Raw genomic sequence first — 56,474 nt, 5'->3', positions numbered from 1 at the left:
GACAGCAGCGGCGTGATGCCGGTGACGTGCAGCAGCGCGGCCCGCTCGATCCAGCCGTCGGGAAGATCCGATCCGGACACCCGCGATCCGGCGGACCCCGCCCGGTAGTAATGCACGGCGGTCGACGACGCCGACGGCCGCTCTTTCACCATGAGCCCGGTCGGGGCATCCGCATCCACCACGACGCGCACATCGACGCCCTCGGCACGGATCTCTCGCGCGACCCGTTCGCCGAGCGAATCGTCGCCGACGCGTCCGAGCCACGACACGGCGACGCCGAGGCGGGACAGTCCGATCGCGACGTTCGTCTCCGCCCCTCCGACGCCGAGCGCGAGACCGTGGGCGTGACGCAGCGACCCGATCTCGGTCGCGCGCACGAGCGCCATGGTCTCGCCGAGCGTGACGACGGAGCGAGCGGTCACGGCGCGCAGACCTCGACGAACGCCTGGGCCCTGTCGCGCAGCGCGACGAGGTCGCCGCCCGAGAAGGCGTCGCCGAGCAGCGGTCCGCCGACGCTCACCGCGACGGCTCCGGCCGCCAGCCAGACCGATGCGCCCGCCAGGTCGACGCCGCCCGATGGCACCGCGACGAGGTCGGGGAACGGTCCGCGGAGATCCTTCAGGTAGCCGGGTCCCACCTGGCCGGCGGGGAAGATCTTGACGGCCGCCGCGCCCGCCGACCACGAGGCGAACAGCTCGGTCGGTGTGAGCCCTCCGGGGACGATCGCGACACCGGCATCCGTCGCCTGCGCCACGAACGCGGTGGACGTGATCGGCGTCACGAGATAGCTCGCGCCGGCGTCGACCGCTCGGGCGAGGTCGGTGGCGCTCGTCACCGTGCCCACGCCGAGATCGGCGGCGACGCCGTACTGCGCGCGCAGGTGCGGCAGCCGGTCGAAGGTCCCGGGAGTGGTGAGGGTGAGCTCGACGCTGCGGATGCCGGCATCGATCAGCACATCGAGCACGGTGTCGTAGTCCTCGGCACGGTGTGCACGAGCGACGACGACGAGCCGGGAGTCGACCGTGCGCTGCGGCAGGGCGACCCGGCGGACCTCACCAGTCATGGACCGTGCCGTCGAGCAGACGGTTCACCGGCAGGTAGGCCTTGGTGTACTCGTGGCCGGCTGCGGCATCCTCATCGAGCTCCACTCCGAGACCCGGGTTGTCGCCGGGGTGCAGGAAGCCCTTGTCGAACGTGAACGACGTCTGGAAGACCTCGAGCGTCTCGGCGTTGTGCGGCATGTACTCCTGGATGCCGAAGTTGTGGATCGCGAGATCCAGGTGCAGGGCCGCGGCCATGCCCACGGGCGAGATGTCGGTCGGGCCGTGGATGCCGGACTTGATGCCGTAGATCGCGGCGAAGTCGAGCAGCTTCTTCATGGCGGTGATGCCGCCGGTATGGGTGACGGCCGAGCGCACGTAGTCGATCAGGCGCTCGGTGATGAGGGTCTGGTAGTCGAAGACCGAGTTGAAGACCTCACCGATCGCGAGGGGCGTGGTGGAGTGCTGGCGCACCAGGCGCAGGGCGGTCTGGTCTTCACCGGGGGTGCAGTCCTCGAGCCAGAACAGGTCGTAGGGCTCGATGTCCTTCGCGAAGCGTGCGGCCTCGATCGGCGACATGCGGTGGTGTCCGTCGTGCAAGATGCGCAGGTCGGTGCCGAAATCCTCGCGGATCTGCGAGAAGATCCCCGGCATGTGGTTCAGGTAGTTGCGGGTGTCCCAGGTCTCCTCGCTCGGGCGGTCGCCGGAGCGCCTGGCGGGCTCGTAGTCGTAGCGCACGCCGGGGCCGCTCGAGGAGACGCCGTAGATCTGACCGAGTCCGGGAACACCGGTCTGCACGCGCACGGCCGTGTACCCGAGCTCCTCGTAGCCGGTGATCGCGTTCTTCAGGGCGGCGTAGTCGGTGCCGGAGGCGTGTGCGTAGACCCGCACGCCCTCACGGCTGGCTCCGCCGAGCAGCTGGTACAGCGGCATCCCGGCCTTCTTGGCCTTGATGTCCCACAGGGCCAGGTCGACGGCGGCGATCGCGGCCATGGTGACCGGCCCGCGCCGCCAATAGGGTCCGCGGTAGAGGTACTGCCAGGTGTCCTCGATGCGGTCCTCGTCGCGCCCGATCAGCATCGAGGCGACGTGGTCGGCGAGGTAGGAGGCGACAGCGAGCTCGCGGCCGTTCAGGGTGGCGTCGCCGAGCCCGGTGATGCCGTCGGAGGTCGTGATCTTCAGCGTCACGAAGTTGCGGCCGGGGCTGGTGATGTTGACGTCGACGAGCTCGATGGTCATGTCGTTCTCCTGGAGGGGTGCGGGGTGCGGGCGTTCGGGCGCCCGCACCCCTGGTCGGGATGAGCGGTTCGGTCAGATCGCGTCGCGCGGATCGGTCAGATCGCGACCGGCGACCTCCGGCATCCAGATCGCGGCGATGAGCGCGCTCAGCGTGAAGATCATGAGCATGATGATGATCGGGATGAACGAGCCGGTGACGGCCGAGACCCACGCGGCTGCGATGACGGGACCCGCGCCGGTCGCGACGATGGCGGCGATCTCTCGTGCCATGGCCGTGTACGTGTAGCGGTTGCGGGAGCCGAAGAGCTCGGGGAGGGTGAGGTTCTCGAGCGAGGCGAAGCTCATCACGGCGAGGTTGTGCAGCACGACGTAGCCGACGAAGACCTGCACGGTGTCCTTGCTGCTGATCATCAGCACCGTCGGGACGATGACGATGAGCGCGATGACCGCCCAGACGATGTACATGCGCTTGCGGCCGAAGCGGTCGCCGAGCCAGCCCGACAGCGGAACCGTGATGAAGGCGACGAGCGACGAGACGATCACGGCGTTGACGCCGATCGAGCGATCCAGCAGCAGCACGACCGTGATGTAGCTGATGAGGTACGTCTGGATCATGCCGGAGTTGCCGGCCTGCCCGAAGCGGAGCATGAGCGCGATCGCGAACGCCTTGAGGGGCTTGCGCTGCATGGCCTCGAGCGTGCGGACATCGCCGGTCTCGGTGGCGAGCTGGATGGTCTCCGCCTTGGACAGGGCCTTGCCGTCGACGACGTCGTCGCGCTCCTCGAAGACCGGGGTCTCCTTGAGGTTGAAGCGCACCCAGATCGCGAAGAGCATGATGACCGCGCTGCCGATGAAGGGGATGCGCCAGGCCCAGTCGATGACCTCCTGCTCGCTGAATGCGACGAGGAGGATCGCCCAGATGCCGGATGCGAGCAGCGTGCCGCAGTTGGTGCCGAGGGCGACGAGCGACGCGATGATGCCGCGGCGCTTGGCCGGGGCGTACTCGGCGAGCATGACGCCGGCGCCGGAGATCTCCGCACCGGCACCGAAGCCCTGTGCGATGCGCAGCAGCACGAGCAGGATCGGCGCGAGGATGCCCACCTGGTTGTACGTCGGCAGGAATCCGATGAGGGTGGTCGCGAGCCCCATCAGGAGGATCGTGTAGAACAGCACCTTGGTGCGACCGGTCTTGTCGCCGAGGCGCGCGAAGAAGAATGCGCCGACCGGGCGGGCGACGTAGCCGACTCCGTATGTCGCCATGGCCGCGACGACCGCGATGGCGGGGTTCTCGGAGGAGAAGAACAGATCGGCGAAGACGAGGGCGGCCGCCAGCGAGTAGAGCTGGTAGTCCATGAACTCGAGGGCGGTGCCGAGCCAGCCGGAGACGGCGGCGCGGACGAGGTCGCGGACCGACCTCTTCGCGGCGGGGTCGTCGACGGCCTGAGCCGTCGTCTGTGATTCGGACATGTGAGGTACTCCTTCGGACCAGGAACAGGGAGGGTGTTTAGAGGGAGAGCAGGACCTTCGCCGAGGCCGACGAGTCGCGAGCGATCTCGAATGCCCGGACGGCGTCGGATGCCGGGATGACGTGCGAGACGACGGAGTCGAGCGCGCCGGATTCGGCCAGCATGCTGACCGCGTCGTCGATCTCGGTGGAGAAGCGGAAGGCCCCGCGGATCGTCAGCTCCTTCGCGAGCATCGGAGCGAGGTTCACCCCGATGTCGGCGTTCGGGAGCATGCCGACCTGGACGACGGTCCCGGCACGGCGTGCAGCGCGAACGGCCTGGGTGAGGGCGACGCCCACGCCGGAGCACTCGAACACGACGTCGTAGGACTCGTCGTCGATCGCGTCGCGGCCCACGAGGGAGACCTCGGTCGCGCCGAGAGCCTGAGCCCGCTCGAGCGGTTCGATGCGCACGTCGCTCGCGCCGACGACGGCGGCTCCGGCGTGCAGGGCGGCCGCGACGACGAGCAGGCCGATGGGACCGGCGCCGATCACGAGCACCCGCTTCCCCGCCACCTCATCCGCCAGACCCACGGCGTGGATCGCGACGGCCAGCGGCTCGGCGAGGGCAGCGCGCTCGAGCGGCAGGGACTCGGGGAGCACGCGGATCATCTGCTCCTCGACGATCAGGAACTCGGAGGCTCCCCCCTGGCGGTGCGGGTTCGCGGCCGCGCTGCCGAAGTAGTCGCCGCCGGGGCGCAGGTGCGGGCGGTCCTCGAGTCCGGAGATGCTGGGGCCGTAGCGCGCCGGGTGCACGGTCACCGGGGTGCCGGCGGCCAGGCGACCCGACGGGTCGAGGTCGACCACGCCCGACAGCTCGTGTCCGGGGGTCAGCGGCTCACGGATCGTGTACTCGCCGTTCGCCCCGTGGAAGTAGTAGTGCAGGTCGGAGCCGCAGATGCCGACGTAGTTCACGCGGAGGCGCACCTCGCCCTCGCCGGGCGCCGGAACCTCGCGGTCCTCCCAGCGGATGTCTTCCTTGCCGTGGATGGCGAGAGCCTTCATGGCTGCAGCTCCTTCGTGATGGTCTGGGACGCCGAGACGGCATCGGCGATGGCCGAGCCGACGCCCTGACGCTGGATCGTATCGATCAGGTCACCGACGCGGGCGATGAAGGCGTCCTGCCCGGCGAGCCCGTCGCCGAACAGCTGGAGTTCGGAGATCACGCGCTCGGCGAGCTCGCGACCGGTGCGCGCGGTCGCTGCGAGAGCGCCAAGGCGCTCGCGCGCGGCATCCGTCATCGCCGCCGCGTGCGGGCCGGGGTCGAAGCCGGGGAGCGGAGCGATGCACGAGAGGTAGCCGGCGATGGTGAGGGCGATCAGGTGCGGCATCTCACCGCGGGCCAGCGCCTGGATGGCAGGCTCGGGGATGCGCTGGCGCAGCTTGACGGATCCGTCGGTGCCGACCTGGCTGGTGCGGTGGCCGAGAGCGCTGTTGCCCCAGCGCTCGAACAGCCGCGCCTCGTAGTCGCGGATGTCGACGCCGGACGGAACCTCGATCGACGGCTCGTACTCGCTGCGGAGAACGGAGAGCGCGGCGCGTGCGACGTCTTCGAGACCGATCGCCTCGGGGATGGTCGCGACGCCGCGGAGAGCGCCGAGGTAGGCGATGAGCGAGTGCGTGCCGTTGAGCAGCCGCACCTTCATCTGCTCGTACCGACCGACCTCGGTCGTGAACACGGCGCCGCCGGCCTCCCAGGCAGGGCGTCCGCCGGCGAAGCGGTCTTCGATCGCCCACATCGTGAACGGCTCGGCCGGCACCGGGATCTCGTCGCGCGCACCGAGGAGGGCGCTGACGCGGTCCCGCAGCTCGGGCGTGGTCGACGGGACGATGCGGTCGACCATGCTGGAGGGGAAGGTGACCGCCTGGTCGAGGTACGTGAGTGCCTCGGCGCCTTCACCCTGCGGGAGCGCCTGCAGGAATTCGCGGACGAGCTTCTCGGTGTGGGCGCCGTTCGAGGCGAGGTTGTCGCAGCTGAGGATGGAGATCGGTTCTCCGCCGACCGATGCCCGGGCCTGGAGGCCGCGAGCGAGCTGCCCGATCGTGGAGCGCGGGGCGCCTCCGCCGAGGTCGGCGCGCACGGTGGCGTCGTCGAGGTCGAGGTGCTGGGTCGCGGCGGAGTAGCTGTAGCCGTTCTCCGTCACGGTGAGGGTGACGATGCGGATGCCGGAGTCGGCGATCTGTGCGACGACGCGCTCGGGCTGCTCGGCACCGACGAAGGCGTCGGTGTGAACGCCGGGGACCGTCAGCGCGGTGCTGTCGGGCGAGATGGTGGCGACCGAGTAGAGGAGGTTCTGCGCGTGCATCGCGTCGACGACCGTGCGAGAGCGCGAGGCGACGCCGACGATGCCCCAGTCGCCGCCGGCCGGAAGAGCGGCGGCCGTGTAGACGGCCTGGTGCGCCCGGTGGAAGCTGCCGAGACCGAGATGCAGGATGCCTGCGCGCTCGGGGCGGGGGTGATCGGCGATGATCGTCATGTAAAACAGTGTGAATGGTTTGTACAAACTTGTCAACCCGTTACACGGTGGGATGGACGATCATAGAGTGACAGTGAGCGAAGGGCGGGACGTGGCGGCGACATTGACCGACGTGGCACGGCGGGCCGGCGTGTCGATCGCGACGGCGTCGCGGGCGTTCGGCGAGCCGGATCGGCTCGCCGGCGGAACACTCGAGCGGGTGCTGCAGGCCGCCGTCGATCTCGGGTACACGAACCCGCAGAGCAGCGTCGCCACGCGGACCATCGGGGTCATCGTCCCTGACATCGCGAACCCCGTCTATGCGATGCTGCTCAAGGCCATCCAGGGTCAGGCCTGGCACGGCCGCCACCGCATCGTGCTGTTCGACGCCGACGAGGACCTCCGCCGGGAGCGCGAGCAGATCGAGCAGGCGCGCAAGCTCGACGGCATGCTGCTGTGCTCACCGCGCCTTCCCGACGAGGAGGTCCTCGCACTGGTCGGAGGCACCCCGTACGTGGTGGTCAACCGGCAGATCGACGGGGCGCCGTGCGTCATCATGGACACCGAGCACGGCCCCACCCAGGCGATCGAGCACCTCGTCGCCCTGGGCCACCAGCACGTCGCCTACGCCTCTGGCCCGCGCGGCTCCTGGGCCGATGCCCGCCGGTTCGACACGATCTCCCGCGCGTGCGAGCGCCACGGCATCCGCCTCACGCGCCTCAGCCATCACGCCGCGTCGATCCAGGGCGGTCGCGCCGCCGCCGCGCTCGCCGCAGCCAGCAGCGCGACGGCGGTCGTGGCCTACAACGATCTGGTCGCGCTCGGACTCGAGGCCGGGATGTCGGAGCTCGGTCGCATCTGCCCCGATGACATCAGCATCGTCGGCATCGACGACATCGATCTCGCCGGTGCCGTGACGCCGGGCCTCACCACCGTGCAGATGCCGATCGACCGCTGCGGAGCCCTCGCGGTCGACCTGCTCCTCCAGGCGATCTCCGGCACCGTCGTCAGCGATGTCGTGACGCTCGGCTCGCAGCTCATCGTGCGAGCCTCGACCGCCGCCCCGGCCTGATCCGGTTCTGAAGAGGCGCAGCTCGATCTGCGCCGCCCGCGATACCGCCGCCGACGCCCTCTGTCAACGGACCTGCGCCGGCGCGGCATCCGATCGATCCTGGAGCCTCCAACCGAAGGAGAGCACCATGTCGAACCCCGAAGGCCTCATCAACAGCATGGATCCCATCGACGGCATCTTCCCGACGGATGTCGAGCAGCCCGAGACGCAGGGCGACGAGCCCCTCGAGGCCGAGCTCGGCGAGGACGGACAGGGCGACCTCGCACGGGAGGACGAAGGCACTCCGCACAGCGGTGACGCCCCGACCGACCTGCGGACCGCCGAATGAGCGGCGGGAACGCCGCCTCGCCCGCCGAATCCGACGCGCAGGCGCGCATCACGGAGCACCTCGAGGCGCGCGAAGGCGAGGGCTCCGGCGAGCTGCTCTACGTCGGCGACACCCCGGCGGGCGGCGGCGGAGCGGACTCGGGTGCCGTCGATGCCGTGGGCGTCGACGAGGCGACGGAGCATGCGGCGAAAGAGGAAGCCGAGTCGTACGAGTCGGCCCACAACGACGAACCCGGCATCGGCACCCGCCCCGCCTCCGACTGAACTGCTGCGAGGCCGGGGAGGAGCCCGTCACACCCTCCGTGGCGCGTCTCCCCGACCTCGCATGTCCATGGGCGTCCACGTCGACGCTTCCCCCAGGTTTCCTCGCATCGAGGAATGTCGGAAGCGGGTTGACACATCCGCCACGATGGCCCACACGCGTGCGACGCGAGCCGAAGGGGACTTGTCAAGCACCTCGCCGGGTCGCTCATGAGGCCGCACGATGAGGGCGGAACGGAGACAGGATGGCGACCAACACTCGCGCGATGGACTGCGCACCGGATGACGTGTTCCGCGTGCTCGGGAACGGCTGGCTCTACCCGACCTGGGTCGTCGGCGCCTCGCGCATGCGGGACGTGGACGAGGCGTGGCCGGGCCCGGGGGCCGAGCTCCACCACTCCTTCGGGGTGTGGCCCGCCCTGCTCGACGACACGACGCAGATGAAGGAGTGGGACCCGCCGCACCGCGCCGTCCTGCGGGCCCGCGGCTGGCCGGTCGGCGAGGCGAGCGTCACGATCCGGGTGCGCAGGCTCAGCTCCGGGTGCCTGGTGCGCATCGACGAGGAAGCGGTGAAGGGCCCGGCCACCATCGTCCCGCGCTTCCTCACGACGCCGATGCTGCGCTGGCGTAACGCCGAGACGCTGCACCGCCTCGCGTACCTCGCCGAGGGGAACGCCGGCTGAACCGGGTCACTCTCCTGCGCTCTTCTTGAACTGCCGCTCCCAGTCGCGCAGCTCGGAGCGCCCGATCAGCGAATCCAGCGACACCTGGAACAGCAGTCCCTTGCGGGCGTTCACCTGCTTGATGTTGTCGACGATCTGCGTCGACACGGCGGCGAGTGCCTCGCGGACCTCGCCGACGCGCTCGTCCGGCGCATCCCACAGATCAGGGCGCGTCAGCAGATCGAGCAGATAGTCGCGGTCGAGCGCCGCCACGAGCCGGGCGAGCTTGTCGGAGTACTCCGCCTCGGCCAGCACGCCCTGGTCCTCGCCGGCCTTCGCGTCGAGGCGCACGAACAGCTGCTCGACATGCGAGGCGAGCGCGTCGATGCCGGCTGCCGTCTCCGCCGCGACCGGATTGCCCGGAAGCGCCGCGTAGTCGGCGCGCAGCTCGCGCAGGCGGTTCACCCGCAGACGGATGCCGGCCGGCACCGGATCCGCGCTCGCCGCGGGCTTTCTGCGGCGCCGGGCGATCAGGCCGATCGCGGTGCCGATGCCCGCGACGATCACCACGCCGCCGATCACGACAGGCAGCAGGAAGTCCGCGCCGCCGCCGACCGAACCCCCGGGAGATGACGGGCTCTCCTCGACGATCTGCTGCACGGTCTCGATGAGCGCCGCCTGCGTGTCACCGCCCGCCGCGCTCTCGCTCTCGTTGGCGATGCGCAGGGCCTCTTCGCTGCCGATCACGGCTGAATCCGCCTGCACGTCGTCGCCCACGGCGAGCACGATCGTCTGCTGGGGCGAACGCTCGGTGAGCCTGTCGAGGATCTCGAGGGCGTAGACGCTGCTGATGTCCGCGCCCTCCGGCAGCACCACGACCGCGATCGACCCGTCGTCGGGCACGACGCCCGTCAGAGCATCCGTCACCCCCGACGCATCCGGCACCTTCGGCGCGACGTAGATGTTCCCCGACTGGAGTGCGGCGATGGCGTCGTCGACCCCGCTGGGATCGGATGCCGCGGCGATGAACATTCCCACCTCAGAAGTTGTTGATCACGGAGGCGAAGACGAGATCGATGCGCTCGGCATCCGAGGCGTCGAACATCTGGCCGCCGGTGGCGTCCGCGATGCGCTGCAGCGCGGTGGGGTCGGCTCCCTCGCCGTAGGCGATCGTGAAGATGCGCACCGGGGCGTCGTCGCCGCCCTCCTTCGAGCTCTTGCCGATCTTCGCGATCAGCGAGTCGAGAGAGGTGGTGGAATCCGTGTCCTCGCCGTCGGACAGCACGACGATCGCGTTGATGCGTCCCGGTTCGGCGCGCTCGCTCATGGCCTCGTACGCCGTGAGCACCGCGTCGTAAAGGGGCGTGCCGTTGCGCTGCGCGTACCGCAGGTCGTCGAGCGAGGAGTCGAGCTTCTCACCGTCGGCTCCGAGGGCCGTGACGTCGCGCAGCACCTGGATGCCGTCGCCCTCGTCGGACGAGATGCCGGTCGTGAACGCCCAGACGCCGACCTCGTCGGAGGAGCGGAAGTGACCGAGCGTCGTCTGCGCGCCCTCGATCGCGCCGTCGAGCCGGGAGCGGCCGTCGCCGATCGGGTCGTCCATCGAGCCGGAGATGTCGATGAGCTCGAGCACGGACGAGGGCTTGCGCACCTGCGTCCACTGGTCGATGGCAGTGGAGATCACGTCGACCTCGGGCTTGGGGAGCGTGACGGCCGGCTGTGCGGGGTCGACGCCGAACTTCGCCGTGAACAGGTCGCCGAGGGGAACCGATTCGTCGAGCGGGCGGAAGCCGTACTCCGGCAGGACCTTCTGCGCGGGCGTGGACTGCAGGAACTCCGCGAACGCCTCGCCGGCCGCGCGCTGTTCGGCCGTGACCCAGTCGGCCCCGAGGACCGTGACCGGGTTGTCCGACCACATCGAGCCGCCGGCGGGATACACCGCCACGAGCTTGGTCTTGGGCGGGGTCAGGGTCTCGCCCGGCTGCACGGTGTGCGAGTCGGGGTTGCCCTGGTTGTAGTTCAGCAGCGAGGTCTCCTCGAGCGCGACCGCCGAGACGTAGGCCGAGCCGTTGGCGCCGTTCTGCGTCTCGTCGTAGAGCGTCGACAGCACGTTGCCGGTCGTGTCGCCGTAGTGGATCACGCACTCCTCGAACACGCGCGAGAAATCGGCCGCGGCATCCACGTCCTCGGAGGTGAGCGCGTCCGCCTTGCCGGATGCCTCGTAGGACTGCATCAGGATCGTGGAGAGACCCGTGGTCGAGGTGTTCGGGTTCGTCTTCGAGATCTTGAAGGCGCCCCAGATGTCCTTGCCGACGCTGCCCCATCCGCTCGGGTCCTGGCAGAGCCCCTCGAGGTCGGTGATGCTGATCGGCTTCTCGGGGTAGCCGAGCGCCTTCGCCATCGGCTCCGGCATCCCGAACACGACAGGGGTGCGCGTGAACGACGCGGGCTCGCCGACGAGGCTCGGCGATGCGGCCGCGGCGACGCGGTCGGTCCAGACGGTGGATGCCGGCGACCAGAGCGTGGGCCAGAGCGCGCGGTCGTCGCTCGGCCAGTCGTCTCCCGCCGTGAGGTAGCGGGCGGCGTTGCCCGAGGAGACGTTGGTCGGCCGCACGGTGGCACAGGTCTCGAGGCCTTCGTGCTCCGGGGAGTCCTTGAACGCCGCGGCCAGCTCGTCGAGCATGTTCACCTTCTCCGACGAGGTCGCGATGGTGATGTGCGTGCACCCGTCATCGGGGAAGCCCTGGCTGCTGTCGGTCGTCGTGCCCTCGTCGCCGCCGCCCGTGCACGCCGCCAGCACGAGTGCCGCGATCGCCGTGGCGGCGAGGGCGGCGGTCGTCCGCCGGGCGATGGACCGTGGGGCGATGCGAGGCGCGCTCATGCGCCTAGGCTACCCAGGTATCGTGCTCCCGATCACGAACTTCCGCTTATCCGACGGCTCGTTCACCGTGCGTCACGCATGAACTCCTCGGCCGCGCGCACCTGGTCGGAAGAAGGACGGATGCCGGTGTAGAGCACGAACTGCTCCAACGCCTGCAGCGTCGCCACCTCGGCGCCGGTGATGACGGTCTTGCCCGCCGCGCGTCCCGCAGCCACGAAGGGGGTCTCGGCCGGGAGTGCGACGACGTCGAAGACGACGGATGCCGCGGCGATCGTCTCGGCCGGGAACGAGAGTGCGTGCTCCTCGGCTCCACCCGCCATGCCGATGGGGGTGACGTTCACGAGCACATCGGCCGTGGCGGCACCGGCATCCGGGAGCCAGTCGAACCCGTAGAGCTTGGCCAGGGCGCCGCCGTTCGCCTCGTTGCGGGCGACGATCGTCACGTCGGTGAATCCTGCGTCGCGGAAGGCCGCAGCCGTCGCCTTCGCCATGCCGCCCGAGCCCCGCAGCAGCACCGACGAGCCGGCATCGAGACCGTTGCGCTCGATCAGCTGCGCGATGGCGGAGTAGTCGGTGTTGTACGCGGTGAGCACGCCGTCGTCGTTCACGATCGTGTTGACCGAGTCGATCGCGGTCGCCGACGGATCCATCCGATCGACGAGCGCGATGACGTCCTCTTTATAGGGCATCGAGATCGCGCAGCCGCGGATGCCGAGACCGCGCACGCCGGCGATGGCCTGGCCGAGGTCGGTCGGGGCGAACGCCTTGTAGATCCAGTTGAGCTCGAGCGCCTCGTAGAGGAAGTTGTGGAACCGCGTGCCGTTGTTGCTCGGCCGCGCCGACAGCGAGATGCACAGCGTCATGTCCTTGTTCAGCATCGTCACCGCCTCAGGCTACCCGCGATGGAGCGGGAGAACGTCCGCACGGGCGGAAGCGACGGGCGAAATCCGCCGGTGCTGGCCTCGTGCGAAGCGCCCGGATGTGTCGTCGTGCTCGGCATCGCCATCACGCAGGGCCGGGTGCGGTGGAGGCGCCCGAAGCGGAGCGGAGCGGCCTGAATGCGGGGGATGAGCGTCTCGACGTTCGCGGATCGTGCTCACCCGACGGGTCCATGGCGCCGATCGCGCATCCTCCCCTATGGTGAAGGTGCGTGCACAAGGGGATCGATCGTCTCCGTCTCTCCCCAGAGGACGGGCTGCCTTCCCCAGAGGCAAGACGATCCGTGCGCGCGATTGGGCCCTCTCGAGTAGTTCAGTCCCCAATGGACTATTCGAGGGGGCCGCTATCGACCATCCTCCCACCGATTTTCGATTTTGTCCCCCAAAAGGGGGACAAGAGCATGGAAAAAGGGTTAGGCTGTTTCTGACGCACCCTCCGGTCGTCTTCGGCCCTCATCGCTCCCCCCGCGGTGAGGGCCACACCATTTTCCGGGCACGTTCGAGGTGCCCGATGCCGCCGGTCAGCCATCCGGCCGTGTGACGGCCGGATGCCGCTCTTGCAACATTTGGGTTACCTTCTTGCCCGCGCTCTTCCCCTCGGGGCCGCCTCCACTACCGTTAGCGATGTCGGGGCATACCTGCGTCGGCTTCTTCATCAGTAGAACGAACAGGCAGTACATGAGCACTCAGGGCACGGTCAAGTGGTTCAACTCGGAGAAGGGCTTCGGCTTCATCTCCCCCGACGACGGCGGCGCTGACGTTTTCGCGCACTACTCCGCCATCGAATCATCCGGCTACCGGTCTCTCGATGAGAACCAGCGAGTCGAGTTCGATGTCGCGCAGGGCCCCAAGGGCCTGCAGGCAGAGAACATCCGTCCGCTCTAAGAGCGGGCGAATCACAGAACTCCCCGTCCGGATTCGCCTCGTGCGACATCCGGCGGGGAGTTCTGTGCTTTTCGGGCCCGATTCGAGGGCCTCGGCCGCCTTCAGGCCAGGAGCCGAGCGCGCAGTTCGTCGACCGAGGCGGCGCGGAATGCCGCCTCGTCTCCCTCGTGCTGATCGCTGAAACCCCACTCGACGAAGATCACCGGGACGCCGTTGGCGTTGCCGCCCTCGACGTCGTGGTGCCGGTCGCCGACGAGCACGGGCCTCGACGTGTCGGCGCCGAGCTCCTTCAGACGGCGCAGGGCCTCGGCGACGATGTCGGTCTTGGAGGCGAGGGTCGACTCGTCGGGCGTGGCACCCACGGTCGTGAGGAATGACGGGCGCAGGCCGAAGTGGTCGATCAGGGCGTCGACCTGGATCTCCGGCTTCGAGCTCGCCGTCGCCTGCGGCACTCCCGCCGCATGCAGATCGTGGATCAGCTCGGTGATGCCGGGGTACGTCGCGGCATCGGTCGTGTACCCGTCGGCCTTGCCGAGCGTGCGGTAGAACGTGACGGCTTCCGCGGATTCGGCAGGGGTCATGCCGGCCTGGTCCTGGAACGACTGGAACATCGGCGGACCGATCCAGTGGATCAGCTCCTCGCGGGTCGGCGCCGGCCGGCCGAAGTGGGTGAGGGCGACATTCAGGCGTCGCAGGATGCCGACGGAGGCGTCGACGATGGTGCCGTCGACGTCCCAGAGCACGCACGAAAAGGGAGAAGAAGAGGGCATGCCTCCAGCCTACGGGCCGTGGGTGGACGTCATCTCCTCCTGCACAGGTGTGCAGCGGATGGTGTTCTCCACGGTTTGCGCACCGCCCTCGAGAGGCCCTCTATAGTCCGAAGCAACTGCGAAGAGACATGGACAGGAGCCGGAAGTGCTGATGGAGCTGATCGGCCTTCGAACCTCAGAACAGCCGGGGGATGCCGGACTCGATGCCCTTCATGTCGTCGTAGTCCAGCACGAGGCACCGGATGCCGCGGTCCTCGGCGAGCACGCGCGCCTGGGGCTTGATCTCCTGCGCGGCGAAGACGCCCTGCACGGGGGAGAGGTGCGGGTCGCGACCGAGGAGCTCGAGGTAGCGGGTGAGCTGCTCGACGCCGTCGATGTCGCCGCGGCGCTTGATCTCGACCGCGATGGCGCCGCCGTCGGCATCCCGCACCAGCAGATCGACCGGGCCGATCGCCGTCGGGTACTCACGGCGCACGAGGGTCGCGCCCTCCGAGATGCGGTCGACCTGTTCGGCCAGCAGCCGCTGCAGGTCGGCCTCGACGCCGTCCTTCTGCAGGCCGGGGTCGACGCCCAGCTCGTGCGACGTGTCGTGGATGATCTCGTAGATCTGCACGCGGAGGGCGTCGCCGGTCTTCTTGTGCGTGACGCGCCAGACCTCGACGACGCCGGCACTCGCCTCCTCCTCGCCGGGCTCCTCGCTGGAGAGCGAGCACGGCGGGCTCATCCAGTTCAGGGGCTTGTAGCTGCCGCCGTCGGAGTGCACGAGCAGACTCCCGTCTCCCTTGTGCACGAGCAGACGCGTGGCGAGAGGGAGATGGGCATTGAGCCGACCGGTGTAGTCGACCGAGCAGCGGGCGATGACGAGACGCACCCGTCGAGCCTAACGGCATCCGACCCGGCCGACGTGCGTCGATGCGGCGCGCGGGAGGTTCAGCCGCCGAGTCGGGACAGGGCGTCGAAGATCCCGAGCTCGGTGGCTGCGGAGCGCGCGATGAGGAAGCCGATGATGCCGATGATCCACGCGGTGTTCTCGGCTCCTGTGCGCTCCATCCAGGCGGCGAACCGTTCGAGCGGCCGCTGCACCAGCGGAGCGGCGACAAGTCGGAGGATGAGCAGCACGACGGCCGGGAGGACCATCAGCGCGCAGTAGCCGACGAGCGACAGCACCCGAAGCGGCGTGCCGACGCCGGCATCCGCCAGCATGGTCATCGCGACGATGTAGGGGAGCATCGTCGCGACCTCGACAAGCCCGGCGGCGACCGCGACCGCCATCACCGCGGTGCCGCGGGTGCGAGGGTCGAGCAGGCGCTCGCGCCAGCGGGTGATCCGACCCGGCTGCGGCGCCGGCCGATCCTCGGCCTCCGCGTCGCGGACGGGCATGCCGGTCCACGGGGAGATCCGCGGAGCGACGCTCCCCGACGCCGGGGCTGATACGACGGTCGATGCCGATCGCGCCTCGACCTTCGTGCCGGTGGGCATCACGAACGCGGTGATGAGCAGCGCGGCCCCCACGACCAGGCGCGTGATCAGCCCCGCGGGCGACGCGAGGAAGTCCGCGGCCACATCGACCAGATTCACGAGGCCCCACAGGAAGAGGAGTCCGACCACGAGGTAGAACGCCGCGATCGTCGCCAGGTAGAGGAGGATGCGTCCAGCCCGGACACGGCCCGGAGTGAGCAGGAGGAACACCGGGATGAGCAGGGTCCCGACGCTGAGGCCGTCGATCAGTGCCAGGAGGGCCAGGGAGAGGGGAAGCGGGAGTCCGCCGAACAGTTCCATGCCTCCACGCTCGACGACAGGCGCGCACGACGGATCGGGCGAAAGTCCCGTTCCGCCCGTCCGGCCTCATCCCTTCGTCGGATGCGCCGTCGGCGCCGTCGTGGTTGCATGAAGACCATGCAGGAGGCGACGGCGGAGCGGATCCGCACCTGGTCCCGAGCGCGCCGCCCCCTGATCGATGCGGTCCTCATCGGACTGTTCTGCGTGCTGAGTGCCGCGCTCGGCTTCAGCGGCGTCTGGAGCATCTTCTCGCTCCTCGACGCCGACGTCTCGCCGTGGTGGACGCTGGCGACGGCCCTTCCGGGCTGCATCGCCGTCCTCCTGAAGCGGCGCTTCCCGATGCTCTCGCTGGTCGCGGCGGCCGTCCTGTTCACGGTCGACCTGCTGACGATCGGCGGGCTCGGGCCCGTGATCATCCTGCTCGACGTGCTGTGGACCGCGGCCTTCGTCGCCTCACCCCGCATGCGTACCCGACTGCTCATCGCCAGTGCGGTCGCGGTGGTCACGATGTTCTTCGGCGCGCTGGCCCTGTCGGACGCCTCCGTCCCGGTGGCCTTCCTGGTGGCGGTGCAGTTCGGCGCCTTCGTCGGCACCGACTACTGGTGGGCGGTCGCGGTCTCGCAGGCGAACGAGCTCGCGGAGCTCCACCGGCAGCGCGCCGATGATGCGGCCGCCGTCGCCGAACGGGAGCAGGCGGAGGCCGTGCAGCGCGAACGCGAGACCATGGCGAGGGAGCTGCACGACGTCGTCGCCGGTCATGTGATGGCGATGGCCATCCGCGCCGAGGCCGCGCTGGCGACCGCTCCGGATCCGGTCACCGACCGCGATGCGCTGCAGGCCGTGCGCGACGCGGGTCTCGACGCCCATGGCGCGCTGCGCTCGATGATCTCGGTGCTCCGCCGGGGCGACGGCGCGCTCTCCTCCACTCCCGGATGGACCGACCTCGAGGGCATCGTCGACGAGGCGCGGCGCGCGGGTCTCGGCATCCGCTTCTCTGCGACGGACGTCGAGGGCGTGGGAGGCGCCGCCGAGCAGGCCGTCGTGCGGGTCGTGAGAGAGGCCCTGGCCAACGGCATCCGACATGCGAGCGGAGCGGACGTGGACGTCGCGATCGAGGTCGTGGACACCGATGTGCGAGTGCGTGTGCGGTCGCGCGGCGGAGTCGCCCACGCCGCGGCCACGCACGGCGGCCAGGGATGGGGACTGCAGATGCTCCGCGAGCGGGTGGAAGCGCTGGGCGGCGTCTTCGCCGCCGGACCCGAGTCCGACGGATGGTCGGTCGCCGCCCGCATCCCGGTCGAGGTGCGCCCGTGAACGCGCCCACGGTGCTTCTGGCCGACGACCACGGTGCGATCCGGACGGGTCTGCGCATCATGCTGGAGGCGCACGGCATCTCCGTCGTCGGAGAGGCGGCGGACGGAGACGTCGCGGTGCGGAACGCGGCGGCGTTGCGACCGGATGTGGTGCTGATGGACCTGCGGATGCCGGGGCGGGACGGGATCTCCGCCACTCGGGAGATCGTCGAGCGGGGCCTCGGTGACGTGCTGGTGCTGACGAGCTTCGATGAGGACGATCTCGTGCTCGGTGCGATCAGCGCCGGTGCCGTGGGCTTCCTGCTGAAGACGGTCGACGCTCCGGCGCTCGCCGCGGCGGTGCGTGCGGTGGCCGCCGGGGAGGGCGCCCTGGATCCTCGTGTGACCCGCAGGGCGCTCGCCGCCGTCGCGCAGAGCGCCGCGACACCGACCGCGCCGAGAACGGAGCCGGGCGATCGGCCGGAGCTGACGGCGCGCGAGCAGGAGATCCTCGAGGGCATCCTGCAGGGGTGGTCGAACGCCCAGCTCGCCGAGCGCCTGCACATCTCGGTGCCCACGGTGAAGACGCACGTGTCGAACGTGCTGGCCAAGCTCGGTGCGCGCAGTCGCTCCCACGCGGCGGCGCTCGTCCGTCGCCGCGACGCGTGAGACTCAGCTCTCCCGTGCCGGGACGGCGGTCTTCTCCTCGTCGCGCAGGGGACGGGCGGCTCCCGAGAACAGTCCGGACGCCACGACCAGCCCGACGAGGATGAAAAGCGTGTTGAGCAGTCCGATGTGCTCGCTGATGACGCCCAGCACCGGAGGGCCGCCGAGGAACGCGACGTAGCCGATCGTCGCCGCCGCACTCACCCGGGCCGCCGCCTTGGCAGGATCGTCGGCTGCCGCCGACATGCCCAACGGGAACCCGAGCGAGGCGCCGATGCCCCAGAGCGCGGCACCCACCAGCACGAGCGGGAAGCTCGGCGCGAGGATGAAGAGCAGGATGCCGGAGGCCGCGGCCACCGCGAGGATGCGCAGCACCAGCACGCGGCCGAACCGGTCGACGAGCGGTCCGCCGAAGAGGCGCACCACGGTCATGCCGACCGAGAACACCGCGAGCGAGACGGCCCCCGTGCCCTCGGCGAAGCCGTGGCCCTGCTCGGTGCCGAGCGCGATCCAGTCGTTGGCGCCGCCCTCGGCGAACGACATCCCGAGCATCACGACGCCCAGCAGGTAGGTGCGCGGCTCGCGCCATGCCTCGAGGGCCGTGTGCATGCGCTCCCGGAACGGGGGCTTCTCGTGGCCTTCCGGATCGAGTGCGGCCTCGCGATCGGGCACCTGGAAGAAGCACACCACGGCGATGACGACGATCAGCGCGCCGATGACGCCCGCGTGCGTCGCGACATCGATCGAGAGGCCGGCGGCGAGGGCGCCGATGCCGGCGCCGATCACGGTGCCGAAGCTGAAGAGGGCATGGAAGACGGGCAGGATGGTCTTGCCCATCTGCTGCTCGATGGCCGTCGCCTCGACGTTCATCATGACGTCGACGCAGCCGTTGCCGAAGCCGAAGAGGACCATCCCGAGCAGCACGATCGGGACCGAGCCGAAGACGTTCGCGCCCAGGCCCACGAGGGCGATGCCGACGGCGAACATGAGCATGGCGAGGAGCATCCCGCGCCGCGCGCCGGTGCGAGCCATGACGGCGGGACTGGTCGAGATGCCGATGATCGACGCGAGACCCATGCCGAGCAGGATCATGCCGACCTGGGCGTTGTCGAGCTCGAGAGCCTGCTTGATGCCGGGGACGCGGGACGCCCACGTGGCGATCGAGAGTCCGCTGGCGAAGAAGATGGCGAAGATCGCTGCGCGCCAGCGCACGAACTGCGAACGGGTGAGGGCGGTGTCCATGCCGGACAGCCTATCGAATCGATTCGACTCCTGGCGACCGAACCGGGTTATCCTCGGAGTATGAGCACTCAGGAGACTCCGCGGCGAGCGACCATCGCCGATGTCGCGCGCCAGGCCGGGGTGGCGACCTCGACGGCCTCCGTCGTGTTCAGCGGCAAGGCCAAGGTCGCGAGCGCGACCCGCGAGCGCGTGCTCGCCGCAGCAGCTGAACTCGGCTATGCCGGGCCGGACCCGCGGGCGGCATCGCTGCGACGCGGACGCAGCGGCATCGTGGCGGTCGTGCTCGAGGGGCACCTGCGAGCAGCCTTCCTCGACCCGGTGACGACCGCGATGATGGACGGCCTCACCGACGGACTCGCCGAGCTCAGCGCCGGCATCCTCCTCCTGCGCGACGAGCCCGGCGAAGACGGATCGGCCCTCGCCAACGCCCCGGTCGACGCGTTCGTGCTGATCGGATGCTCGGGCCGCACCCGCGCATCGCTCGAGGTGGTCCGCGGCCGCGGCCTGCCGGTCGTGGTGATCGAAGGAGACGCGGGGGAGGGGATTCCGCGCATCACGCTCGACAACGCCGCGGCGTCCGCCGACATCGCCCGCCACGTGCGCGACCTCGGGCATCGCGACGTCGCCCTCGTCACGCTCCCGCTCGACACGGACCGCGCGCGCACCGCCGTGACCGCCGAACGCGTCGCGACCGCGACGGTCGACGTCACCGTCGATCGGCTCTCGGGTCTTCGCGAGGTGTTCCCCGACGCTCCGGCGATCTCCGCGTCAGGGAGCCTGATCGACGAGGGCGTGCTCGTCGGCCGGATGCTGCTCGCCGATGCCTCCACGCGGCCGACCGCCGTGATCGCTCAGAGCGACCTGCTCGCCGTCGGCGTGATCCGCGCTGCGGAGGAGCTGGGACTCCGAGTTCCGGAGGACCTCTCCGTCGCCGGTTTCGACGGGATCGCCGTCGACGGCCTCGCGGACCTCACCCTCACGACCAGCGTGCAGCCCGCTGTCGACAAGGGACGCGCGGCGGGGGAGCAGGTAGCCCGGATGCTGCGCGGCGAGCCCGGCATCACCCAGCACCTCACCTGCCGCTTCCGGGCAGGGACGACCACGGCCGCGCCGGCGAGGCGCTGACTCGTCTCCTGGGCGGCTGAGCTGTCGTCCCTGGGTTGCTGAGCCTGTCGAAGCACCCGTGGCGGGCCCTTCGACGGGCTCAGGGACCCAGGTTCACCGGGGCCCTTCGACAGGCTCAGGCGAGGCGCCTCAGGAGTGCGGCGGACCGAGCGGGAGAGTCGTGTCGTCGAAGTCGAGGATGCGGTAGCGGCCGCAGTCGACGACCTCGGCGGGAACGACCGCCAGGGGCAGCTGCCACTGCACGGTCTGGGAGTCATCGACGAGGAACGACACCTCGCCGACCTCGAAGTCGTGGCGGTTCACCAGCCACGCGTATCCGTTGAGCTGGTGATCGACCTGCACGAGCTGCGCCGGATCGTCGAGGTGCAGCTTCGGCAGCCGCACGGTCCAGAACTGGCCGGCGCCGGTGCGGCCCGACGCACTCACCCAGTCGGTGACGCAGACGAGATCTGCATCGGGGGCGTCGGCTGCCGCAGCGAGCCGCGGCACGCTCAGCGCACCTCCGACCACCACGAGCACGGTCGCGACAGCGGCGGCCGCGCGACTGGCCCTGCGCGGCATCCGCGGAGTGAGCGGCGCCGCGACCAGGGCGAGCACCGGTGCGAAGGCGACCGGCTGCAGGTAGCGCGCCGCGTGCGTGCCGAGTGCGATGGCGCCGACCACCACGAGCACGGGCATGAGCCACGCGATCGTGGCGACGAGGCGCGAACCCGCGTCCTCCGCGCGCGTCATCCGGACGAGCGCCCCGGCGAGCAGCGCGAGCGTGAGCAGGCACCCGATGACGCCGAGCGGCGACGACAGACGGTCGGCCAGGAGGCCGCCGTAGTACTGCGCGGACTGGGGCCAGAGGGCGGGCTGAGCGTACCCCGCTCCCGTGTTGGCGATCCATGCCCCGAAAGGAATGCGACCGACCAGTCCGAGGACGGACCCGCCGACGAGCACCGCCAGCAGGATCGGCATCCGCTTCTTCTGCGTCGACAGGCGCAGGGCGAACAGCAGGTAGATCGTGAGCGGCACGGTCGCCCACACCGCGTAGAGCGGATTCGTCAGGGTCGACACCACGGCGACGGCCCCGAGCGCGAAGAGGAGTCCGGCGTGGCCGCGGTCGCGGTCGAGCACACGACGCACGAGTCCGATCGACATGACCACGCCGACCACCGTCGCCGCGTAGTACGTCGTCGTCAGCTGCAGCGAGGCGAGTTCGAGAGCGTCGCGCGAGGCCGAGATCTCGGTCGCGGCGAGGAGACCGAAGACGACGAGGGCGATCAGCGACCAGGCGACCGGTGCCCGCCCTTCGCGTCGACGCCCGGCCACCAGGCGCAGGGCACCGTAGAGCGCGAGAAGGTTGACCACGGCGCTCATTGCGAGGAGTGCGCCGACATCGAGGGGCAGCAGCGCATCGAGTCCGGCGAAAGCCGCGGACTCGGGCAGGAACAGCACGCTCGACATCGCCCAGTCCTGGGGCCCGCCGGCGAGCACCGACCGCGCGAACATCGCGACGATCAGCGAGTCACCGTCACGGAAGAGCAGCTCCGAGCGGGCGGATGCCGAGACCTGACCGGCGATGATCACGCTGACTCCGAGGGCTGCCAGCCACCCCGTCAGCTCCCGCACCCACACCCGCCCCATGCGACCACTCTCGCACGCTCGGAGAAACCCGCGGTCCTCACGGATCCCTAACGCCGGTAAACTGGACGGACACCCGCCCGCCTGAGCCGATTCACCCCCGGCCGACGAGCCCCGAGGGAGCCGCGTATATGCTGACGCTCCTCGCCGTGTTCCTCCTCGGGTCCCTGCTCATGCCCGTGCTGGTGCGCTGGCTGGGATCGCAGGCATTCATCATCGCCGCGCTCATTCCGGCTGCGGCATTCGTCCACGCGCTGGTGCGGACGCCGGAGGTCCTCGACGGCTCCGCGCCCTTCGTCTCGATCCCGTGGATCCCGCAGCTCGGGCTCAACCTCTCGATGCACATGGATGTCCTGGGCTGGGTGCTCACCCTCATCGTCACCGGCGTCGGCGCCTTGGTGCTGCTCTACTGCCGGTGGTACTTCCTCGACGACTCCGCGGGGATCGGCTCCTTCGCGGGCGTGCTGCTCGGGTTCGCCGGCGCCATGTACGGGCTCGTCCTCACCGACGACCTGGTGATGCTCGTGATGTTCTGGGAGGTGACGAGCATCCTCTCGTACCTCCTCATCGGGCACTACCGCCGTCGCGCGGTCAGCCGACGTGCGGCACTGCAGGCTCTGCTGGTCACGACGCTCGGCGGTCTCGTGATGTTCGTCGGGGTCGTGCTCCTCGTGGTGGATGCCGGAACGAGCAGCATCCGGGAGATCCTCGAGATCGCACCCACCGGACCGATCATCAATGCCGCGATCGTGATGCTGCTGATCGGCGCCATCAGCAAATCGGCGCTGTTCCCCTTCCACTTCTGGCTTCCCGGTGCGATGGCCGCCCCGACACCGGTGAGCGCCTATCTGCACGCCGCCGCCATGGTGAAGGCCGGCATCTACCTGATCGCGCGCTTCGCGCCGATCTTCGCGTTCAGCGGTCCCTGGCGTCCGATCGTCATCACGCTGGGGATCGTGACCATGCTGCTCGGCGGCATCCAGGCGCTGCGCGAGACGGACCTCAAGCGCATCCTCGCCTTCGGCACGGTCAGCCAGCTCGGCTTCTTCGCCCTCGTCGTGGGCTACGGCACGCAGGCGACGGCGCTGGCAGGCCTCGCCCTGGTGATCGGTCACGCCCTCTTCAAGTCGGCCCTCTTCCTGATCGTCGGCGTGATCGACCGTCAGCTCTCCACGCGTGACATCACCGAGCTGTCCGGCGTCGGCAGACAGGCGCCCGTCATGGCGACCGCGGCATTCATCTCGGTGGCCTCCATGGCCGGCATCGCCCCGACCATCGGCTTCGTCGCCAAGGAATCCACCCTCACGGCGCTCCTCGACGACGGACTGCACGGTTCGCCGTGGGGTCTCGTGGCGATCATCGGCGTCAGCCTCGGGTCCATGCTCACCGCGGCATATGGCATCCGCTTCCTCTGGGGTGCGTTCTGGACGAAGCGCGACGAGCAGGGGCAGCGGATGCCCGACACCGCGTGGCCCGACCCGCCGGTCGGCTTCCTGTCGGCGCCGATCATCCTCGCCGGCGTGACCCTCGCCGCGGGCATCGGAGCACCGGCGCTCGACGTGGCGCTGCAGGGCTACGCCCTCACCGCGACCCCCGGACTCGACGCCGCGGGCGAGGCTGTCGAAGGCCCAGGACACCTCGCGCTCTGGCACGGTCTCGAACCTGCGCTCGGCATCTCGATCCTGACGATCCTCCTCGGCTTCGGGATCTTCTGGCTGACCCGCCGCACCGGCTGGGACGCCAAGGCGCGGATGCTGCCCTTCACGGCCGCCGACGCCTACTACCTCGTGATGCGCGGGATCGACCGCCTTTCGGTGCTCAGCACCACGCTCACGCAGCGGGGTTCTCTGCCCGTCTACGTCGGCACCATCTTCGTGGTCTTCGTCGCCGCCGAGGTGACCGCGCTGATCGCGAGCGACGTCGATCGCTACAACCTCTCGGCCTGGCACACCCCGGCGCAGATCGCGGTCGCGCCGATCATGGCGGTGGCCGGCGTCTTCGCCGTGCGCGCGCAGAAGCGCTACACCGGTGTCGTCCTGGTGTCGGTGACCGGGCTCGGCATGGTCGCGCTCTTCGCCACCAGTGGCGCACCCGACCTCGCGCTCACCCAGATCCTCGTCGAGACGGTCACGATGGTGACGTTCGCGCTCGTCCTCCGGCGCCTCCCGGCGCGCATGGGCGAGCACAACGCGTCGGTGAGCCGGATCCCCCGCGCGCTGCTGGCGATCGGCGTCGGCGTGACCATGGCGTTCGTCGCCGTGGTCGCCACGCAGTCGCGCGTCGCCGAACCGATCTCCGAAGCCTTCCCCAAGCTCGCCTACGAGATCGGGCACGGCAAGAACGTCGTCAATGTCGCGCTCGTCGATCTGCGCGGCTGGGACACCATGGGCGAGCTGTCCGTTCTCGTGCTCGCCGCGACCGGCGTGGCATCTCTCGTGTTCGTCACGCACCGCGCCGATCTGCTCGCCGCGACCAAGGTCCTCCCCCGGGCGACGCGCAAGGCGGCCCGCAGCCGTCCCCTCGTCGAGACCACCGAGGGCATCCGCTTCCAGACCGCCGAGAACGAGAACAGTCCGCGCGCCTGGCTCGTCGGCGGGCAGAAGATGAAGCCGGAGAACCGCTCGATCCTGCTCGAGGTGATCGTCCGCATCCTGTTCCACACCATCATCGTCGTGTCGATCTTCCTGCTCTTCGCGGGGCACAACCTCCCCGGCGGAGGCTTCGCCGGCGGTCTGGTCGCGGGTATGGCGCTGGTCATGCGCTACATCGCCGGCGGTCGCTGGGAGCTGGGAGCTGCGGCACCCACGGATGCCGGTCGGCTCCTCGGCGCCGGCCTGATCCTCGCGGTGGGCACCGCGGTCGTCCCGCTGTTCTTCGGTCTCGCGCCGCTCACCAGCTCCTTCTGGGAGTGGGAGATCCCCGGCATCGGGCACATGGAGTTCGTCACGTCGACGATCTTCGACGTCGGCGTCTACCTCGTCGTCATCGGACTCGTGCTCGACGTGCTCCGCAGCCTCGGCGCCGAGGTCGACCGCCAGTCCGCGCTCCGCCCGCAGGAGAGCCCCACGCGGGGAGGGGTGCGCAGCTGATGGACGTCTCGCTCACCCTGATCGTCGTGATGGCGGTGCTCTTCGCCTGCGGCGTCTACGCGATGCTGGAGCGCAGCCTCACACGCGTGCTGATCGGCTTCCTGCTGCTCGGCAACGCGACGAACCTGCTGCTGCTGATCGTGATGGGCGTGCCGGGCAACGCGCCGTTCTTCGGCACCGAGGGAGAGATGAGCGACCCGCTCCCGCAGGCACTCACCCTCACCGCCATCGTGATCACCTTCGCCGTGTCGGCGTTCCTGCTCGCGCTCATCTACCGCTCCTGGCAGCTGGGCCAGGCCGACACCGTCGAGGACGACGAGGCCGACATCGCCCTCCGCGAGCGCACCGACGCCGACGAGGACGTCATGGAGGACGACGCGAACCTCGAGGAAGAGGCGACCACCGACTTCGTCGGCGTGCAGACCGCGCCGATCACGGTGCTGCACATGCGCGACCATCCGTCGATCCACGACGACGCCCCCTTCGACGCGCCGGACCGCCGGGGCGACGACGAGGAAGGACGCCGTCCCGCCGAGCGCCCCGAGAACGAGGGGGACCGGTCATGACCGCCCTCGTTCCGCTCCTCGTCGCGCTTCCGCTGCTCGGCGCCGCCGTCACCCTCGTCTTCGGACGGAACGCCCGCCTGCAGGTGTTCGTCACCGTCGCCACCCTCGCGATCGTGTCGGTCATCGCCGCCGTGCTGCTGGTGGTGGTGGATGCCGGAGCACCGCTCGCCGTCTCCGTCGGCGGGTGGCCCGTGCCCTTCGGTATCGTGCTCTACGTCGACCGGCTGTCGGCGCTGCTCGTGCTCGTCTCCAGCATCGTGCTGCTGGCCGTCCTCCTGTTCTCGATCGGCCAGGGAGTCGCCGACGGCGCGGACGAGACACCGATCTCGATCTTCAACCCCTCGTACCTGATCCTCGCGGCGGGCATCTTCAACGCGTTCATCGCCGGCGACCTGTTCAACCTCTACGTCGGCTTCGAGATCCTGCTCGTGGCGTCGTACGTGCTGATCACGCTCGGCAGCACCGAGTCCCGCATCCGCACCGGTGCCGTGTACATCGTCGTCTCGCTGGTGTCGTCGATCCTGTTCCTCGCCTCGATCGCGATGATCTACGGGGCGCTCGGCACCGTCAACATGGCCCAGATCGCCGAGCGCATGTCGGAGCTCCCGCAGGAGACGCAGTTGGTGCTGCATCTCATGCTGGTGATCGCCTTCGGCATCAAGGCCGCCATCTTCCCCGTGTCGTTCTGGCTGCCCGACTCGTACCCGACCGCCCCGGCCCCGGTGACCGCCGTGTTCGCCGGCTTGCTGACCAAGGTCGGCGTCTACGCGCTGATCCGCACCGAGACGCAGCTGTTCGCATCGAACAGCATCGACACGGTCCTCCTGATCATCGCCCTGGCCACCATGATCATCGGCGTGCTCGGCGCCGTCGCCCAGGCGGAGCTGAAGCGAATCCTGTCGTTCACGCTGGTGAGCCATGTCGGGTACATGATCTTCGGCCTGGCGATCGCGACACCGGCCGCGATCGGCGCCACGGTGTACTACATCGTCCACCACATCGTCGTGCAGACGACGCTGTTCCTCGCGGTCGGGCTCGTGGAGCGCCGCGCCGGCAGCACCTCGATCCTCCGGGTCAAGGGACTGCTGAAGGTGGCGCCGGTGATCGCCGTGCTCTACTTCGTGCCCGCGATCAACCTCGGCGGCCTACCACCGTTCTCGGGGTTCATCGGCAAGTTCGCGCTGTTCGAGGCCGCGGCATCCGTCGGCACGCCCCTCATGATCGTGCTCATCATCGGCGGCATCGTCACCTCGCTCCTCACCCTCTACGCGCTGATGCGCGCCTGGAACCTCGCGTTCTGGCGCGAGGAGGAGGACTCGACCGAGACCGAGGGCCGCATCTCGTACCTCGGCAACGCGCCCGCCGCCGACGACCAGCAGAAGAAGCGCCGCATCCCGAAGATCATGACGCTCGCGACCGGAGGGATGGTCGCCGTCACCGTCGCGCTGACGATCTTCGCCGGTCCTCTCTACGCCCTCTGCGACCGCATCGGCTCGGCGCTGCTGCAGCCCGTGAGCCTCGTGCAGCTGGAAGACGAGGTGAGCGGATGAGAGACACCCGTCGTCACCTCTGGCGCGACATCCGCGTGCAGCTGCCGTTCCTGGCCTGGCTCGTCGTGCTCTGGATGCTGCTGTGGGCGCAGTTCACCGTGCTGTCGTTCCTCACCGGACTGATCGTCGCCGTGTTCGTCACGCGCGTGTTCCGCCTGCCGACGGTCGCCCTGTCCGGACGCATCAACGTCTGGTACGCGGCGCTGTTCGTCGTGCAGTTCCTGTTCGCCGTTCTGCGCGGGGCGCTGTCGGTCACGGTGCAGGTCTTCGACTTCCGTCGCCAGCCGGGAGCCGCGATCATCGCGGTGCCGCTGCGGTACGCCGACGACCTCGTGATGACCCACGTCGCGGTCACCTCCTCGCTGATCCCCGGCTCGCTCATCGTCGAGGCGGATCGCGACCGGCGCATCCTCTACCTGCACGTGATCGGCGTGCGCGACGCCGCCGACGTCGAGAGGCAGCGTGCGGGCGTCCTCCTCTGGGAACGGCGGATCGTGCGCGCGCTGGGCGACCCGGAGCAGTACCGTGCGCTGAAGGCCGACGAGCGCTCGGTCGGCGTCGGCGGATCCCCGAGAGGCGGTGCCCGATGAACGTCCTCCTGCTGGTGATCATGGTGGTGTTCGGCGTCGCCGCGATCCTCACCGTGATCCGGATCGTGCGGGGGCCGTCGATCCTCGACCGCGCGGTCGCCTCCGACGTGCTGCTCACCGAGGTGATGTGCGTGCTCGGCGCCGAGATGGCGATCAACGGGCACACCCGCAGCATCCCGGTGCTGCTGATCATCGCCGCGATCGGGGTGTTCGGCTCGATCGCCGTCGCCCGCTTCGTCGCGAGAAGGGACAACACGACGCAATGAACGTGCTCGGTCTCCTGATCCCCGACGCCGTCATCGATGTGGCGGTGCTCGTGCTGATCCTGCTCGGCGCCCTGCTCTGCCTCTCGGCCGCCGTCGGCCTGCTGCACTTCCGCGACGTGCCGTCCCGGCTGCACGCGGCCACGAAGCCGCAGGTGCTCGGCCTCGTGCTCATCTGCGGCGCGGTCGCACTGTCGCAGCGCTCGGTCGGCGGCATCCTGATCGGGCTCGTCCTGGTGGCTCCGATCGTGCTGATGCAGTTCGCCACGGCCCCGCTCTCCGCCCACATCGTCGGCCGGCAGGCCTACCGCAACGGCACGACCGACGAGCGCAGCCTCATCGTCGACGAGCTCGCCGAATCGAAGCAGACCCCTCCCGGCGCGGGGTAGTGCCGAGCGGCGTCCGGGCCATGAGGACGTCGGGCTTCGACGCGCGGCGTTCACTATTCAGCAAGAACGCGGCTCTGCGGCTCTCTCGGCCACGAGTACGCCGCATCCGCGAAGTTCTGGCTGAATTGTGAACAGCGCCCCGCGCTGAAACTACTTCTGCACCGACCGAGCGTGGCGGAAATTCGTCCACAATCCCCCGCTCCTGGGCCCTACGAGAGCGGGTTGTTCACACACTTCTCGGATGACTGATGAGACGAGGACCATCCCGCAGCGCGCTGCCGCCGCCTATTCGCGCATCGCCTTCACCCGGGCAGACCTGCTCGCCATGGGCATGTCAGCCCGCTCGATCTCACGGGAGGTCCGACGGGGGCATCTTCAACATGTCCGACGCGATCGCTACGTCCTGGCCGAGGCGAACGGAGACATCGTGGAAGCGGTCCGGATCGGCGGGCGGTTGACGTGTCTGTCACTGTTCGCGCTGATGGGTGTGTTCGTGCACCGATCTCGCGGCCTGCACGTCTTCGTCACGCGAGGGAGCTCTCGGTTGCGCTTACCGAAGGGGCGGCACGTCACCCTTCATTGGAACCTCTCGTCTGTCACGCCGGAGCTCCTCCACGTCGCGCCGTTGATCGACGCAGCACGTCACGCGGTGCGGTGCCAGGAGCCCCGCGCCGCGGTCGCCACGCTGGACAGCCTGGTGCATCACGGCCCGCTGACGACCTCTCAGGTCGACGAGGTCTTCGCCGAGCTGCCGGCCCGGTTGAGGGCCGTGCGTGGACTCGTCGACGGCTCCGCCGAATCGGGACCCGAGACATTCGTGCGCCTGATCCTCCGGGCCATCGGCGCCCTATTCGAGACGCAGGTGTTCATCGCCGGCGTCGGGCGGGTGGACTTCGTCGTGGAGGGATGGCTGATCATCGAATGCGACAGCAAGGAGTTCCATGAGGGATGGCAGAAGCAGCAGGACGACCGGCGCCGCGACCTCGCGGCCGCCCGACGCGGATACGTGACGATCCGTCCGCTGGCGACGGACATCCTCGGTGACCGGCAGACCGTGCAGAAGGCACTGCGGGAGGTCATCGAGGTGCTCGGTCCGCGGTTCACCGGCGATCGACGTTCACAATTCAGCAAGAACGGTGCCCGACAGCCCTCGCGAGCCCGGTATTCGCAGTCAGCGCGAGATTCTGGCTGAATTGTGAACGGCTGCGCAGCGGCACCGGTGACCGGCCTGGAGAAACATGCGCGGGGGCGGTACCGTGCTGCCATGGAGACGTTCCTGATCGTCCTCGGCGTGATCGCTGTGGCGTGGTTCGCGATGCTGATGCGGCGGCCTCGGGCGTCGCGCGGGGCCGATCCGGACGGATTCGCGGTGGATCCGGCGCTGTCGAAGGCGCTCGACGACTCCGCGTCCGACAGCGTCAGGTTCCGGGGCTACCCCTGATTCAGCGGGCGTCCGCGAAGCGCTGGATCAGGCGGGCGGCCGGCTCAGAGTCGGTGATCAGGGTGCCGTGACCGTGGTCGGGGATGACCTTCAGGTCGGCGCCGGGGATCGCGTCGATGATCGCCTGGCACCAGCTCATCGGTGCGAGCGGGTCGTCCTCTCCTCGCAGCACCAGCACCGGGCAGTCGATGCGGGCGAACGCGTCTTCGGGCTCATGCACGATCGTGGCGCGGATCTTCCGGATCAGGTGCGGGCCACCGCGCAGATACTCCCTCGCGCCGCGCCAGATCACGAGCGGACGCTCGCCCAGCAGGTCGATCAGCAGGTACCTCGCCTGGGATGCGACGTTGCGCGCCGCCTTGTCGACGGTCGGTCCGGCGAGGATCACCTTCGCGACGAGCGACGGATGCCGTGCCGCGAGCTCGGCCGCGATCTGACTCCCCATCGAGTGCCCGATGACGATCACGGGTTCCTCGCCGGTGTGACGGAGGTAGGCGGCGACGAGGTCGGCGTGGCGCTCCATCGTGAGGTTCCGGGTGGGCTCCGGCGCCTCACCGAAGCCCGGCAGGTCGAGTGCGATCACACGGCCGTCGAGACGCTGCACCACGTCGAGGTAGACGCTGCGCCCCATTCCGATGCCGTGCAGCAGCAGGAAGGTGTGCTCGCCCTCGCCGAAGGTCTCGGCGATGAGGGTCGCCCCGCCGTACTCGTATTCGAGCAGGGTGACGGGGGTGCCCTTCGGGGCGAGGTAGCTGGTCGGCACCCGTCAACGGTAGTCGACCCGGCTGGACGGGCGCTTCGATGGCTCAGCGACCCCGTGGTTCAGCCGGCGGGCGTCAGCACCAGCGTGTGCACGGCGGCGCTGTCGACCGCCTTCGCGGAGAACGCCCACGGACGCTGGATGCCGACCGCCCAGTCTTCGGTCTGATCCACGTAGTGCTCGGCGAACGCGTGGCCGGAGGCTCCGGTGAGGTGGATCCACGTCGAGGCGTCGAAGTCCGACAGGTCGACCACCATGCGCATCGAGGGCACCGTGGTGGTCGCGTAGGAGGTGCCGAGCTCCCACCCCGTCGCGTTCACGACCGATGCTCCGCCGCCGACACGGAAGGGGCCGCGGTTGAAGAGTGCCTCGATCGGCGCGATGCCCGAGGCGCCGAGGGTGTCGCTGCGGAGGGTGATCGCGTGCAGGTCGCCCCAGTTCCAGAGCGCGACCGCCGTGCCCTGAAGCCCGGAGAGCTCGTCATAGGCGTCTTCGGCCGAGAGCGCGAGCATCTCGTCCATCCCGTCGACATCGAGCTCCGCGTTGGTCCAGAGCGGATCCGACGGATCCTCCAGCATGCCCGCCACGACCGTGAACAGCCGGGCTTGTCCGTCGATGGGAAGCGGCTGCTCGCGTCGGCCGAAGATGTTCTGCACGAGGTTCGACCAGAGCACGTTCGCGTACGCGGCGGCGGCGGAGGATGCCGTGTTCTGCGCGTCCCAGGAGCGGAGCAGCTCGACGGCCTCTCGCGGGCCCGCCCCGGAGACCTCGATGTCGGCGAGGGCGGCGGCGAGCTGCTTGCCGATCCACATCTCGTTGTCCATCTGGATGGCGCGCATGTCCTTCGCCGTCAGAGGCCCGGCGGCGGCGCGACGTTCGATCAGGTAGGCGATGCGGGCGGCGCGGTACCCGTAGTCCCAATCGCGGGAGAGGAAGTACTCGTAGTCGTCGGTGACGATCGCGTTGTTCGCGGTGACGATGTATCCCGAGGTCGGGTTGTACGACACCGGCAGCTCCTCGAACGGGATGAATCCGGTCCAGTCGTAGCTGCTGTCCCATCCGGGCTGCGGCATCCACCCGTCGCCCGCGCCGCGGATCGGCAGGCGCCCCGGCGTCTGGTAGCCGATGTTGCCGTCGGTGTCGGCGTAGATGAGGTTCTGCGCGGGCACGTCGAAGAGTGAGGCGGCGTAGCGGAAGTCGTCGAAGTCCTGCGCGGTCGAGAGCGCGAAGATCGCGGTCGCGGCCGTGCCGGGGTCGAGGGCGGTCCAGCGGAGGCTGACCGCGTACTCGGGTTCCACCTTCGGCTCTGGCAGGGTTCCGCCGGAGAACAGATCGGGGCCTCCCGGAATGCCCGCCTCGAGCGCGGGGACCGGGTCTTCGGCGATCGCAGTGAAGTCGTCGGTGAGCCCGGAGATGATCGGACCGTGGACCGTGGAGCGGATGGTCAGTTCGATGTCGTCCCCGCCTGCGACCTTGATCGTCTCGGTGCTCTCCTCGAGGGGCACGAGGACGCCGTCGCGCCAGTACTCGTCGCCCTGCACGCGTTCGATGTAGAGGTCCGTGACATCGGTGGTGAGGTTCGTGAAGCCCCACGCGACCTTCTGGTTGTGCCCGATCACGATGCCGGGAAGGCCGGAGAAGGAGAAGCCGCCGACGTCGAACGGGCACGCCGCATTCACCGTCGAGCACTTCAGCTGCACCTGGTACCAGACGGAGGGGAGGGATGCTCCGAGGTGCGGGTCGTTGGCCAGCAGGGGCATCCCCGTGTCGGTGAGGTCGCCGGAGACGACCCAGGAGTTCGATCCGATGCCCTCGCCCAGGTCGCCCACGAGCATGCTCGCCGCGGCGATCACGTCGGAGGTCTTCTCCCACTCCACGGTCGTGACCGCCTGCTGCACGTCAGCGCCCGTGTCGGACAGGAAGGCGGCGGGTTCGGCATCCGTCTCGAGCGCGGGGACCGTCGAGATCTTCGGGACGATCACCGGATTCTCATCGAACGGATACTCCGGGTAGAGCCTCTCGAGCATCGCGGTCGTGTCGTCTGCGGCATCCGACGCATCGTCACCCGCGGGGCCGGCATCCAGCTCGGCGGCGAGGAGCGCGCGCTCGGTCTCGTCCTCGACGTTGCCGCGCAGGTCCCAGGCCATGGCCTTGAGCCAGGCGACGGAGTCGGCGGGCTCCCAGGGCTCAGGGGCGTAGTCCGGGTTCTGCATGCCGAGCACGGCATATTCCAGCGAGAGCTCTGCGCCCGAGCGCGAGGCGAGATAGGCGTTGACGCCGGCGGCATATGCCTCGTAGTAGCTCAGGGTCACGTCGTCCATAGCCTCGACCTCCGCCTCGGCGACCTTGCGCCAGCCGAGCGTGCGGAGGAAGGCGTCGGTTCCTGCCTGGGAGGCCCCGAACATCTCGGCGACGCGACCCGATGTCACGTGCCGGCGGAAGTCCATCTCGAAGAAGCGGTCCTGCGCGTGCACGAATCCCTGCGCGTAGAAGAGGTCGTCCGTCGAGTCGGCGGTGATCGTCGGCACGCCGCTGGCATCGCGCTGCACCGTGACGGCGGCCGTGAGCCCCTCCACCTCGATCGCGCCCTCGGTCTGCGGGAACGACCGCTGGATCGTCCACGTGACGAAGAAGGCTGCGGCGACCGCGATCACGACGATCGCGGCGACGACGAGGAACGCGATCCGCCCGATCCGGACGCCCAGAGAAGGGCGGGAGGGGACGGCGGTGGCCGGCGAATCAGTCGTCATCGTTGAACGCTCTTCTCGGGATAGCAGGTGGGACTCAGTCCCACCGAGCCCCAGTGCGCGTGTCAGGGCCGCGCCTTCGCATCATATCCGCCGGAGGTCCTGGCCGCAGGAGCGCTCCGGCGGACCGGGTTCACCCGATGAGGCTCGGCTGCAGATCCCGCAGCGTGCGTCGGTGCGTCATGCGCGTCACCCCGACCATCGCGAGCGCCAGGGCGCCGACGAGCCACAGGGCGAGGACGGCCAGATCCCAGCCGGCCCGGGCGAGGTCTCCGCCGTACATCAGCTGACGCATCGCGTCGACGACGTATCCCAGCGGCAGCACATGGTGCAGGGCCGCGAGCGGGGCCGGGAGGGTCTGCCACGGGAACGTGCCGCCGGCGGTGACGAGCTGCAGCACCATCAGCACCAGGCCGAGGAACTGCCCGACGGATCCCAGCCAGACGTTCAGCGTGAGGATGATCGCGGCGAACGTCGCCGAGGCGAGCACCATCACCCCGAGTGTGCCGATGGGATTGTCGAAGGTGAAGCCGAGCGTGATCGCGAGGATGCCCATCAGTCCCACCATCTGCACGGCGCCCAGCATGGCGGGGGTCAGCCATCCCGCGAGCGTGATGCGGATCGGGGAGTGCAGCGCCGTGACCGCGCGACGCGAGATCGGCTTGACGATGAGGAACAGCGCGTAGATGCCGATCCAGGCCGAGAGCGCCGCGAAGAACGGCGCGAGCCCGGCGCCGTAGTCCTCGGCCGAGGCGACCTTGTCGCTCGAGACCTTCACCGGGTCGGCGATCGTGTCGGCCTGCAGCGAGCGGAGCTCGGGCGTGGATGCCGGGATCTGCCCGACCCCCTCGGACAGCCCGTCGCGCAGCTCCGCGGTGCCCGCCGCGAGCGTGCCGAGTCCGTCGCGGAGCTGAGCGGCGCCGGCATTCGCGGATGCCGCACCGCTGGCGACCGTGCCCGCTCCGGTCGCGAGCTCGGAGGCGCCGGAGGCGAGGGATGCGGCGCCGGCGGCGAGCTGATCGACCTGGCCGACCGCGGTCTGCACCTTCGAGTTGCCGTCCTGCAGGCGGCTCGCCAGAGGGTCGAGGGCCGCGAGGACCTGATCGATCTCCTCCTGTGTCACGCCCTGCTCGGCGAGGGTGGTCGCGATGTCGGCGCGCACCTGGGGCAGCGCATCGGCGGCCTGCTGCACGGCCGCACCCGCGCGGTCGGCGACGTCGGCGAGCTGTCGGTTCCCCGCGCTCACCTGCTGCGCCCCGCTCGCCAGTGTCTGCGCGCCCGCCGCGAGCTGCGCGGTGCCGTCGGCGAGCTGTGCCGTGCCGTCGGCGAGGGTGGAGCTTCCGGATGCCGCGGTGTTCGCGCCATCGGTCAGCTGGGTCGCTCCGTCGGCGGCGGTGATCAGGCTGTCGCGCACGTCGCTCAGGCCGGTGAGCAGACGCTCGGCGGCCTCGCTCCCGACCATCTCTGCCACGGAGCTGCGGATCTTCTCGACAGCCTGCGTTCCCATCGAGGAGGCGAGGTAGTTGTTGGCGTCGTTGGTCTCCAGGTCGATGCGCGCCTGGTGCGGGTCGTCGCCCGCCGCCGAGGTGAGCGCGGAGGAGAAGTCGGCGGGGATCGTCACGGTGAAGTCGACGGTGCCCTCGCGAAGAGCATCCGCGGCCTCTTCCGCGGTCATCCGCTGCCAGTCGAAGGCGTTGCCGTCGATGAGGTTGTCGGCCACGTCCTCGCCGTAGTTCACGGTGTCGGAGCCGGCCCCCTGGTTCGCTGAGGTTGCGGCAGGGGCGCCCTCGTCGTCGACGACCAGCGCCACGGGGACCTCGGGGAACTTCGCGTAGGGATCCTGGTTGGCCCACAGGTAGAGACCGCCGTAGAGGATCGGCACGCAGATCAGCGCGACGAGGGCGATGATGCCCATCTTGCTCGCGGTGAGGCGCCGCAGCTCGGCGGCGATCATGGAAGGAACCTTCATCGCTCGCCTCCGTTCTCGGTCGGGGCTTCGGATTCCGGGGCTTCGGGCCCCGAAGTGGCGCCGGATTCCTCGAGCACGAGCGGCTGGATCGGCCCGGAGGCGTTGATCGCGTCGAATTCCTGCATCCGCTCGAGGGCGACGGCCGCCGAGCCGCCGATGATCACGAGCATGGCGTAGCCGCGGTCGGCGAACTCGCCGGCGATGCGCCACCAGCCGTCGGGGCTGCCGCCGTGCCGGTCGGGGGCGACGAGCACGATGCCCTCGACCCCGTCGCGCAGCACCGCGAGCTCGCACATGATGCGCACGCGGGCAGCGGGGTCGACGGTGCCGATCGGGACGGATGCCAGTTCGGCGAACCCGAGCTGAGCCAGCCAGCGGCGCGCGTGCAGAGGCGTCGCGCCGACGCCGGCGAACATGAGCTCCTCGCCCACGACTCCGGCGAGCGTGATGTCGGCGTGCGGATCGCTGACGTCCGGTGCATCGACCAGAGCCACGCGTCGCCGCAGCTCCTTCGCGTTCTCGGCGCCGTCGAGGGTGACTCGGCCGGCGTCCGGCCGCATCCGTCCGCTCGCGATCAGTCCGAGCACGGTCGGCCGCTGCTCGGTCTCGGCGAGGGCGAAGCGCACGGCTCCGGTGTGGAACTCGAGGCTCGTCACCGGCAGTGCCTGTCCGCCGCGCCCCTTGCTCACCTCGTGCAGGGTGATCCTCACGCTGTCGCCTCCTCATCGATCTCCGCGGCGATGATGTCGGGATGTGCGGCGAGCAGCTCATCCGCTTCTCGCCACGACAGTCCGGCGATGCTCAGCACCGTGCGCACCGCGACGTTCGCGGCGCCCATGCTGGCGGCATCCGTCCGCGAGACGACCGTGCGCGCCATCTCCTCGATCAGCCGGGCGAGGGTGGGGGCGGCGAGGTCGGTGCGGAAGCTCCCGTCCTCCTGTCCGCGACGGGCGAGCGCCGCGACCGTGCGGCGCAGGGGCGCGAGTGCTGCCGCCGTGTGCTCGACGTGCGCCTCGTCGAGGGCGAGCGCGGCGGCGACCTGCACGTGCGCGGCCTCCTGCCAGAGACGGGCGGCGAGGCGGGCGAGGGCGATGCGGCTGTCGGGATCGTCGACCGAGGCGGCGATGGCGTTGAAGCGCTGCGCGCCGCTGGAGATGAGCTCGCGGATCAGGGCGTCGCGGTCGTCGAAGTGTCCGTAGAGGGTTCGGCGCGAGAGTCCGGCGCTGCGGGCGATGACGTCGACGGAAGCGTGCGGATCGTTCGCGAGGGTCGCACGGGCGGCGTCGAGGATGCCGGCGCGGTTCTCCACGGAATCGCGGCGGGGTGCACGGGTGGTCATGTCCCCATGCTACTTATAGTGCACACGAGTGTGCAAGATAACTCGGAGGACTCACAGGCTCCGCGCATCTCCGCGTTCACAACTCAGCACGGAACGCCCGTTATCGTTCGGGCGGGATGCTCTGCGCGGCGAGGCGGCGAGTTCTTGCTGAATTGTGAACGGCGCCGCGGAGTGTCGGAACGCAGAAGGGGGGCGGATGCCGCAGCATCCGCCCCCTTCCAGGTCCCTGAGCTTCCTGGGTCCCTGAGCTTCCTGAGCCCCTGAGCTGTCGAAGGGTCAGTCCGTGCCGGAGTCGAAGGCCGCGCCCTCGGAGGCGACGTCCACGGCATCCGCGAGGTTCTCGTCGACCTCTTCGACCGAACCGGTGATCTCGCCCGACTCGCCCGCGGTCACGCGGCCGACGAGCTCGCCCGTGGCGCCGCCGATGAGGCCGAGGCCGGCGTACTGCTCGAGGCGCGAGCGGGAATCGGCGATGTCGAGGTTGCGCATCGTGAGCTGCCCGATGCGGTCGACCGGTCCGAAGGCGGCGTCGCCGACGCGCTCCATCGACAGCTTCTCCGGACCGTACGAGAGGTTCGGCGACGTGGTGTCGAGGATGGTCCAGTCGTCACCGCGACGCAGACGGATGGTGACCGAGCCCGAGATCGTGAGGCCCACCCAGCGCTGGATCGACTCGCGCAGCATGAGCGACTGCGGCTCGAGCCAGCGGCCCTCGTACATCAGGCGACCGAGGCGGCGGCCCTGCTCGTGGTAGGTCGCGAGCGTGTCCTCGTTGAGGATGCCGTTGACCAGACGCTCGTAGGCGATGAAGAGCAGCGCCATGGCCGGGGCCTCGTAGATGCCGCGCGACTTCGCCTCGATGATGCGGTTCTCGATCTGGTCGCTCATGCCGAGACCGTGGCGTCCGCCGATCGTGTTGGCCTCCATGACGAGGGCCACCGGGTCGCTGTACTCGACACCGTTGATGGCGACCGGACGGCCGGCCTCGAAGGTCACCGTGACGTCTTCGGTCTCGATCGCGACCGAGGGATCCCAGAACTTCACGCCCATGATCGGGTCGACGGTCTCGAGCGAGACGTCGAGGTGCTCGAGCGTCTTGGCCTCGTGCGTCGCGCCCCAGATGTTCGCGTCAGTCGAGTACGCCTTCTCGGCGGAATCGCGGTACGGGAAGTCGTGGGCGACGAGCCAGTCGCTCATCTCCTTGCGGCCGCCGAGCTCGGTGACGAAGTCGGCGTCGAGCCACGGCTTGTAGATGCGCAGGCGCGGGTTGGCGAGCAGGCCGTAGCGGTAGAACCGCTCGATGTCGTTGCCCTTGTAGGTGGAGCCGTCGCCCCAGATGTCGACGCCGTCCTCCTTCATGGCGCGCACCAGCAGCGTGCCGGTGACCGCGCGACCGAGCGGCGTCGTGTTGAAGTAGGTCTTGCCGCCGGAGCGGATGTGGAAGGCGCCGCAGGAGAGGGCGACGAGGCCCTCTTCGACCAGGGCGGTCTTGCAGTCGACCAGGCGCGAGGCCTCGGCGCCGTACTCCAGCGCACGGCCGGGGATCGACGCGATGTCGTCTTCGTCGTACTGCCCGAGGTCACCGGTGTAGGTGAAGGGCACGGCGCCCTTGTCGCGCATCCACGCGACGGCGACGGAGGTGTCGAGTCCTCCGGAGAAGGCGATGCCGACGCGCTCGCCGACGGGCAGGGACTGGAGGACCTTGGACATGCTTTCCAGTCTATCCGCGGGCGGCGTGTCGCCCTGTGCCGCATGACGACGGCGACGCTCAGGCCCCTTGAGGCCGAAGTCGATAGTGTGACCGCGTGCAGAGACCTGCTGACTTCTTCGGCCCGCCGGGCGCGGCAGATTCGTTCGTGTGGAGCATCGTGCTGATGATCGGGGTGCTTTTCGGCCTGGTCGCCGTACTCATGATCATCCGGGATCGGCCGCATCTCCGTGCTCGGGCCTGGTGGATCTTCGGCGGCGCCTGCCTGCTTGCCATCGTCGCCGCGGTGAGTGTGCAGTACTTCCGGGTCGCGTCCGCGACACGGGACGAGATGACCACGCAGCTCGAGTTCCCCGTCGACTATCACGATCTCGACGGCGGAGACACCGCCGCGACCTTCACTCTGAGCGCGGACGGCACAGCGGAACTCCGCGGACTCTCGCTCGGCACGGAGGAGCGGAGCGCTGATGGCGACCGCCGATGCCTGGCCGGCGACGTGATCCCGGTCGTCGGGGAAGGGCGCTGGTGGACGACCGATCAAGGGTGGGTGATCGTCGAGGCCGACGACCGGCGCACGCGATTCGTGCAGGACGATTCGCTGCTCATGGCCGAGGGCTGGGGGAAGGTCTATGTCCTGACGCCATGTACGGAGGACTACACGGCGACATTCGTCACACCCGACCTCCAGTGATCAACTCCTGCCGCTCCTCATCGCGGACGGATGCCGGAGCGGCCAGCATCCGTCTCTGATGCGCGGCGTACTCGCCGCCCCACCGGGTGAGGGAGTCGACCAGGGGGCCGGCGCCGCGCCCGAGGTCGCTCAAGCGGTACTCGACCTTGGGCGGCACCTGCCGGTACACCTCGCGGGTGATCAGGCCGTCGTCCTCGAGCTCTCGCAGCTGCCGCGTGAGGACGCGGGCCGTGGGCTCGAGCAGGAGGCGGCTCAGCTCGCCGAAGCGGAGCACGCCGTGCTCGCCGAGGAGGGAGAGGATGCTGGGCTTCCAGGCGCCGCCGAGCACGGCGATCGACACTTCGGCGTCGCAGGCATCCGTCCACTCCCGGACGATGCGCTCCGTCTTCTCCCTCATGAGCTCGCCTCTCGTGCTTCCTCAGTATCCAAACGGTCACTATGTGACCGGAATGACAGTACTTGTCCCCTCCGTACCATCACACCAGACTGGGACCGTGACGTCCAGTACCCCCACGACCCTCGCCCCCACCCGTGCCCTCCGCCACCCCTGGCTCGCGATGATCCCGCTGCAGCTCGGCATCCTCATCGGGGCCCTCGCGATCAGCAGCGTCTCGACCGCCCTGCCGGCGATCCGCGGCGATCTCGCCCTCACCGACAGCGGAGCCCTGTGGCTCGTCGACATCTACTCGCTGTCCCTCGCGGCCACCCTCATCCTCGCGGCGCGGATCGGCGACGCCTTCGGACGCAAACGCATCGTGCTCATCGGCCTCGCGGGGTTCGCCGTGCTCAACGCCATCGGCGGGTTCGCCGACAACGGGATGGTGCTGATCGCGATCCGGGCTCTGCTCGGAGTCGCGGAGGCGTTCGTCGTCGCGGGTGTGGTCGCCACGATCGGCGCCCACTACCAGGCGCGGGAGCGCGTGCTCGCCTACGGCCTGTGGACGGCGACCTTCGGCGCCGGGAGCGCGCTGGGCCCGGTGCTCGGCGGGATCATCACCGAGGGCCCGGGATGGCGGTGGCTGCTCCTCGGCAGCGTGCCCCTGGCCGTGATCGCCGGCGCGCTCGCGATCTGGTTGGTGCCCGACTCCCGCAGCTCCCGTCCGGCGTCGTGGGACGTGCTCAGCATCCTGTCGTCGATCGTCGCCCTCGGGGCGCTTGTCTTCGCGCTGCACGAGGTGCTCGCGGCGCCGGTTCCCGCGGCCGTCGCCGGTGTCGTCGCCGTCGCGGTCCTGATCTTCTTCATCCGCCGGCAGCGCATGTTGCGCGAGCCGCTCATCGACATGCGGTTGTTCGGCGTGCCGGGCTTCAGCCCCGCGATCACGCGGATCCTCGCGAGCAGCGGGGTGGCGTCGGCATCCGTGGTGCTGGTGAGCCTCCACCTGCAGGATGCACGCGGTCACAGTGCGGCCGAGGCGGGGATCGCGATCCTGCCGCAGGCGGTCGCCATCGCCCTCGGCGGCGTGCTGGCACCGGTGTTCCTGCGGGTGCTGAGCGCGAACGCGTTGACGGTGCTGGCACTGACGGTGCAGGGAGCAGGGCTCGCCTGGCTCGCCTTCGATCCGGGTCTGGTCGCGCTCCCTCTCCTGCTCGTCGGTCTCGGCTTCGGGATCGGGGCGACTCTCGCGGCGACCGCGCTGTTCGACGTCACGACGGAGGACGACGCGGGCCAGGTGGGTGCGATCCAGGAGGTCGGCTTCGCGCTCGGTGGCGGACTCGGCATCGCGGTGCTCGGTACCATCGGCTCGATCCTCGGGGCGAGCGGGTTCACCGTCGCCCTGTTCATCGCGGCGGTGGTCGTGGTCGCCGCGGCCGTCCTTCCGCTCGTCCGCACCGGGAAGGCGACGTCATGAGCGCCGAGCGCCCGACCGCGCACTGGATCCTCGCGCACCCGCAGTCGAGCTCGTTCAATGCACGGCTCTTCGGGGAGGGAACCCAGGCGCTCGCCGCCCACTACGACGTGGTGACCACCGATCTCTACGCGCAGGGCTTCGACCCGGTCCTCGACGCGAAGGATCTCGGTGAGCCCTTCGGCCGCCCCGGCAACCTCGTGGACCTCATGGGCGAAGCTCAGGCTGCGGGGCAGCTGACCGACGACGTGGTCGAGGAGCAGCGCAAAGTCGCCGCGGCCGAGCTTCTCGTGTTCCAGTTCCCCCTGTGGTGGTACGGTGTGCCCGCGATCCTGAAGGGCTGGTTCGATCGCGTGCTCACGAACGGGTTCGCCTACGGCACGGTCGACCCCGAGAGCGGCGTGCCGCTGCGCTACGGCGCCGGACCCCTCGCGGGCCGGCGGGCGCTGGTGATCGTCACAGCCGGTGAGGACGAGCGATCCATCGGCCCGCGCGGCATCAGCGGAGACATCGACTCGCTGCTCTTCCCGGTGACGCACGGCACCCTCTGGTACACCGGGATCGAGCCGCTCGACCTGCATGTCGTGCACGACGCCGACGGCCTCGACACGACGGGAATCGACCGCGAGATCGAGCGTCTCGGTCGGCGCCTCGCAGGGATCCGCACCGAGACGCCGCAACGACCGTACCGGCGTCTGCAGGACGGCGACTACCGCGGCACCCGAGCGCTGCGCGCCGACATCCTGGCTGATCGCACCGATCTCGGCATCCACCGCACGGGCGTCGATCCGGCTCGGTGAGACCGGCGCGGCCTCAGATGCCTTCGTGTCGCGGCCCGGTACCCGGAAAACGGAGATCGGATGCCGCGGGCGCGGCGTGTCCGGACGCGACTCGCCGATACGCGCAGAGATCGTCTCTGTTTTCCGCTCGCGGGGTGCCAGAGTGTCAGGCGGAGGCATGACATGGGCGAAGCGGTGCTGTGGGGTGTGGTCGCGGCATCCCCGCTGTTCGTGGGAGCGGTGCTCGCCATGCTGCGGGTCTGGCCGCCGCGCTGGCTCGGCATCGTCCTCGGCTTCGGCGCCGGAGCGCTGATGGCCTCGATCGCCTTCGAACTCTGGGAAGAGGGGCTGGAGCGGGGCGGTGCTGTCCCGCTCGTCAGCGGAGTCGCAGCCGGGGCCCTCGCCTATTACATCGCCGCGCGCATCCTCGACGCCAGGGCGGCGAAGAAGAAGGGCGAGGCGGGAGGGGGTCAGCTCGCCGTCGGCGCCCTGCTCGACGGCATCCCCGAGCAGCTCGTGCTCGGCATCGGGCTCGCCTCCGGCGAACCCGTCAGCATCGCCCTGGTCGTCGCGATCCTCGTCTCGAACCTGCCGGAGTCGATCGGGTCGGCGGCCGACCTCCTGAAGGGCGGCATGGCGAAGAACCGCGTGCTGCTCCTCTGGGCCGGCGTCGCCGTCATCTGCGCGCTCGCCACCGTCGCGGGCTTCGGCCTCGCGACCGTGACGGGCGATGCGTTCCGCACCGCGGCGAGCGGCTTCGCCGCCGGCGCCCTCCTCGTCATGCTCGTCGACTCGATGGTGCCCGAGGCGCAGTCGAAGGCGAAGGAGTCCACGGGTCTCGCGACCGTGCTCGGCTTCGCGCTCGCCGCAGGCCTGTCGTTCGCCGGCTGACGCCACGCTCCCGTGGCAGTTCGGCAGGGTCGACGGCCCGGGCACTGTGCTCTTCTGCCACGGGAGCGCCCCGCCGGATGGCGGCCGGACGGGGCGAGATCGGGGGCGGGTGGCGGGTTACCGTGGGGGAAGACGTGAAGGATGCTGGCGGGACGCCGCCACGCAGACGGCGAGGACAAAGGAGTTCTGATGACTGACACGCTGGCTCGCCCGCCCTTCGACCCCGAGCTCGAAGCCGCACTCGCCCTGGTCGCCGACCAGATCCCGTCCACCCTCACGCCGGAGATGATCCCGCTCATGCGCCAGGCGCCGGTCAGCGGCGACGAGGAGATCTTCGCCGTGCTCGAGGCGCGGGGCTTCACGCGCCGCGACGTTCCGATCGCCGGGCACGGAGGGGACGAGATCGTCGTCTCCGTGATCGAGAAGGAGGGGCGGACGGGCACGGGACCCGGCTTCTTCCACACGCACGGTGGCGGCATGATCATCGGCAACCGGTGGCTGGGCGTCGTCGGCTTCCTCGACTGGGCAGAGCGCTTCAACGGCGTGATCGTGACCGTGGAGTACCGGCTCGCGCCGGAGTACCCCGACCCGTTCCCGGTCGAGGACTGCTACGCCGCGCTCGTGTGGACGGCGGACCACGCGGAAGACCTCGGCATCGACCTGTCGCGTCTGCTGATCGGCGGCGGCAGCGCCGGAGGAGGACTGGCGGCCGGTACGGCGCTCATCGCCCGCGACCGCAGAGGTCCGGCGCTCGTCGGGCAGCTGCTCATCTACCCCATGCTCGACGACCGCGACGAGACGGTCTCGACGCGGCAGATCGACGGCATCGGCGTCTGGGACCGCGGTTCCAACATCACCGGCTGGACCGCTCTGCTCGGTGACCGCAAGGGCGGCGCCGACGTCTCGATCTACGCCGCTCCTGCTCGCGCGACCGATCTCGCGGGCCTGCCCCCGGCGTTCATCGACTGCGGCAGCGCCGAGGTGTTCCGCGATGAGGACGTGGCCTACGCCACGCGCCTCTGGGAGGCCGGCGTCCAGGCCGAGCTGCACGTCTGGGCCGGAGGGTTCCATGGGTTCGACATGTTCGCACCGCATGCGGCCGTCGCGCAGGCGATGCTCGCCGCGCGCGACAACTGGGTGAACCGCCTGCTCTCGTGACGCCGTCCCCTACGGGGTCGCGAGTCGACCCCGTAGGGTGGAACTCCCGCGCGATGGAGCCGACATGCAAGATCTGCTGGGGCGTCTCACCGCCCTCGACCCGGACGCCAGCGAGACCCTCAAGGTCGTCACGTACTTCGATGCCCTCGTGGAGCGGTCGGTCGGCGTCGAGAGCATGCTGCGCGGTGCTGCGGTGTTGAGCGGCGCGACGGTCGGGCAACGCGACGGCCGTCAGATCATGCGTGTGCGGGCCGACGGCGTCCGCATCGATCCGATCGATCCCCGAGACGGATGGATGCTGCGCGACAGCGGACCCGACGCCGTCGTGTGGATCGAACGCGAGGGCGAGCCGCACACCAACGACGCGATGATCCTCGAGCGGCTCGCGCTCGCGCTCGGCATCATCCGCGCGCGCCGCTCGGTCGGCACGGCGAGTGCGGTCGAGCTCGCCATCAGCTCCTATGCGGGTGCCGACGAGCGGGTCGGCGCGCTGTCTCGGCTGCGGCTCGCGCCCGGACGCTTCCGCGTGATCGCCTCCCTCCCCGATCCGGCACCCGGAGCGCAGCATCCGTCCGCGGTCGTGGCGACCCGGCACGGACTCACCCGGGCGACGATCCTCCCGGAGGGGGTCGCGGTCGAGGACGCCTGGGATGACGATGACGATCTCCGACGCGGCGTCGGCACGGCAGGCACCGAGGAGCAGCTCCCCGCCTCCTGGGCCGCGGCCCTGGTGGCCGTGCGACTGACCTCGCCCGCAGAGCCCACCCTCGACGCCGCCGATCTCGGCGCGCTGCTGCTGATCGCCGAGAACGCCGATTCCGGCGCCCTGCACGCGGATGCCGCGGCGCTCGCGCACCTCGATGCCCGCAGCCTCGAACTGCTCGACGCCGTTGTCGACGAGCAGAGCGTGCGGGCGGCCGCTGTGCGTCTGGGCCGACACCACTCCAGCGTGCAGGATCGCCTCACGGCGCTCACCGAGACGCTCGGCTATGACCCGCGCACCTCTCGCGGGCATGCGCGGTTCGTCGTCGCCCGGATGCTGCTGCGCCTCGCCGACTGAGGCGTTTCGTCTCGTCGCTGCGCTCCTCGCTCAACGACCGGGCTGCGGATACTGAGGCGTTTCGTCTCGTCGCTGCGCTCCTCGCTCAACGACCGGGTTCGGTGAGCGAGCGCAGGGAGACGAGACGGTGAACGCGGGGCTCAGCCGAAGCCCGGATACTCCTCGAGCTTCTTCTCGAACTCGGCGCGGTCGGCCTCGCTGAGCACGCCGCTGGCGATCACGACGAGCTGCAGTCCTTCGAGCGGCTCCCCGGTGCGCGCGTTCTGCGCCTGGCGGGCGGTCAGGAAGCCGCCGTCGGGGTCGTTCGACAGGTCGTAGATGTTCGCGTAGAACCGCAGCGGATCGGGGTAGTTCTCGGTGTAGTACTCCCACGTGTTCTGCGTGCGCGGGTCATCGCTGCCGTAGAGCTTCGCGATCATCGCCGGGTCGATGCCCGAGTTCGTCGGGTCGTTGAACGAGTAGAGGTCCCACAGCCCGTGCTCGAGCACGACCTCGTCGATCACGGCCATGACGTCGAGCTTCTGCGCGTAGTCCTGGATCGGCTCGTTCGTCGCCCAGCCCGGGGAGGTGTACTCCACGAGCATGGATTCACCGCCGTAGCCGTTGCGCTCCGGGCGCAGGTCCTCATCGCCGACCGGCACCCAGGTGTAGCCGAACTCGGCGGTCAGCCGGGCACGGATGTCGGCGAACAGCACGTCGGCCTGTGCCCGCACCTCTTCGAGGGACTGCTGGCTCAGCGTCTGCTGCGGGTCGGTGCCTTTGATCGCGGGATACGCCTCCTCGTGCTTCTGCTCGTCGCTCTTCACGCCCTCGTAGTTGCCGGAGGCCGACGTCTGCAGGGCGCTCATGCCGCCGACCGTCGCGACGTTGAACAGGATCGTCACGATGAGCGCGATCGCGCCCAGCATCCGTCCGCGCGGGGAGAACAGGGCGGCGATGATCACCGCGACGACCACCAGCTGCAGAGCCAGCATCGTCACGCCGTAGAGGATGTCGGTGCCGCCGGCGACGAGCGTGCCGAGGAGGATCAGCGCGAACAGGACGGATGCCGCCAGAGCGATCCAGCCGAGGGCGTTCGCCGGCTTCTTCTCCACGTCGAGCGTCGCGGTGTCTCCGGGAGTCGGCGGCAGCGGCGCACCGGCTGCGGGTGCCTGCTGGCGACGCGCACCCCGGTAGCCTCCGGGCGGAGGGACGGGAGGCGCGCCCTCGGTTCCGGCGATGTACCGTGCCCGCTGCTTCTCGTGGTCCATCACCATGGCTTGTCCGTTCCCGAGCTGCCGGGGTCGTCCTTCTGCTGCTGATCGCGCTCCTGCGTGCCCTGCTCGAGCTTGTCCTGCAGGTCCTCCAGCTTGTCCTCGGACGGCTGCGGCTCCTGGTCCTCGGGCTGCGGCTCCTGGGGCTGGGGCTCCTGCTCCTGTTCCTGCTGCTTCTGCTTGAGCCGCTCCTCGGTGCCGTCGAGGGCGTCCGACATGTCGCGCTCCGGATCGGAGGACTGCTGCTGCGCCTCGTCGCTTCGGCATTCCTCGGGCGTCTCGACGGTGATCGTCAGCGCCTCGCCGTACAGCTGCGCCGCCGTCGCGCCGTCGCCGCCGGCGCGGGCCGTATCGCCCATGCGCTCCACGACCAGGGCCAGGTTGATGCGCACGCCGCACACCTCGAGACCGTGCGCGAGTTCCAGGGCCTCCTCGAGCTTCGCCCTCGCCTCGGGCAGCTGCTCGGCTGCGCCGAGCGCCGTGCCGACGTTGAAGGGCGCCTTGTACGGCTCGAACCAGTTCAGGAACTCCTGCCCGCGGGCCGACGCCTCGGAACCGGCGTAGTCGTCGACCACGTAGGCGGTCACCGCCTGATGGGCGAAGGCGTACATGCTCAGCAGCTTGCCGACGAAGAACAGCGCGGCGAGTGTGAGAGGGAGGGTCCCGATCGCGACCCAGCGGCGGATGCTGCGCCGTCGGCGGTTCGATCGCAGCAGGGCTGCGGCGGCCTGGGCCCCTGAGCTCGTCGAAGGGTCGGTCACGAGGCACCCCCTTCGCCGGTCGTCGAGCGTCCTTCGTCTCGTCGCTGCGCTCCTCGCTCAGGAACCGCGGAGCGAGACGACACGCGCTCAGGAACCGCGGAGCGAGCGCCCTTCGTCTCGCTGCGCTCGCTCAGGGACCGATCGGTACGGGGCGACCGCAGCTGACGGAGTCGCGCGATGAGCAGCGTCGCGCGGGTCAGCTCGACGCCGAGGAGGACGATGATCACCAGTGCGGCGATCCAGTAGAGCTCCGTGACGTTGCCGACCTCGCCGGACTCGGCGTAGCTCGTCGTGGTCGAGGGGGCCTCGGGCAGCGTCGGCGCGGCATCCGCCGTCCTGTGCTGGTAGTCGACGCCGAGCTGCTCGGCGACCGCCTCGAGGTTCTGCTCGTCGATGACCGAGAGCGCGTTCTCGCCCTGATACTCGATGTACCCCTCGTCGGCGTCCACGCCTCCGCCCGTGATGCGCATGGGGCCGCCCTCGGCCGTACCGTAGCCGAACACGCCGCCGGCGTCGGTGTACTTCGCGCTGCCGCTGAACGGCTCGGGGGGCGTATCGACCGTCTGCTCGCCGTCGCCGAAGTAGAACACCATGCGCGAGCGGTCCGGGGAGGCTTCGGCGGCCGAGGCGAGCGTCTCGGAGACCAGCGGCGCGGAGATGCCGATCGAGCTGCCGCGCGACTGGCTGGTCACCTCGGGGCGCAGCACTTCGAGCGACCCCATCAGCGCGGTGGTGTCGGTGGTCAACGGCATCCGCAGTTCCGCCGCCGCATCGGAGGTGATGAGGGCGAACCGCGCGCCGGGGTATTCCTCGACGATCGCGCGGACGTCTTCACGGACGCCGTCGAGCCGGGGCTCGCCGTCGCCCCAGTCCTCCGCCACGATGCTCGCGGTGGTGTCGACGACGAGCACGATGTCGGTGTCGGTCGCGAGCGTCTGGGTCGCACCGCCGGGGATGCCGGGGCGCAGCAGCATCACGAAGCACGCGAGCAAAAGGAGAAGACGCAGCGCCCACAGGGCGCGCTGCTGAGCGCGCGAGCGGGACTGCGCCCGAGACGCTTCGACAGGCTCAGCGACCCCTTCCCCTGCCCCCTGCTTCTGCGGGGTTCCTGAGCTCGTCGAAGTTCCTCCGCGCGCGGTCAGCCAGACGGCGAGGGCGATCACGGGCACGAACAGCAGCACGAGCAGCAGCGGATGGAGGACGGGCTGGAAGATCACAGTCTCACCCTCCACAGCACCACGGCGAACGAGAGCAGCGTGATCGACAGCACCACGATCCAGAGATTCGGACTGTCGGTCCAGACGACCTGGGCCTCGCCGCGCAGCTCGGTCGCCTCCTGCTCCTGCACCTCGGTCACGATGTCGGACACGGTCGTCGTGTCGCGCAGGCCGTAGGCGGCGCCCCCGGTCGTCTCGGCCGCGGCGGCGAGCTCGGCGCTCACCTCGGCATCCTTGCCCTGCACCGGATTCAGGGCGAACACGCGCACGCCCTTGGCCTTGGCGTAGCCGGCCGCCTCCTCGAGCGTCACGATCGAGGCGCCGTTGATCTCGTTGTCGGTGGCGAAGATGACCGAGCGCGACCGCTCGTCGTCGGGGCGGTCGAAGCCCATCGTGCACGCGGCGAGACCGTCGCCGATCAGTGAGGCACCGTCGCCGTTGAGGGTTCCGACCCAGTGCTCGGGGATCTGATCGACGTAGTCGAAGCTCTCCTTGATGCTCGCGAGGTGCTCGCGGATGAAGTCGTAGTCGTCGGTGAGTGGGAAGATCTGCACGGGAGAGCTGTTGAAGATCGTCAGGCCGATCCGTTCGCCCTCGAAGTCCTCGAGCAGCTCTTCGAACACGCTCAGCACCTCGACGTCGACCTCGGTCATCGAGCCTGACACGTCGAGGCACAGCATGATGTCGCGGCTGGTGTTCACCGGCTGGATGGTCTGCGACGACATCGGCCGGGCGGCCACCACACCGGCCGCGACCGTCGCCACCGTGCCGAGCACGAGGATGCCGGACAGCGCGAGCACCCGCCGGCTCAGCGCCTGGCGGAACGACGGCAGCGCGCGCAGACGCTCGGCACGGGCGACCCGCGCCCGTTCGCCGGCTTCACCGCGTCCGGCGCGGCGCAGGCCCAGCGCGAGCCCGATGCCGAGTGCGACCAGCACGACCGCGAGGGCGACGATGATCATCCAGAAGGTGGCTAGTGCCATGTGCGCACCACCGTCCGCGCCGCTTCGGCACCCGCGATCGGGTCGATCGCCGGTCCCTGACGGAAGATGCTCGGGTAGTAGTGCCGACCCATCGCATCGATGAGTGCGGGATGCACCCCGCGGGCCTTGAGGTCGTCGAGCGCGAGCACGGGTGCTTCGAGGCCGCTGTACTCGTTCACGAACGTGCGCACGACCCTGCTCAACTCGAAGTTCGCGTTCCGCGCGGAGAGCTTCCGCTCCCGGTAGTCGGTCTCGACCATCTGGATGCGGTCGAGGTACTCCGTGCGCAGCTGCGAGAGCACGTCGACCGTGAGCAGGGTCGGTCCCTGCGGCTCTCCGGCGGTGGAGAGGACGCGCCGGGGACGGGTGAGCACGATCAGCAGCCATGCGCCGAGCACCAGCAGGATCAGGATGCCGATGGCGAGCAGCATCCATCCCCAGCCGTACTGCGCCGGCGGGTAGAGCTCGTCAGATCCCGGCATGAGACCTCCGGTTCAGCAGCTGCAGCAGCTGCGAGACCGCGTCGTCCTGCCCGTCGAGTGCGGCATGGCTGATCTCCATGCGCTTCAGGGTCTCGGCGAGACGCGCGGCATCCGCCTCGGTCTGCGCCGTGAGCTCGCGGACGATGCCGAGGTCGCCCTGCACGAAGTCCGGAACGTCCCACCGGCTGTCGACGTCGCTGCGGATGGTGCGCGTCGTGTGGTCGAGCACGGGGTCGGCGTCACGCACCGTGAGCCACAGCACGTCGTGCTGCACGCGCAGTCGTCGCAGCATCCGCTCGGTCTCGTCGGTGATCGGCGCCTCGTCGGTGATCACGACGACGATCATGCGGCGGGAGATCGTTCGCGTGACGTATGACAGCAGGGCGTCGCGATCGCTCGGGGCGGTGCTCTCGTCGATGGCCCTGTCGATCGTGCGCAGGGCGTGCTCGAGTGCGCCCTCGCTGCGGCCGGGAGCGCGACGGCGCACACGCTCCGCATCGCCGTAGACCGTCGTGAAGTCGTCGCCGTGGCGCAAGGCGAGCACGCCCAGAACGCCGGTCGCGAGGATCGCCAGATCCTTCTTGGACTTCTCGTCGTGGGCGAGCGCGGCCATCGAGCGCCCGGTGTCGACCACGAACATGATCGTGTGCATGCGCATCGCGCGATGACGCTTGACCAGCGGAGTGCCCAGCCGCGCGGTCGCACGCCAGTCGATGTCGCGCACCTGATCGCCGTACTCGTACTTGCGCAGATCCTCGAAGTCGAGACTGCGCCCGTGCAGCAGCGACGCGTACGCGCCGTCGAGCGCGTGCAGCGACTTGCGCGACGAGTGGATGAAGAGCTTGCTCTTCACCTGCGTGATCAGGCTGGGCATGGGCGGGTCAGGGAGTCGGAACGGCCGCGAAGATCTCGTCGATGATCTCCTCGCTGCGGATGCCCTCGGCGTCGGCCTCGAAGGTGAGGAGCAGGCGGTGGCGCAGCACCAGGTGACGAAGGGCGCGGATGTCCTCGGGCAGCACGTGCGCGCGGCCGTTCAGCAGCGCCAGCGCGCGCGAAGCCTGCAGGAAGGCGATGCTCGCACGCGGGCTGGCCCCGTACTTGATGAGGCGTGCGCGCTCCTCGCCGATGTACGGCGCGGGGTTCCGGGTCACATAGGCGATCGAGACGATGTAGTTGCGGATGGCCGGGTCGACATAGACGCGGCTCGCGACGTCCTGCAGCAGGTCCACGTCGTCGAGGCTCACCGAGCTGGTCACGTGCCGGTCGGGGTCGAGCACGCCCGAGTCGATGCGGCTGAGGATCTCGAACTCCTCCGCCGGGCTCGGGTACTCGACGATCTCCTTGAGCAGGAAGCGGTCCATCTGCGCCTCGGGCAGCTCGTAGGTGCCCTCCTGCTCGATCGGGTTCTGCGTCGCGATCACGAGGAACGGCTTCGGGAGGTGATGGATCTCGCCGCCGATCGTCGTCTGGTGCTCCTGCATCGCCTCGAGCATCGCGCTCTGGGTCTTCGCGCTCGAGCGGTTGATCTCGTCGAGCAGCACGAAGTTCGCGTGCACAGGACCGAGCACCGTGCGGAACGAGCCGGTCGCCGACTCGTAGATCTGGCTGCCGGTGATGTCGCTGGGCAACAGGTCGGGCGTGCACTGGATGCGCTTGAACTGGGCCTTGACGGTGTCGGCGAGCGTGCTGGCCGCCGTGGTCTTGGCGAGTCCCGGCACGCTCTCGAGCAGGATGTGGCCGCCGGCGATGAGCGAGACGAGCAGGCTCATCCGCAGGCGGTCCTGGCCGACCATCTTCGCGGAGTACGAGTCCGAGATGACCGTGAGGACGGCGGCGGCGCGCGACATCTCTGCGTCGGTGGGGGCGCCCTGGTTCTTCGAGCCGGACACGCCCGCCGTCGTGGACGCCGACGCCCGGGTCTCTGAGCCTCCGCCCTGGGTCCCTGAGCCTGTCGAAGGGGCGGGAGGAGGAGGCGGGGGCGGCGGCGCAGAGCTGGCCTGCGGGTCCGGCGTGTAGGGCTCGTTCATGTGGTGGCTCCCTCAGTCACACGGGGACCACACGTCACGGCCATCCCCCGCGCACCAGCGTAATCGCATCCGGGCCGGAGTCCGGCGGGCAGGGGTGCCCGGGTCAGGCGGCGACGGCCGGTCGTGTGCCGCGCTTGCGGCCGATCCAGACCACTCCCGCGGCCGCACCGATGATGATCGCGGCGATGAGGAGCACGTAGAGGGTGACGGCGCCGTAGCCGCCCGGCTGGTGCGGGTCGAGGAACGGGTACGGGTACCAGTACGGGTTCCCGGTCGCCGGGGCGATCACCAGGTTCGCGCGGATCAGCGTGTAGACGACCCACACGATCGGGAAGATCGCCGCGATCCCCACGGCGCCCCAGCCGAGCGCGCGCCGGCGCGGCGCGACCAGCACGTCGATCAGCATGATGATCGGGACGAAGACGTGGAGCACCTCGTTGGACCAGGGGACCGTGGCGCCCTGGGGCAGGGGGATGCCGCGGAGCAGGGTGTTGTAGACGACGCCGGTCACGATCATGTATGTGCTGGCGCAGACGAGCAGCACCGCGAGCCACCGCGGTTCGACCAGCGTGCGGTCCTTCTGGCGCAGAGCCCAGATCCCGCCGCTCGCGAGGGCGACGGCCGCCAGCACATTGGACTCGATCGTGAAGAAGCTGAAGAAGTTCGCGATCACGGTCGGCATGTGCTGCCCGTACTCGGTCTCGGCGCTTCGGGCGACGTCGATCGATCGTACGAGCTGCGCCACGATCGCCGCGACGGCGAGAACGGATGCTGCGAGTCGTGCGTAGGGCCACCAGGTCGTCATGTTCGCCTCCGCCGGTCACTGTAGCGGAACCCGTGTGTAGACCGTCGTACCGGAATATCGATAGTGTCTGACCGGGGACGCGCACGATGCACGGCGGAGGGCGCATGAGCGAGAGCGGGACCGGTACGAGCAGCGCGGACGGCGCGACGAGAGTGCGCCGACTCCGCGGCGGAGGCGGACTCAGCATCCAGTCCAAGCTGCTGATCATGCTGCTCGCCGTGAGCCTGGTCTCCTCGGTCGTCGTCGGGGCGATCGGCTTCATCAACGGGCGGCAGTCCCTGCACGACGCGGCCGTCGACCAGCTCATCACGATCCGCTCGATGAGAGCGGTCGAGATCACCGAGGCGATCGACGACGTCAAGCGCGAAGCCTCTCTGCAGTCCCGCAACCTCAGTGCGCAGACGCTCTCGAACACGATGAACGCCGCGTGGGACGACCTGCAGCAGCAGGAGATCTCCGCCGAGCAGTCCGCGCAGCTCGAGGCGTACTACGCCGACACCTTCATCCCGGAGCTCGAAGCCCGCGCCGGCGAGCAGTACGGAGACGAGGCGTTCATCCCGGAATCGAGCGCCGGCCGCTACCTGCAGCTGCAGTACACGACGAAGAACCAGGACTTCGACGCCGACTACGACGAGCTGCTCGTCGGCAACGACAGCGGTGACGGCACGAGCTATTCGGCCGGGGCCGAGCGCTACGGCGACTACTTCACGCGGCTGGTCCAGCAGGCCGGCTACGAGGACGCGCTGCTGCTGAACCTCGACGGCGACGTCGTGTTCTCCGCCTACAAGGGCATCGAGCTGGGCACCAACCTGAACACCGGGCCGTATCGCGACACGGCCTTCGCGCAGACGTACCGGGACACGATCGCGACCAACTCGGTCGACGCGATCGGCATGACCGACTTCGAGCGCTGGATCCCCTCGCTGAACATCCCCACGATGTGGGTCATCTCCCCGGTCGGCAACGACAGCGGCATCACGGGGGCGATGGCCCTCCAGGTGCCGGTCGACACGATCAACGACGTGATGACCGGCTCGGAAGGATGGAAGGCGCAGGGTCTCGGCGACACGGGCGAGGTCTACCTGGTGGGACGCGACGATCTGATGCGCAGCACCTCGCGACGCCTGGTGGAAGACCCAGAGGAGTACGTGAAGCGGCTGATCACAGGAGGCATCGCGCCCACGATCGCGAATCGCATCGGTGAGATCAAGGGGACCGTGCTCCTGCAGCCGGTCGACACGTTCGCGGTGGCCGAGGCGCAGGCCGGACGCAGCGGCACCGTCGTCGGCCGCGACTACATCGGCGGCGACAGCGTCACCGCGTACGCGCCCCTGGAGATCGAAGGACTCGACTGGGTGATCATCGCGCGCATCGACACCGCGGAGGCGTTCGAGCCGGTCAACGACTTCACGCGCAACGTGCTGTTGTCGCTGCTCGGCATCATGCTCGGCGTCTCCCTGCTCTCGCTGCTGCTCGCCCAGGTGTTCACGCGTCCGATCCATCGGCTGGTGGGCGCCGTGCATCGGGTCGCGGAGGGCGATCTCGACGTGCAGGTGCCGCAGGGGTCTCGTGACGAGTTCGGCGACCTCGGCAGCGCGTTCAACGACATGGCGTCGAGCCTGCGGATCAAGCAGGAGCTGATCGACGAGCAGCAGAAGGAGAACGAGAAGCTGCTGCACACCCTCATGCCCGAGAGCGTCGCGACCAAGTACAAGCAGGGTGACGAGGCCATCACCGAGGCGCACGAGAACGTGTCGGTGGTCTTCGCCGAGCTGGTCGGATTCGACGACGCCGTGCGCGGCAAGAGCGCGGAGGAGGAGATCGGACTCCTGAACACGCTCATGCGCGGGTTCGACGAGGCGGCGGAGAAGGCCGGTGTCGAGAAGGTGCGCACGCTGCGCGGCGGGTACCTGGCGTCGTCCGGACTGATCGTGCCGCGTGTGGACAACATCCGCCGCAGCGTCGAGTTCGCCCGCAATCTGCTCGGGGTGCTCGAGCGGTTCAACTCCCAGCACGGCACCCAGATCGGGCTGCGGGCCGGCGTCGACGCCGGCACCGTGACCAGCGGTCTCGTCGCGCGCACGAGCCTCGCCTACGACCTGTGGGGCGACGCCGTGAACCTGGCGTACCGGGTCCGGTCGGTCACGGGCGAGCCCGGGATCTACGTGAGCCAGAACGTGCGCGACCGCACGCAGGAGCTCGTGACCTACGTCGAGGCGGGGACGGTGGAGACCCAGGGCCGGACCGAGACCGTCTGGAAGGTGGTCTGATCGTGGCCGACGCGTTCGAGGACGGCTGGGCCTGGTGGGTCATCGGCCTCGCCGTCGGCGTGCCGGTGCTCCTCGTCGTGCTCACCGAGATCATCGGGACCCTGACGCGTCGAGGGAATCCGGTGGCAAAGCCGCTGCGGATGCTGCGCAACGGGGTCATCCCGGTCGGCGCGCTGTTCGGGCTCCTGGCCTTCGCGATCCAGTCGCCCGCCGATCAGGTGTGGACGCGTGTCGTCGCGACGGTGTTTGGCTTCCTCGTCATCCTGCTCGTGCTCTCGGCCTTCAACGTGGCGCTGTTCGCCAACGCGGAGAAGGACTCGTGGCGCGGCCGCATCCCCACGATCTTCGTGGAGATCGCCCGGCTGATCCTGGTGGGCGTCGGGCTCGCCCTCCTGTTCTCCTGGGTGTGGGATGCCGATGTCGGCGGCCTCTTCACCGCTCTCGGCGTCGGGTCGATCGTGATCGGCCTCGCCCTGCAGAACGCCGTGGGCGGCGTGATCTCGGGGCTCCTGCTGCTCTTCGAGCAGCCGTTCAAGATCGGCGACTGGCTGGATGCGGCGGGGGTGAAGGGCCGGGTCGTCGAGGTGAACTGGCGTGCCGTGCACATCGAGACCGGCGGCGGCATCCAGATCGTCCCGAACTCGTCGCTCTCCGGTGCCTCGTTCACGAACATGAGCGAGCCGGAGGGGCCGTACTCGGCCGAGACGCCGGTGAAGTTCTCGACCGACGATCCGCCGCACGAGGTCATGACGCTGCTGGTCGCGATCGCGGATGCCCTGCCGATGAAGCTCCCGCGAGAGCGCGCGACCGTGCACTACTCGGGTGCCGGTGCGTACGCCGTCTCGATCCCGGTCGCCGGGCCCGCCGACGCGTCACGCGCTCTCTCGATGTACCTCTCCTGGCTCTGGTACGCCGCGCGTCGCCGCGGCTTCGCGCTCGACGGGGACGCGACCGATCCGCTCGCCGAACCGCAGCGGCTCGTCGAGGCGATGACCGCGATCGCGCCCACGCTGCATCTTCGCGATGACGACATCGAGGCGGTGACGGCGGGTGCGCGCCTGGAGCGCTACGGCGTCGGCGAGACCGTCCTCGCCAGTGGGATCGTCCCCGACGAGGTGCGTGTGGTGGTCTCGGGCCGGGCGGTGCTCGCGATCGAGGCCGACGGCGGCCGCATCGAGTTCGCCGGCGCCGAGAAGGGTGACATCGTCGGGCACACCGCCCTCACCCGCGAGCGCACCCAGGCGGTCACGATCGCCGGCGAGGTCCTCACGGTCGTGGTGCTGCCGCTGTCGACGGTCGACGCACTGATCCAGAGCCGCCCGCGGCTGGCGGGCGAGATCGGCGAGGCGCTCGAGCTGAAGCGCACGCTGGCGGCCGCCCGGCTCGCCGAGCTCGGCATCGCGCGGAACGTGATCGGCGAACGCTGAGCCGCGTCGGAGGCGCTATCGGTCGCGGCGCCCCCAGCGCATGCGCGTGACGAGCACACCGAGGAGGCACAGCGCTCCACCGAGGAACATCAGCGGCGTCGGCACCTCGCCGAGGATCGCCCACGACATGAGGATCGCGATCGCCGGCACCACGTAGGTGGTCGCCGACGTCTGTCCCGCGGTGCTGCGCTGCAGCACATAGGCCCAGGTGGTGAAGGCGATCGCCGTGGGGAAGATGCCGAGATAGACGACCCACAGCGTCGCATCGAGCGGTGCGGTCTGCAGGGCGCCGATGAGGCTGCCTGTCCACGGCAGCAGCGCGATCGTCCCGGCCGCGGCGCCGAGCCAGGTCAGCGTCGTCGCATCGGTGCCCGCGGTGAGAAGGCGCTTCTGCAGGAGCGTGCATCCGGCGTACATCACCGCGGCCAGGAGGGCGAGGAGCAGCCCGGTGATGTCGGGTCCTTCGCTCGTGGACGAGTTCATGCCGATCAGCACGACGCCGAGGAAGGCGATCGGGGCCCCGATCACCAGGGGCTTCGGGAAGCCCTCGCGGAGGAACAGTCCGCTGAAGACGACGACCATCAGCGGGGCGAGGTTCACCACCATCGCGGCGGTGCCGGCCTCGGCGAGGTAGCGCACCGTGTCGG

At 69.7% G+C, this 56,474-nt stretch carries 54 protein-coding genes (1 of these 54 running past the window's edge); 24 read left to right on the top strand and 30 right to left on the bottom strand.

The features are described from left to right. The 6 genes from DC434_RS00265 to DC434_RS00240 all read right to left on the bottom strand — a co-directional run. Positions 1 to 422 carry the start of a sugar kinase gene (locus DC434_RS00265; protein WP_116633290.1) on the bottom strand. Its footprint begins 532 nt before the window's first position, so 422 of the gene's 954 nt are visible here — the first part of the coding sequence; its start codon is at positions 420 to 422; its stop codon lies beyond the left edge, outside the window. Next, positions 419 to 1,063, bottom strand: a complete 645-nt coding sequence (locus DC434_RS00260) for a bifunctional 4-hydroxy-2-oxoglutarate aldolase/2-dehydro-3-deoxy-phosphogluconate aldolase (protein WP_116633289.1) — start codon at positions 1,061 to 1,063, stop codon at positions 419 to 421. The genes DC434_RS00265 and DC434_RS00260 overlap by 4 nt, the downstream gene beginning before the upstream one ends. Next, on the bottom strand, positions 1,053 to 2,279 hold the full coding sequence (gene manD, locus DC434_RS00255; protein WP_116633288.1) for a D-mannonate dehydratase ManD: 1,227 nt from the start codon (positions 2,277 to 2,279) through the stop codon (positions 1,053 to 1,055). The genes DC434_RS00260 and manD overlap by 11 nt, the downstream gene beginning before the upstream one ends. Positions 2,280 to 2,351: 72 nt before the next feature. Next, positions 2,352 to 3,746 carry an MFS transporter gene (locus DC434_RS00250; protein WP_116633287.1) on the bottom strand — a complete coding sequence of 465 codons (1,395 nt, stop codon included), beginning with the start codon at positions 3,744 to 3,746 and terminating at the stop codon, positions 2,352 to 2,354. A gap of 37 nt (positions 3,747 to 3,783) precedes the next feature. After that, positions 3,784 to 4,788: an L-idonate 5-dehydrogenase gene (locus DC434_RS00245; RefSeq protein ID WP_116633286.1), complete on the bottom strand. Its 1,005-nt coding sequence runs from the start codon at positions 4,786 to 4,788 to the stop codon at positions 3,784 to 3,786. After that, on the bottom strand, positions 4,785 to 6,260 hold the full coding sequence (locus DC434_RS00240) for a mannitol dehydrogenase family protein (protein ID WP_116633285.1): 1,476 nt from the start codon (positions 6,258 to 6,260) through the stop codon (positions 4,785 to 4,787). The genes DC434_RS00245 and DC434_RS00240 overlap by 4 nt, the downstream gene beginning before the upstream one ends. A 73-nt stretch (positions 6,261 to 6,333) precedes the next feature. Here DC434_RS00240 and DC434_RS00235 point away from each other — a divergent pair, with 73 nt between their 5' ends. The 4 genes from DC434_RS00235 (at position 6,334) to DC434_RS00220 (ending at position 8,582) form a co-directional block, all read left to right on the top strand. After that, positions 6,334 to 7,311 carry a LacI family DNA-binding transcriptional regulator gene (locus tag DC434_RS00235; RefSeq protein ID WP_243408733.1) on the top strand — a complete coding sequence of 326 codons (978 nt, stop codon included), beginning with the start codon at positions 6,334 to 6,336 and terminating at the stop codon, positions 7,309 to 7,311. 127 nt (positions 7,312 to 7,438) lie between these two features. After that, positions 7,439 to 7,639: a hypothetical protein gene (locus tag DC434_RS00230; RefSeq protein ID WP_116633283.1), complete on the top strand. Its 201-nt coding sequence runs from the start codon at positions 7,439 to 7,441 to the stop codon at positions 7,637 to 7,639. Continuing rightward, positions 7,636 to 7,902: a hypothetical protein gene (locus DC434_RS20025; RefSeq protein WP_165807955.1), complete on the top strand. Its 267-nt coding sequence runs from the start codon at positions 7,636 to 7,638 to the stop codon at positions 7,900 to 7,902. The genes DC434_RS00230 and DC434_RS20025 overlap by 4 nt, the downstream gene beginning before the upstream one ends. 242 nt (positions 7,903 to 8,144) lie before the next feature. Next, positions 8,145 to 8,582: an SRPBCC family protein gene (locus DC434_RS00220; protein ID WP_116633281.1), complete on the top strand. Its 438-nt coding sequence runs from the start codon at positions 8,145 to 8,147 to the stop codon at positions 8,580 to 8,582. A 6-nt stretch (positions 8,583 to 8,588) separates the two neighbouring features. Here DC434_RS00220 and DC434_RS00215 read toward each other — a convergent pair whose 3' ends face one another. The 3 genes from DC434_RS00215 to DC434_RS00205 form a co-directional block, all read right to left on the bottom strand. Then, positions 8,589 to 9,599, bottom strand: a complete 1,011-nt coding sequence (locus tag DC434_RS00215) for a hypothetical protein (RefSeq protein ID WP_133192755.1) — start codon at positions 9,597 to 9,599, stop codon at positions 8,589 to 8,591. 1 nt (position 9,600) lies between these two features. Continuing rightward, on the bottom strand, positions 9,601 to 11,442 hold the full coding sequence (locus tag DC434_RS00210) for a substrate-binding and VWA domain-containing protein (RefSeq protein WP_116633279.1): 1,842 nt from the start codon (positions 11,440 to 11,442) through the stop codon (positions 9,601 to 9,603). Positions 11,443 to 11,504: 62 nt separating this feature from the next. After that, positions 11,505 to 12,326 carry a shikimate 5-dehydrogenase gene (locus DC434_RS00205; RefSeq protein WP_207769856.1) on the bottom strand — a complete coding sequence of 274 codons (822 nt, stop codon included), beginning with the start codon at positions 12,324 to 12,326 and terminating at the stop codon, positions 11,505 to 11,507. 732 nt (positions 12,327 to 13,058) lie between these two features. Between DC434_RS00205 and DC434_RS00200 the strand changes: the two genes are divergently transcribed. Beyond that, positions 13,059 to 13,265, top strand: a complete 207-nt coding sequence (locus tag DC434_RS00200; protein WP_046014597.1) for a cold-shock protein — start codon at positions 13,059 to 13,061, stop codon at positions 13,263 to 13,265. Between the two features lie 101 nt (positions 13,266 to 13,366). Here DC434_RS00200 and DC434_RS00195 read toward each other — a convergent pair whose 3' ends face one another. From DC434_RS00195 to DC434_RS00185, 3 genes are all read right to left on the bottom strand, one after another. Continuing rightward, a complete protein-coding gene (locus DC434_RS00195; protein ID WP_116633278.1) occupies positions 13,367 to 14,035 on the bottom strand; it encodes an HAD hydrolase-like protein in 669 nt (222 codons plus the stop codon). 175 nt (positions 14,036 to 14,210) lie between these two features. After that, positions 14,211 to 14,906, bottom strand: a complete 696-nt coding sequence (nucS, locus tag DC434_RS00190) for an endonuclease NucS (protein ID WP_116633277.1) — start codon at positions 14,904 to 14,906, stop codon at positions 14,211 to 14,213. A 59-nt stretch (positions 14,907 to 14,965) separates the two neighbouring features. Then, a complete protein-coding gene (locus tag DC434_RS00185; RefSeq protein WP_116633276.1) occupies positions 14,966 to 15,814 on the bottom strand; it encodes a GAP family protein in 849 nt (282 codons plus the stop codon). 108 nt (positions 15,815 to 15,922) lie between these two features. Here DC434_RS00185 and DC434_RS00180 point away from each other — a divergent pair, with 108 nt between their 5' ends. Next, positions 15,923 to 17,128, top strand: a complete 1,206-nt coding sequence (locus DC434_RS00180) for a histidine kinase (protein ID WP_243408732.1) — start codon at positions 15,923 to 15,925, stop codon at positions 17,126 to 17,128. After that, the gene (locus tag DC434_RS00175; RefSeq protein WP_243408731.1) at positions 17,125 to 17,775 is read left to right on the top strand and encodes a response regulator transcription factor; all 651 of its coding nucleotides are present in this window, start codon (positions 17,125 to 17,127) and stop codon (positions 17,773 to 17,775) included. The genes DC434_RS00180 and DC434_RS00175 overlap by 4 nt, the downstream gene beginning before the upstream one ends. Before the next feature lie 3 nt (positions 17,776 to 17,778). Here DC434_RS00175 and DC434_RS00170 read toward each other — a convergent pair whose 3' ends face one another. Continuing rightward, positions 17,779 to 19,014, bottom strand: coding sequence for an MFS transporter (locus DC434_RS00170; protein ID WP_116633274.1), 1,236 nt, complete (start codon positions 19,012 to 19,014; stop codon positions 17,779 to 17,781). 60 nt (positions 19,015 to 19,074) lie between these two features. Here DC434_RS00170 and DC434_RS00165 point away from each other — a divergent pair, with 60 nt between their 5' ends. Beyond that, a complete protein-coding gene (locus DC434_RS00165; RefSeq protein WP_116633273.1) occupies positions 19,075 to 20,139 on the top strand; it encodes a LacI family DNA-binding transcriptional regulator in 1,065 nt (354 codons plus the stop codon). Positions 20,140 to 20,268: 129 nt separating this feature from the next. Here the strand turns inward: DC434_RS00165 and DC434_RS00160 are convergent, their stop codons facing one another. Then, entirely contained in the window at positions 20,269 to 21,768 is a 1,500-nt protein-coding gene (locus tag DC434_RS00160) for a hypothetical protein (protein WP_116633272.1), read from the bottom strand. A gap of 128 nt (positions 21,769 to 21,896) precedes the next feature. On the opposite strand from DC434_RS00160, the gene DC434_RS00155 reads away from it, so the two are divergent. The 8 genes from DC434_RS00155 (at position 21,897) to DC434_RS20020 (ending at position 29,653) form a co-directional block, all read left to right on the top strand. Next, positions 21,897 to 24,854, top strand: a complete 2,958-nt coding sequence (locus tag DC434_RS00155) for a Na+/H+ antiporter subunit A (protein ID WP_116633271.1) — start codon at positions 21,897 to 21,899, stop codon at positions 24,852 to 24,854. After that, positions 24,854 to 25,420, top strand: a complete 567-nt coding sequence (locus tag DC434_RS00150; RefSeq protein ID WP_116633270.1) for a Na(+)/H(+) antiporter subunit C — start codon at positions 24,854 to 24,856, stop codon at positions 25,418 to 25,420. The genes DC434_RS00155 and DC434_RS00150 overlap by 1 nt, the downstream gene beginning before the upstream one ends. Beyond that, positions 25,417 to 26,970 (top strand): Na+/H+ antiporter subunit D, encoded by a 1,554-nt coding sequence (locus DC434_RS00145; RefSeq protein WP_116633269.1) that lies wholly within the window; start codon positions 25,417 to 25,419, stop codon positions 26,968 to 26,970. Before DC434_RS00150 ends, DC434_RS00145 begins: the two co-directional genes overlap by 4 nt. Further along, positions 26,967 to 27,560 carry a Na+/H+ antiporter subunit E gene (locus DC434_RS00140; RefSeq protein WP_116633268.1) on the top strand — a complete coding sequence of 198 codons (594 nt, stop codon included), beginning with the start codon at positions 26,967 to 26,969 and terminating at the stop codon, positions 27,558 to 27,560. The genes DC434_RS00145 and DC434_RS00140 overlap by 4 nt, the downstream gene beginning before the upstream one ends. Beyond that, on the top strand, positions 27,557 to 27,826 hold the full coding sequence (locus DC434_RS00135) for a monovalent cation/H+ antiporter complex subunit F (RefSeq protein WP_116633267.1): 270 nt from the start codon (positions 27,557 to 27,559) through the stop codon (positions 27,824 to 27,826). Before DC434_RS00140 ends, DC434_RS00135 begins: the two co-directional genes overlap by 4 nt. Further along, positions 27,823 to 28,212, top strand: coding sequence for a monovalent cation/H(+) antiporter subunit G (mnhG, locus tag DC434_RS00130; RefSeq protein WP_116633266.1), 390 nt, complete (start codon positions 27,823 to 27,825; stop codon positions 28,210 to 28,212). The genes DC434_RS00135 and mnhG overlap by 4 nt, the downstream gene beginning before the upstream one ends. Before the next feature lie 241 nt (positions 28,213 to 28,453). Further along, entirely contained in the window at positions 28,454 to 29,404 is a 951-nt protein-coding gene (locus DC434_RS00125) for a type IV toxin-antitoxin system AbiEi family antitoxin domain-containing protein (RefSeq protein WP_116633265.1), read from the top strand. 72 nt (positions 29,405 to 29,476) lie between these two features. After that, positions 29,477 to 29,653, top strand: a complete 177-nt coding sequence (locus DC434_RS20020) for a hypothetical protein (RefSeq protein WP_165807954.1) — start codon at positions 29,477 to 29,479, stop codon at positions 29,651 to 29,653. Position 29,654: 1 nt separating this feature from the next. Here DC434_RS20020 and DC434_RS00120 read toward each other — a convergent pair whose 3' ends face one another. The 6 genes from DC434_RS00120 to argG form a co-directional block, all read right to left on the bottom strand. Further along, positions 29,655 to 30,416 (bottom strand): alpha/beta hydrolase, encoded by a 762-nt coding sequence (locus DC434_RS00120; RefSeq protein WP_116633264.1) that lies wholly within the window; start codon positions 30,414 to 30,416, stop codon positions 29,655 to 29,657. Positions 30,417 to 30,475: 59 nt separating this feature from the next. Then, positions 30,476 to 33,163 carry a penicillin acylase family protein gene (locus tag DC434_RS00115; RefSeq protein WP_116633263.1) on the bottom strand — a complete coding sequence of 896 codons (2,688 nt, stop codon included), beginning with the start codon at positions 33,161 to 33,163 and terminating at the stop codon, positions 30,476 to 30,478. Positions 33,164 to 33,293: 130 nt separating this feature from the next. Next, complete coding sequence (locus DC434_RS00110; protein WP_116633262.1) at positions 33,294 to 35,129, bottom strand: YhgE/Pip family protein; 1,836 nt, start codon at positions 35,127 to 35,129, stop codon at positions 33,294 to 33,296. Next, positions 35,126 to 35,839, bottom strand: coding sequence for a hypothetical protein (locus DC434_RS00105; RefSeq protein WP_207769855.1), 714 nt, complete (start codon positions 35,837 to 35,839; stop codon positions 35,126 to 35,128). Before DC434_RS00105 ends, DC434_RS00110 begins: the two co-directional genes overlap by 4 nt. Beyond that, complete coding sequence (locus tag DC434_RS00100) at positions 35,836 to 36,468, bottom strand: TetR/AcrR family transcriptional regulator (protein ID WP_116633261.1); 633 nt, start codon at positions 36,466 to 36,468, stop codon at positions 35,836 to 35,838. Before DC434_RS00100 ends, DC434_RS00105 begins: the two co-directional genes overlap by 4 nt. A 276-nt stretch (positions 36,469 to 36,744) precedes the next feature. Then, on the bottom strand, positions 36,745 to 38,178 hold the full coding sequence (gene argG, locus DC434_RS00095; RefSeq protein ID WP_116633260.1) for an argininosuccinate synthase: 1,434 nt from the start codon (positions 38,176 to 38,178) through the stop codon (positions 36,745 to 36,747). Positions 38,179 to 38,273: 95 nt separating this feature from the next. Here argG and DC434_RS00090 point away from each other — a divergent pair, with 95 nt between their 5' ends. After that, a complete protein-coding gene (locus tag DC434_RS00090; RefSeq protein ID WP_116633259.1) occupies positions 38,274 to 38,867 on the top strand; it encodes a hypothetical protein in 594 nt (197 codons plus the stop codon). Here DC434_RS00090 and DC434_RS00085 read toward each other — a convergent pair. Further along, on the bottom strand, positions 38,848 to 39,264 hold the full coding sequence (locus tag DC434_RS00085) for a helix-turn-helix domain-containing protein (protein WP_116633258.1): 417 nt from the start codon (positions 39,262 to 39,264) through the stop codon (positions 38,848 to 38,850). The two genes, DC434_RS00090 and DC434_RS00085, sit on opposite strands and share 20 nt — an antisense overlap. A 97-nt stretch (positions 39,265 to 39,361) precedes the next feature. On the opposite strand from DC434_RS00085, the gene DC434_RS00080 reads away from it, so the two are divergent. The 5 genes from DC434_RS00080 to DC434_RS00060 all read left to right on the top strand — a co-directional run bounded on the left by DC434_RS00080 (position 39,362) and on the right by DC434_RS00060 (position 44,602). After that, entirely contained in the window at positions 39,362 to 40,717 is a 1,356-nt protein-coding gene (locus tag DC434_RS00080) for an MFS transporter (protein WP_165807953.1), read from the top strand. Continuing rightward, a complete protein-coding gene (locus tag DC434_RS00075; RefSeq protein WP_116633256.1) occupies positions 40,714 to 41,514 on the top strand; it encodes an NAD(P)H-dependent oxidoreductase in 801 nt (266 codons plus the stop codon). The genes DC434_RS00080 and DC434_RS00075 overlap by 4 nt, the downstream gene beginning before the upstream one ends. A gap of 162 nt (positions 41,515 to 41,676) precedes the next feature. Beyond that, positions 41,677 to 42,384, top strand: coding sequence for a hypothetical protein (locus tag DC434_RS00070; protein ID WP_116633255.1), 708 nt, complete (start codon positions 41,677 to 41,679; stop codon positions 42,382 to 42,384). Positions 42,385 to 42,573: 189 nt separating this feature from the next. Next, the gene (locus tag DC434_RS00065; protein WP_116633254.1) at positions 42,574 to 43,542 is read left to right on the top strand and encodes an alpha/beta hydrolase fold domain-containing protein; all 969 of its coding nucleotides are present in this window, start codon (positions 42,574 to 42,576) and stop codon (positions 43,540 to 43,542) included. Between the two features lie 64 nt (positions 43,543 to 43,606). After that, a complete protein-coding gene (locus DC434_RS00060) occupies positions 43,607 to 44,602 on the top strand; it encodes a LysR family transcriptional regulator (RefSeq protein WP_116633253.1) in 996 nt (331 codons plus the stop codon). A gap of 140 nt (positions 44,603 to 44,742) precedes the next feature. Here DC434_RS00060 and DC434_RS00055 read toward each other — a convergent pair whose 3' ends face one another. The 8 genes from DC434_RS00055 to DC434_RS00020 all read right to left on the bottom strand — a co-directional run bounded on the left by DC434_RS00055 (position 44,743) and on the right by DC434_RS00020 (position 52,130). Then, a complete protein-coding gene (locus tag DC434_RS00055) occupies positions 44,743 to 45,858 on the bottom strand; it encodes a hypothetical protein (protein ID WP_116633252.1) in 1,116 nt (371 codons plus the stop codon). Then, on the bottom strand, positions 45,852 to 46,616 hold the full coding sequence (locus tag DC434_RS00050) for a hypothetical protein (protein ID WP_116633251.1): 765 nt from the start codon (positions 46,614 to 46,616) through the stop codon (positions 45,852 to 45,854). Before DC434_RS00050 ends, DC434_RS00055 begins: the two co-directional genes overlap by 7 nt. Further along, entirely contained in the window at positions 46,613 to 47,833 is a 1,221-nt protein-coding gene (locus DC434_RS00045) for a VWA domain-containing protein (protein WP_116633250.1), read from the bottom strand. The genes DC434_RS00050 and DC434_RS00045 overlap by 4 nt, the downstream gene beginning before the upstream one ends. Further along, positions 47,830 to 48,816, bottom strand: coding sequence for a VWA domain-containing protein (locus DC434_RS00040; RefSeq protein ID WP_243408730.1), 987 nt, complete (start codon positions 48,814 to 48,816; stop codon positions 47,830 to 47,832). The genes DC434_RS00045 and DC434_RS00040 overlap by 4 nt, the downstream gene beginning before the upstream one ends. Further along, complete coding sequence (locus tag DC434_RS00035) at positions 48,807 to 49,298, bottom strand: hypothetical protein (RefSeq protein ID WP_116633248.1); 492 nt, start codon at positions 49,296 to 49,298, stop codon at positions 48,807 to 48,809. The genes DC434_RS00040 and DC434_RS00035 overlap by 10 nt, the downstream gene beginning before the upstream one ends. Further along, complete coding sequence (locus tag DC434_RS00030; protein WP_116633247.1) at positions 49,285 to 50,172, bottom strand: DUF58 domain-containing protein; 888 nt, start codon at positions 50,170 to 50,172, stop codon at positions 49,285 to 49,287. The genes DC434_RS00035 and DC434_RS00030 overlap by 14 nt, the downstream gene beginning before the upstream one ends. A gap of 7 nt (positions 50,173 to 50,179) precedes the next feature. Next, complete coding sequence (locus DC434_RS00025) at positions 50,180 to 51,145, bottom strand: AAA family ATPase (protein ID WP_116633963.1); 966 nt, start codon at positions 51,143 to 51,145, stop codon at positions 50,180 to 50,182. A 283-nt stretch (positions 51,146 to 51,428) separates the two neighbouring features. Beyond that, a complete protein-coding gene (locus DC434_RS00020) occupies positions 51,429 to 52,130 on the bottom strand; it encodes a Pr6Pr family membrane protein (RefSeq protein WP_116633246.1) in 702 nt (233 codons plus the stop codon). 104 nt (positions 52,131 to 52,234) lie between these two features. Between DC434_RS00020 and DC434_RS00015 the strand changes: the two genes are divergently transcribed. Then, the gene (locus DC434_RS00015) at positions 52,235 to 54,400 is read left to right on the top strand and encodes an adenylate/guanylate cyclase domain-containing protein (protein WP_165807952.1); all 2,166 of its coding nucleotides are present in this window, start codon (positions 52,235 to 52,237) and stop codon (positions 54,398 to 54,400) included. 2 nt (positions 54,401 to 54,402) lie between these two features. Continuing rightward, a complete protein-coding gene (locus tag DC434_RS00010) occupies positions 54,403 to 55,827 on the top strand; it encodes a mechanosensitive ion channel family protein (RefSeq protein WP_116633244.1) in 1,425 nt (474 codons plus the stop codon). A 15-nt stretch (positions 55,828 to 55,842) separates the two neighbouring features. Here DC434_RS00010 and DC434_RS00005 read toward each other — a convergent pair. Continuing rightward, positions 55,843 to 56,474, bottom strand: a 632-nt coding sequence (locus DC434_RS00005) for an EamA family transporter (RefSeq protein WP_165807951.1), incomplete at its 5' end; no start/stop codon positions are given.

The organism is Microbacterium sp. TPD7012 (genome assembly GCF_003075395.1).
GTDB lineage: Bacteria > Actinomycetota > Actinomycetes > Actinomycetales > Microbacteriaceae > Microbacterium.
The sequence above is the reverse complement of the archived record's forward strand: the minus strand, read 5'-3'. Positions and strand labels throughout refer to the sequence as shown.

Bases quoted from the DNA above. Each gene is read 5' to 3' on its own strand.
- DC434_RS00170 (WP_116633274.1), bottom strand. From the start codon at position 19,014: ATGGACACCGCCCTCACCCGTTCGCAGTTCGTGCGCTGGCGCGCAGCG.
- DC434_RS00195 (WP_116633278.1), bottom strand. From the start codon at position 14,035: ATGCCCTCTTCTTCTCCCTTTTCGTGCGTGCTCTGGGACGTCGACGGC.
- DC434_RS00240 (WP_116633285.1), bottom strand. From the start codon at position 6,260: ATGACGATCATCGCCGATCACCCCCGCCCCGAGCGCGCAGGCATCCTG.
- manD (WP_116633288.1), bottom strand. From the start codon at position 2,279: ATGACCATCGAGCTCGTCGACGTCAACATCACCAGCCCCGGCCGCAAC.
- DC434_RS20025 (WP_165807955.1), top strand. From the start codon at position 7,636: ATGAGCGGCGGGAACGCCGCCTCGCCCGCCGAATCCGACGCGCAGGCG.
- DC434_RS00085 (WP_116633258.1), bottom strand. From the start codon at position 39,264: ATGAGGGAGAAGACGGAGCGCATCGTCCGGGAGTGGACGGATGCCTGC.
- DC434_RS00150 (WP_116633270.1), top strand. From the start codon at position 24,854: ATGGACGTCTCGCTCACCCTGATCGTCGTGATGGCGGTGCTCTTCGCC.
- DC434_RS00210 (WP_116633279.1), bottom strand. From the start codon at position 11,442: ATGAGCGCGCCTCGCATCGCCCCACGGTCCATCGCCCGGCGGACGACC.
- DC434_RS00140 (WP_116633268.1), top strand. From the start codon at position 26,967: ATGAGAGACACCCGTCGTCACCTCTGGCGCGACATCCGCGTGCAGCTG.
- DC434_RS00250 (WP_116633287.1), bottom strand. From the start codon at position 3,746: ATGTCCGAATCACAGACGACGGCTCAGGCCGTCGACGACCCCGCCGCG.
- DC434_RS00145 (WP_116633269.1), top strand. From the start codon at position 25,417: ATGACCGCCCTCGTTCCGCTCCTCGTCGCGCTTCCGCTGCTCGGCGCC.
- DC434_RS00180 (WP_243408732.1), top strand. From the start codon at position 15,923: ATGAAGACCATGCAGGAGGCGACGGCGGAGCGGATCCGCACCTGGTCC.
- mnhG (WP_116633266.1), top strand. From the start codon at position 27,823: ATGAACGTGCTCGGTCTCCTGATCCCCGACGCCGTCATCGATGTGGCG.
- DC434_RS00075 (WP_116633256.1), top strand. From the start codon at position 40,714: ATGAGCGCCGAGCGCCCGACCGCGCACTGGATCCTCGCGCACCCGCAG.
- DC434_RS00260 (WP_116633289.1), bottom strand. From the start codon at position 1,063: ATGACTGGTGAGGTCCGCCGGGTCGCCCTGCCGCAGCGCACGGTCGAC.
- DC434_RS00025 (WP_116633963.1), bottom strand. From the start codon at position 51,145: ATGTCGCGCGCCGCCGCCGTCCTCACGGTCATCTCGGACTCGTACTCC.
- DC434_RS00245 (WP_116633286.1), bottom strand. From the start codon at position 4,788: ATGAAGGCTCTCGCCATCCACGGCAAGGAAGACATCCGCTGGGAGGAC.
- argG (WP_116633260.1), bottom strand. From the start codon at position 38,178: ATGTCCAAGGTCCTCCAGTCCCTGCCCGTCGGCGAGCGCGTCGGCATC.
- DC434_RS00030 (WP_116633247.1), bottom strand. From the start codon at position 50,172: ATGCCCAGCCTGATCACGCAGGTGAAGAGCAAGCTCTTCATCCACTCG.
- DC434_RS00035 (WP_116633248.1), bottom strand. From the start codon at position 49,298: ATGCCGGGATCTGACGAGCTCTACCCGCCGGCGCAGTACGGCTGGGGA.
- DC434_RS00200 (WP_046014597.1), top strand. From the start codon at position 13,059: ATGAGCACTCAGGGCACGGTCAAGTGGTTCAACTCGGAGAAGGGCTTC.
- DC434_RS00160 (WP_116633272.1), bottom strand. From the start codon at position 21,768: ATGGGGCGGGTGTGGGTGCGGGAGCTGACGGGGTGGCTGGCAGCCCTC.
- DC434_RS00015 (WP_165807952.1), top strand. From the start codon at position 52,235: ATGAGCGAGAGCGGGACCGGTACGAGCAGCGCGGACGGCGCGACGAGA.
- DC434_RS00230 (WP_116633283.1), top strand. From the start codon at position 7,439: ATGTCGAACCCCGAAGGCCTCATCAACAGCATGGATCCCATCGACGGC.
- DC434_RS00220 (WP_116633281.1), top strand. From the start codon at position 8,145: ATGGCGACCAACACTCGCGCGATGGACTGCGCACCGGATGACGTGTTC.
- DC434_RS00065 (WP_116633254.1), top strand. From the start codon at position 42,574: ATGACTGACACGCTGGCTCGCCCGCCCTTCGACCCCGAGCTCGAAGCC.
- DC434_RS00040 (WP_243408730.1), bottom strand. From the start codon at position 48,816: ATGGCACTAGCCACCTTCTGGATGATCATCGTCGCCCTCGCGGTCGTG.
- DC434_RS00060 (WP_116633253.1), top strand. From the start codon at position 43,607: ATGCAAGATCTGCTGGGGCGTCTCACCGCCCTCGACCCGGACGCCAGC.
- DC434_RS00070 (WP_116633255.1), top strand. From the start codon at position 41,677: ATGGGCGAAGCGGTGCTGTGGGGTGTGGTCGCGGCATCCCCGCTGTTC.
- DC434_RS00020 (WP_116633246.1), bottom strand. From the start codon at position 52,130: ATGACGACCTGGTGGCCCTACGCACGACTCGCAGCATCCGTTCTCGCC.
- DC434_RS00055 (WP_116633252.1), bottom strand. From the start codon at position 45,858: ATGGTGATGGACCACGAGAAGCAGCGGGCACGGTACATCGCCGGAACC.
- DC434_RS00110 (WP_116633262.1), bottom strand. From the start codon at position 35,129: ATGAAGGTTCCTTCCATGATCGCCGCCGAGCTGCGGCGCCTCACCGCG.
- DC434_RS00100 (WP_116633261.1), bottom strand. From the start codon at position 36,468: ATGACCACCCGTGCACCCCGCCGCGATTCCGTGGAGAACCGCGCCGGC.
- DC434_RS00125 (WP_116633265.1), top strand. From the start codon at position 28,454: ATGACTGATGAGACGAGGACCATCCCGCAGCGCGCTGCCGCCGCCTAT.
- DC434_RS20020 (WP_165807954.1), top strand. From the start codon at position 29,477: ATGGAGACGTTCCTGATCGTCCTCGGCGTGATCGCTGTGGCGTGGTTC.
- DC434_RS00155 (WP_116633271.1), top strand. From the start codon at position 21,897: ATGCTGACGCTCCTCGCCGTGTTCCTCCTCGGGTCCCTGCTCATGCCC.
- DC434_RS00185 (WP_116633276.1), bottom strand. From the start codon at position 15,814: ATGGAACTGTTCGGCGGACTCCCGCTTCCCCTCTCCCTGGCCCTCCTG.
- DC434_RS00135 (WP_116633267.1), top strand. From the start codon at position 27,557: ATGAACGTCCTCCTGCTGGTGATCATGGTGGTGTTCGGCGTCGCCGCG.
- DC434_RS00115 (WP_116633263.1), bottom strand. From the start codon at position 33,163: ATGACGACTGATTCGCCGGCCACCGCCGTCCCCTCCCGCCCTTCTCTG.
- DC434_RS00165 (WP_116633273.1), top strand. From the start codon at position 19,075: ATGAGCACTCAGGAGACTCCGCGGCGAGCGACCATCGCCGATGTCGCG.